Genomic DNA, 57,671 nt, shown 5'->3' on the forward strand with positions numbered 1-57,671 from the left:
GCCGCCGCGCGCTGCGACTGGCCAGCGGCCAGCACTGCCATCGCGACGGCCACGTCAGTTGCCGGACCTTTCACGGCCCCGGCCGCCACCAGTTGTTCAGCGGCCGGCAGGTGGCCGTCGTGCCCCATCCTGGCTGTAGGCGAGTGAAATACGGCCGGATCCGCGGTGGCCGCCCGGCCGTCCATGGTGTTTACCTGCGGCTTTATCTCGCTTCCCGTTGGTGTGAGAACCGCAGCGGCCACCGGGGCGGCCGGCACAGCGACCGAGTCGGCCGGTGCTTGGTCAACAGCGACCGGCCGGGTAGTCGCCTCCGCTTCCCGTGCCGGATGCTGTGGCCGCTCCAGCACAAGTGCGGTCGTGCTGGCGGCCACCATGACATCGACCACCACCGGCAGCAGGTACGCGGTCCACCCCGTGTGTCCAACCAACCGGGCAAGTCCGGCCAGAGCCTCGAACGACAACACAAACGCCGAGACAGCCACCACCGCTACGGCTGTCAGCACCACCGCCCGCACCGTTCCGCGAGCGCGCGCGGCAACACCGACGGAGTGGACGGCCGCCGCCAGACCCAACGGCGCGACCGCTGCCACGGCGATCGACACGGCCGTATACGCATTAGGGCGGGCTATCAGCGTGTAGCCAATGTTCCCGGCCAGGCTCACCATGGTCGAAGCCAGGAGCGTCGATCCGAACCATGCACGTGCGCTCATTGCGCAGCTCCGATTTCATTGGCACGGAGCAGATTGCCTGCACGCTCGCATATGTCCGTCCACACATCGCCAGCGATCCAGCGCTCACACGCCGCGGTGTTTCCAGCTTCCATAGCCTCGGTTTCAGCCTGCGCCCGTGTCAGCGCGCTGTCGCCGCGGATCAACTCGGCGACAGGGATACCCCGGATGAGCGCCTCCGCAACAGCCCCGCAGTACAGGGCCACAGCGAGACCATAACCACGATCAAAAGCCAGCTCGCGCGCCGCGCGCCGCACCGCCTCGGCCGTAAGTTGTCGGTGCTGCTCGCTCACGCTCGACATGATCACGGTCCACGCGTGATCGATGAGCCGATGCAGTTTCTCCCTGGCAGCAGGGGTGATCCGTTCCTCCGCCTCAAAACCCCGAGGATCAAGTACTAGCTCGCCCTCCAAAAGGAGTAACCAAGAACGGTAGTTGCGGCGGTGAACATCTCCGAAACGCGCACGCGCATAGATTGCTCCGTAACACAACACGATTGAGGTCAAGCCGGGGGGCAAGTCAGTGACATCAAGGAGCCAGCGTGTGACCGCTCGGGCAGCAGCTTGAGCCTGGGCCTCTACGTCAGCGTGGGCTGCCCGTCCGGCCTCGTGTGGATCCATGGAACGGGCGTTCACCTGGTCACCTGAACTTTTTCAAACCCGCGCAGCCACCGGATTAGGTCCTGTTCCCAGATGATGATTCTGCGGCCTCGACGGTATGCCACCAACTCCCCGTCCGAGATCGCCGAGCGCAGCGTCCGGTCGCTGAAAGTCGACCTTTCCACTGCCTGCGCAAGACTGAGAACGCCTGCTGAATCAAAGTGTTCAGCTTGCTTGGCGACTCCCGCCGGGGGAATTGCAGTACCCATCGTCTTTCCCTTCCATGTCTTAGCACGGTGGTTCCGTGCGTAGTGCGGCATATGGTGAACCACACGGCACGGGGCGGCACCACGCGGCGCGACTTCCAGTCTCAGGCGGCTTTTGGGAGATTTTCTCCGTACCTTGTATGAAGCGGCACCGAGCGGCAACAGGCGGCGCTGATCCCCAATTACTCTGCGTACCAAGCTATTAAGTGCCGAATCGTTCGAATTTCCGGGTCTACGATCGTCCACATGAGCGCATCAGAGCACGCAGAAGTGAGTGCAAACCCGCGGGGACGTGACAATCTCACGCCCGCAATCGATCCCTTAGAGCGGCTCCTTGAGCTGTCTGGGGAGATGCAAACCGTGTGGGCCGAAGCGGCCCGAAATAGCCGACGACGCGGCATCTTCGCGCGGCTTTTCATAAGGAAGTAAGTCTGTGGCAACGCGATTCTCGGTCACCGATCATCTAGCAGCTCAGCGCGCGACAGCGGCCTTACCGCAGGCCGCCCGCACCGTCGCTGGACGGACCAAAGCTGCCGTCGCACTTCTGGACAACTTGGAAGCCGCCTGTACCCCCGGCGAGGCACTTGCGGCCTTGGCGCGAAGTCGCCGCGCACGCGCTGGGATTGAGCACGCCGAAGGCGCCATGCTGTTGCTGCTGGTCGAATCCGGCGCCAGTCACAGATCTCTGGCTTCGGCGATGGGAGTAGGCCGATCGACCGTCGATCGGCTGGTAGTCCAAGCGCTCGCCGAACGGGAAGTCAGAAACCAATGATGCTCACACTGCCGCGACACGGGTCTCGCTCAATCAGCAGACAGATACGACCCTGGGAGCAGGCTCTTCTACACACACTTTTATGCCCAACGCGCGTGCGCACGGGGCGTTTCGGCGTTACTACCGTCTCGCGCTCAAACCTGCGCTCAAAGCGCCACTCAAGACATCGCTCAGGCCCCTGCTCAGACACCCGATACGTCCAAATGAACCAGCGTGGCCGAATATGCCAGCCAGACTGGCTGATTTTTACATTTTCGCATTTCAGGGCATGCAACTGACTGACCACGATTGGAGACGATGAAGATGACTGCAAAACGGCTGACCGCTCAATTGGTCGCTAGGAGAATGGAAGTCGCCGTAGTCCAGAAGGAGATCCCGGCGCCAGCTCTGCAGATGGCCAGAGAGTTGCTGTTTGAGATCGACAGTGGCCGACGGCTCAAAGGTTTAGAGGGGCACGTGCGCGCAGTAATAGCCACCGGCTTTCAGTCCGGTGGCTATGCCGTCGCCGCAGCCGTAAGCGCGAAGGACCTGCGCGGAGCCGTCAAATCGATCAGAGCCGTAGCCTCACTGTCTGAGGCACTCGGACTCGGCGAGGACGACTCGCCCGCAGCCGATTCCGAATCCGAAACTGGCCCGGTCGATGACAACGACGCGGATACCAATTCCGATGCGGAATAAGCCCGAATACAGCACACGGTTTGGCGATTGATCCTTCACAGAACCCGCGCGCCAGATCCACCTCAAACACACCGCGAGCGCCGAAATCCGCCGTGAGGCGATCAGGGCCGTCGGAGCACTCGCTGAATCTCTCCGAATCGGAGACGAATCCATAGATTCAGCCAGTTTCGAACCAGAGCCGACAGACTATTGGGTAACGAAATCGGCTAGTTTCAGGGTCAACTGACGGCTACGTATGGGCCTTTGTTAGCGACCTCGGACTTCCGGCCCGTGTGGGTTCTGCTGTGGACATGAAACGCGGCGTGCGACGAATAGTGTCGAAATCCTTCACACCACCGATTTGCGAGCCGCAGGTAGGCAGTCGCATCGGTCCGGCGACCCTCACCGCCGCAGAGGGGGCATGCTTGTGCCCATTACTGTCTGGGCATGGGAGCGTTCGAAGACCTGCAACCGCTGCACGACCGCGGCGCGCTGTACGCGGCATTCAGCCAGCAGCTGCTGCAGGAAGGGATGGAGGAACAGCTCGGCGGGGATTTCGACTACGCGGTGGACCTCGGCGCCGATTCCATCGCTTTCACCGGACTGAACACGGGCGCGGCGATCGAGACCACCGTTGAGCTGATCGCGAGTGTGGCTCCCGATCCGCAGACAATCGTGTGGGGCCGCGCGCTGCCCAACGGTGGTCGGTTTTGCGCACAGAAGCTCCTGGAACACGGACGTGCCGAGGGACTGCCCAGCCTGCTCGCCGACGAGGTGCCCTTCTCGGTCGGTGACGACCCCGACGCCGCCGCGCTATACGCCGCGCTTGAGATCGCCGCGGTGACCGCTACCGTGACCGACGGTGGCCTTACCTACGTTGTCGCCCCTGGGGGCGGCGGCACGCATGCGGTACTCCTACTCGGAGACAACCTTGCCTTCGCCCAGCCGCGGATCGACCACCGACTCATGACATGGGTGCCCGCGGTGTTTGGCGCGGGAACGATCATCGACCAGCGCGCCGCCGTACACGGTCTCGCCACGATGTCCGGGTGGGACATCGACTGGACAGACAACTGGGACCGCGCGGAACTCACTGACCCTGCGACCGGCGACTCCGCGACGACCGAGTTCGACGATCACGCCCGACTCATCGCGCTGCGCGGATCGCTGAGCTGAGTCTGACCAATCAGTGATGGGATCTTCCCAGCTGCGGCGCGTACCGCGCGATCGGTCACGCTCCACTTCCCCGACTCAGCAGCGCAGCGGTCTCAGTGAGAACCTCGCCCGGCGTGTGAACGTAGACCCGCATCGCCAGGACTCCACCGTCTGCATGGCCGAGCCACGCGGCGATCATGGTCACCGGAGCTCCTCGCAGGTTCAGCAGCGACGCGGCCGTGTGCCGGGATGCGTGCAGACGTCGATGCAGAAGGCCCGCATCCTCTAGGCTCTTCTTCCACCACGCGTTCAAGGTTCTCGGCGACAGCGGCGCACCGAGGTCGTGGCAGAAGACGTAGCCGTCGGTTGGGCCGACCCACTTGTTCCCCGACGCGAGCTGGGTGTGTAGCTGCTCGACGCGAGCACGGCGGAGGATCGGAACCACGTGCGGCGGGATAGGCAGTGTGCGCGCCGACGAGATGGTCTTCGCGTCGGACTGCTCGACAGTGCCCGCGGCGGTGGCCACCCGGGTCGCACGCACGGTGAGCGTCGGAGCCTCGGCGTCGAGATCGACTGCAGACCAACGCAGCCCGGCCAGTTCCGCGCGGCGCAGCCCCAGTAGAGCCAAGTGCACGAATGCCTCACGCCTGCGCGCGTACTCGTCGGCGCCTTCGGCGTGGGCGACGCAGAGTTGCTCCACTTCCTCCTCGGTGAGGCTGTCGTCCACCTTCATCGCAGGCTCCCCGCTCGGCTTCCGCAGCGGTTCCACAAGAGCGACGACGTTGCGCGCCAACACCCCTTGCGCGTGTAGGTCGGCCCACACGGTCTTCCACCTGGCCAACATCGGGTTGATGGAGGTGCGCTTCCACACGCCGCGATCCGTGGAACCCGTTCGCAACTCAGTGATTAGCGTCTCGACATCGAGCTTGGTGATCTTCTGCGCGAGCACGTCACCGTACTTGTCGACCACCGGAGCGAGCGCCGCGCTGTAGGCATCGCCGGTGGTCGGCTTCACCCGTGCCGACTTCGCGGTGAGCCAGGCTTCGACGGCCTGCCCAACGTTGAGGTCACTCGGCGCGGTGTGCGTGCCTGCGGCCAGCTCGGAGGTCGTCTTCGAGTACCAGTCCTTTGCCTCATCGACCGTCTTGAACCTGCGCTTCGGCTGTACGCGGGTGCCGTCGGGCGCGACGTAGCTGACGCGCGCCTCGTAGGTCGGGCCGCGCTTGCCTTCGCAGCGGGTGATGTAACCGGGGAGCCGTGCCATGTGTCAATCCCATCGTGCGTTCCGGTAAAGACCCGGTTCGCGGGACGACACGCCGACTCCTCGCCGCAGGATTCCACGGCGGACGTGTCAAAAAGTGGCAACTTTCAGGGCTGCCCGGCGCCTAGCCTGACGCCGGAAACCCCTCCTGAACAGCGGTGGCGGAGGGATTTGAACCCCCGGACGGTGTTAGCCGTCTCTCGCTTTCAAGGCGAGTGCATTAGGCCGCTCTGCCACGCCACCGTCGGCAAGCCTAGCGGCTCCGCTCTAGGGATCACTCGCCACCGCGACCGTCGGCGTCCCTAAGTGCGTCCTCGGCGCCCTCACCCACCCGCCGGAAGCTCTCCGCGATGGCGGCCTGCTGCGCCCGGGTCAGCCGAGCCAGATAGTGCTCACGCACACATTCGGCGTAGGTGGACATCGCCGCCTCGCCGAGGGTGCGGCCCTGCTCGGTGAGCGCCGCCAGCACCGCCCTGCGGTCCTGCGGCATCGACCCGCGCTTTACCAGACCCTGGTCCTCCAGACGGCGCACTTGATGCGTGATCCGGCTGCGCGAGGCCAGCAGGCTGGTAGCGATATCCCCCATCCGGCAGCTACCGTTAGCTGATCGCAACAACTGTTGCAGCACCTGGAAGTCGGTCAACGAAATACCGTGCGATGCAACCATTTTCCGGTTCAACAAGAAGTACAACCGATTAGTTGCCACCCAAAAGTTTTGCCACGAACGAAATTCGGCGAGGTCAAGTCCTGGGACTTCACTCTCCGAACGTGTACTCATACACAATCCCCCCTTCCGCCGACCAAGCTACGGCCCCGACCGCGCCTCCATACGCAGCGTCTGATAACCCGGTGACCACCCATAGCTCGGCATAGTCTGGATGTCATGCACGCTATCACCGTTGACCAGCCAGGCGGGCCAGAAGCGCTGTGCTGGACCGAAGTTGCCGACCCAACTCCAGGACCAGGCGAAATACTGATCGATGTGACCGCGGCCGCAGTTAACCGGGCCGATCTGCTACAACGACAGGGCCTGTACCCGATGCCGCCCGGCGCGAGCCACATACTCGGCCTCGAATGCTCCGGAACCATTGGCCAGGTTGGCGCGAATGTCACAGAATGGACTGTGGGACAACATGTCTGTGCGCTGCTATCCGGCGGTGGGTACGCCGAGAAAGTGGTCGTACCCGCCGGCCAGTTACTGCCCATTCCGTCGAATGTGGATCTTGACGTCGCGGCCGCACTACCCGAAGTCGCGTGCACCGTGTGGTCGAACCTGGTAATGACGGCGAGAATGACTGCCGGACAATCCCTTCTAATTCATGGCGGCTCCAGCGGTATAGGCACCCACGCCATTCAAGTGGCTAAGGCACTCGGTGTGCGGGTTGCCGTGACTGCCGGCACACCTGACAAACTCGATGCCTGCGGCGATCTAGGTGCTGACCTGACCATCAACTACCGGGACACGGATTTCGTACAGGCAGTTCACAACTTCACCGACGGCGCCGGCGTCGACCTCATTCTCGACATCATGGGAGCGAAGTACCTGGACCGGAACGTCGATGCTCTCGGCAACGACGGACACCTCATCATCATCGGTATGCAAGGCGGAGCGGTGGCCGAGTTGAACATCGCCAAGCTGATCACCAAACGCGGCTCTGTCACCGCCACCACCCTGCGCGGACGCCCGCTGGACGGGCCGTCCGGCAAGGCCGCCATCGTCGAGTCCGTCACACAGAACCTGTGGCCACTCGTGGAGGCGGGGAAAGTCCGGCCGGTCGTGGGTGCCGAGATCCCGATAAGTCAGGCCGCCGAGGCGCATCGCCTTCTGGAGCGCGGGGAGGTCGTGGGGAAGGTGCTGCTCACACTCTGAGCCGTCGAGGCAAGGCCACAGCGATCAGCCCAGCGAGGCGACCGCACGCACCAGCTGGTCAACCTCAGCAGCCGTCGAATAGTGCCCCAAGCCAACCGTTATCGCGCCGCCGATCTCGTTCACGCCGATGGCGTCGAGCACCCGCGAACTGGTGTTGGCGATCGCGCACACCCCGTTGTCCGCCAGGCGCTGCACCACCCGGTCAGCCGGAATCCCGATCACGGTGAAACTGAGCGCGGGAATCCGGTCCTCGGGAGCACCGATGACCATGACGCGCGGCAGCGTGCGCAGCGCGCTCACCAGATACCTGAACAACCAATCCAGATACGCACCCGCGGAGTTCAGCGACGTCAGCAGCCGCTCACGCCGGGTACCCGAGGCGGACTCGTCCAAACCGGCCAGGTACTCCACGCTTGCGACAAGGCCGGCCAACATCGCGAACTGATGCCCGCCGAGCTCCAGGCGAGCGGGCCCACTCGCCAATGGGTTGAGCGAAATCGAACTGATCGAATCCAAAAGGGCAGGATCCCGGAAGACCAACGCGCCCACCGGCGGTCCACCCCATGCCGTCGCGTTGAAGGCGACAACATCGGCGTCCAGATCCTCGATATCGAAGGCGCGATAGGGCACCAGGCTCGAACAGTCCATCACCACGAGACCACCGACCGCGTGCGCCAGCTTGGTGGCCTGTTGCAGATCCGGCACCGTGCCCAGGGTCGACGAAGCAGCCGTCACCGCCACCAGCCGGGTCGGCTTGGTAATCAACGACTCCCATTGCCAGGACGGCAGATCACCGGACTCGATGTCGACCTCGGCCCATTTGACCTTGGCTCCGTACCGGTTGGCCGAACGCAGCCACGGCTGCACATTGGCCTCTTCGTCGAGCCGGGACACCACCAGCTCATAGCCGAGCCCCGCCTTGGACGAGGACCCCTCCGCCAGAGAGTTGAGCAGGACGGCGCGGTCGCTGCCCAGCACCACCCCGCGCGCGTCGGCCCCCACCAGGTCGGCCGCCGCGTGCCGGGCGGCCTCCAGAACGGCGGCACTGCGCCGGGCGCTGGGGTGCGGCCCCCGCGTGTCGGAAAAGGATCCGCGGAACGCTGTGGATACAGTCGTAGCAACCGCATCGGGGATGAGCATCCCGGCTTGGGTATCGAAATGTACCCACCCGTCGCCGAGAGACGGGTGCAAACCACGCACCCGGGCGACGTCATAAGCCATGCCAGACACCTTAGATGCTCACTACAGGTCACGGCGCTGAACCCGTCGTTGCACCACGCCCCGACGGACGACGGTCCACGGCGCCGTCTCGTGTAGTCATACTAGAGCAATGTCGTTCGCTTTCGGGGTGGCTACGGCACTGCTGTTGCTGTTCATCCCAGGCTGGCTGATTGGCCGAGCCTTCGGGCTACCAACGCATTCGGCCGCCCTCACCGCACCTGCATTGACCTATGGGCTAGTTGGGCTGTGCATCGTCACCTTCGGCTCAATCGGCATACCGTGGAACTCAGTTTCCGCCGGGTTTGCGCTACTCGGCGCGATCGTCATCGCGCGGCTGATCTGGCGCCGACTGCGGCCGAAAGAGCACGCCGAACAATTCCCGTCAGAAAATCGTGTGGCGCTTATCGCGGTCGCGTTCGGCATCGCGATCGGGACCGCGCTCATCTTCTATGCGTTCCTGCGCGGGCTGACCAACTGGCAATCGATCCCGAGCACCTGGGACTCGATGTGGCACGGAAACACCATCCGCTACATCCTCGACACCGGGCAAGCATCATCGACCCGGATGGGTGACCTCCGCAACGTCGAGACGCATGCCACCCTGTACTACCCATCGGCCTTCCACGGGCTGGCCGCGGTGCTCTGCCAACTGACCGGTGCCGCTCCCACCACCAGCTACACGCTGTACGCGGTGGCCGGGTCGCTGCTCTTCCCGCTCAGCGCGGCGGCGCTGACCTGGCAGATGTTGCGCGGGCGTACCAGCCGCACCTTCCAGGCCGGTTCCGCGGCCACCGCCGCCGCACTCGCGGCGTCGTTCACGGCGCTGCCCTATGTGGAGTTCTACGTCGCGGCCGTCCCGAACCTGGTGTCCTTCGCTCTGGTGGGCCCCGCCGTGATCGCCATCACGAGCGTGGTCGCCGACCGCAGCCGCATACCTGCGGCCGTCCTGGCGTTCGTGGGGATCGCCTCGGTACACACCTCCGGCGCCATTGTGGCGGTGGTCTTCGTGGGAGCCTGGTGGCTCCTCGCACCGTTATCCCGGCGCCGGCGCAAGGAACAAAAAGTAAAGCCCCGCTTGGGAAGTGGCTTCGTTCCGTTGGCCATCGCCGGCCTCGCTTCGCTGGTGCTGCTCTACCCGCAACTGCGCACGCTGCTGCAGCTGTCCGAGATCATCGCCGGGCACCAGTTCGCCACACCGTGGGGCAAGAAGCGCGCGCTGCTGGACGCCCTCACACAGCACACCCGGCACCTTGCCGACTACCCCGTGCAGTCCGCACTGCTCTGGCTCGCCCTTCTCGGCGCGGTTGTGCTGATCGTGAAGCGGGTGTACTGGCCGATCGCTGTCTGGCTGCTGCTCATCGTTGCGATTGTCCACTCCTCCAGGCCCTTTGGCGGTTTCATCGGCCATGCGGTGGCCCTGTTCTCCGATGCGTTCTACAGCGACCCGCGCCGGTTATCGGCCATCGTGTGCCTGCTGCTGGCCCCGGCCGCCGGGATCGGTCTGTTCACGCTGGCCTACGGCGTGCTGACGAGGGTGCGCGGGGAGCGCACGCGAAAGTGGTCGCTGGTCGCCACGGCGATCGTGCTGGCCGGAATCTGCAGTTTCTCCGCACGGCACTACTTCCTGCCGCACAAGTACCTCGTCGGCGCCAAATACGACCAGGTGATGGTGGGCCCCAAGAAGCTCGACGCCTTCGCGTACCTGGCGACCCTGCCCGGCGCCAAGGACACCACTATCGGCGATGGAAACGTGGACGGCTCGGGCTGGATGTACGCGGTGGCGGGGCTGCATCCGCTGTGGACGCACTACGACTTCCCTCAGCAGCAAGGCCCGGGCTATCACCGGTACATCTTCTGGGCCTACGCCGACGATGCCGATACCGACCGGCGCGTGACCGAGGCCGTGCACGCGCTGAACATTCGCTATGTCATGACCAGTACTCCCGTGGTCCAGGGGTTCAAGGTTCCCGACGGACTAAGGTCGTTGGACAGATCCCGATCATGGAGAAAGCTGTACGACAGCGGCGCCGCCCAGATCTACGAATGGGTCGGCGACCAGAAAACACAGGCGGAAGGTGACAGATGACCCATCCCGGTCAGGACGATGACGACGACCAGGTGATCATCCTGGGCGCCGACGATTCCGACAAGGGTGCCGACGGCGCGGACGACGACCCGTCCATCACGGATCTCGTCGAGCAGCCCGCCAAGGTGATGCGCATCGGCACGATGATCAAGCAACTCCTCGAGGAGGTGCGCGCGGCTCCCCTCGACGAACCCAGTCGATCCCGGCTGCGCGAAATCCATGCCGCCTCCATCCGGGAGCTGGAAGAAGGGCTGGCACCCGAGCTCCGCGAAGAGCTGGAGCGTCTGACCCTGCCCTTCGTCGAGGACACCATTCCGTCCGATGCCGAGCTGCGTATCGCGCAGGCACAGTTGGTCGGCTGGCTGGAGGGCTTGTTCCACGGCATCCAGACTGCGCTCTTCGCTCAGCAGATGGCGGCACGCGCGCAGCTTCAGCAGATGCGTCAAGGTGGTCAAGGTGTTCTGCCGCCGGGGCTTTCCGTACCCGCGCAGGGCGGCGGCAGCGGCACCGGTCAGTATCTGTAACCGTGGTCAGTATCCAGACCCACGAAGCGTGGGTGGAGTTCCCGATTTTCGACGCCAAGTCACGCTCTCTGAAGAAGGCGTTCCTCGGCAAGGCGGGCGGCGCGATTGGCCGCAACGAGTCGAACGTGGTGGTCATCGAGGCCCTGCGGGACATCACGCTGTCCCTCAAGGAGGGCGACCGGATCGGGCTTGTCGGCCACAACGGTGCGGGCAAATCGACTCTGCTGCGGCTGCTTTCGGGAATCTACGAACCCACCCGGGGCAGCTCGTCCATCCAGGGCAGGGTCGCGCCGGTGTTCGACCTGGGTGTGGGCATGGATCCGGAGATCTCCGGATACGAGAACATCATCATCCGCGGCATGTTCCTGGGGCAGACCCGTCAGCAGATGCAGGACAAGGTCGACGAGATTGCCGATTTCACCGAGCTGGGCGAGTACCTCTCCATGCCGCTGCGCACGTACTCCACCGGCATGCGCGTGCGTCTGGCCATGGGCGTCGTCACCAGCATCGACCCGGAGATCCTGCTGCTCGACGAGGGCATCGGTGCGGTCGATGCCGAGTTCATGAAGAAGGCGCGAGTTCGGTTGCAGCAGTTGGTGGAACGCTCCGGCATGCTCGTGTTCGCCAGCCATTCCAACGAGTTCCTGGCCCGTCTGTGCAACACGGCGATGTGGATCGACCACGGCACGATCAAGATGAGCGGCGGTATCGAGGACGTGGTCCGCGCCTATGAAGGCAACGAGGCGGGCGATCACGTCGCCCAGATCCTCGCCGAAGACCGCCATGAATGACACGACCAGCGGTGTTGTTGCCGTCGTCGTCACCTATCGGCGGGCCGCGGAGCTGGCCGAGTCGCTGAAGATCGTCACGGCACAGACCGTCACGCCGGACCATGTCGTGGTGGTGGACAACGACAACGACCCTGCGGTCAAAGCTCTGGTCGATGGTCAACCCATTGCCGCCACATACCTGGGCTCTCGCCGAAACCTCGGGGGTGCAGGAGGATTCGCGCTCGGCATACTCCACGCCCTCACTCTCGGCGCCGACTGGGTATGGCTGGCTGACGACGACGGCCGCCCCGGTGGCACCGATGTGCTGGAGACGCTGTTGGCCTGCGCCCGCAAGCATCGCCTCGCCGAGGTGTCGCCGATGGTGTGCGATATCGACGATCCCGGCCGGCTGGCGTTTCCACTGCGACGCGGGCTCGTGTGGCGGCGACGGGTCGAGGAGCTGCGCACCGAAGCCGGTCAAGATCTGCTGCCCGGCATCGCCTCGCTGTTCAATGGCGCGCTCTTCCGTGCCGAAACCCTGGAGGCCGTGGGCGTTCCTGACCTACGACTGTTCGTGCGCGGCGACGAGGTGGACGTACATCGGCGGCTCGTGCGTTCGGGCCTGCCGTTCGGGACCTGTTTGGATGCCACGTATCTGCACCCCAACGGTGCAGCCGAGTTCAAACCGATTCTGGGCGGGCGCATGCACACCCAGTACCCGGACGATGCCACTAAGCGGTACTTCACCTACCGCAACCGTGGCTACCTGATGTCCCAGCCAGGCATGCGCAAGTTGCTCCCCCAGGAATGGGTGCGCTTCGGCTGGTACTTCCTGATAACCCGACGCGACTTGCCCGGCCTACGCGACTGGATTGCTTTGCGGCGCTTAGGCAGACGCGAGCAGTTCGACAGACCGGGTAACCCAACTCCTTCGGTACAGGAGACTGAGAAATGACGGACCAACTGGTGGAGCTATCGTCGGACTCCCGGACTTTCAAACGCGCGTGGCGTGATCTGTCCGAAGGCTTCGAGCACCGGCAGCTCTGGTTACAGCTGGGCTGGCAGGACATCAAGCAGCGCTACCGCCGCTCGGTGCTGGGACCGTTCTGGATCACCATCGCCACCGGCTCGACGGCCCTGGCGATGGGCATCTTGTACTCGCAGCTGTTCAAGATCCCACTCGCCGAGCACTTGCCCTACGTGACCATCGGTTTGATCGTCTGGAACCTGTTCAACGCCGCGATCCTGGAGGGGGCGGACGTCTTCGTCGCGAACGAGGGACTGATCAAACAGCTGCCGACACCGCTCAGCGTGCACGTCTATCGGCTGGTGTGGCGACAGCTGCTGTTGTTCGCCCACAACATCATCATCTTTTTCGTCGTCGTGGCCGTGTATCCGCCGCACTGGCATATCACCGATCTGAGCTTCATCCCCGCACTGGTATTGATCGCGCTGAATTGCGTATGGGTCTCACTGGTTTTCGGCATCTTGGCTACCCGCTATCGGGACATCTCCCCGCTGCTGGGCAGCCTGGTGCAGTTGCTGTTCTTCATGACGCCGATCATCTGGAACGAGAACATGCTCAACGAGAAGGTCGGCAAGCTGGCCACGGTGGTGCAGCTCAACCCATTCGTGCATTTCCTGGCCATCATCCGCGATCCGCTGCTCGGACTCGATCAGCAGTTGCACCACTGGATCATCGCGATCGCCATCACCGTCGTCGGTTGGACCGTCGCGATCCTGGTGATGCGCCAGTACCGCGCCCGGGTCCCGTACTGGGTCTAGTCATGCCAGAAATAAGCGCCCGCGAACACCGATGGCTGCTGGTCTCCGCCGGCGCTGCCTTCATCGTCTTCGCACTGCTCTGGATCAGCTATGCCCAGCAGTGGGATTGGCTGCCTCGGCTGGACGGCGCGGCACTGGCTCCCGCGCGTGACTACGGAATCGCTCACACCGGCTGGGTCACCGCCTGGGATGTGTTCGCCACCGCCTTGGGTCCGGGTGCGTTCCGCATCGCGGTGGCCGTCGTCATCGTCGTGCTGCTGGTGCGGCACCAGCGGCGCGAGGCGGTGTTCCTGCTGATTACCGTGGAGCTCAGCGCGCTGGTGACCGAGTTGGCGAAACTGCTCGCGGGCCGCCCGCGCCCGGCGACCAGGTTGGTCGATGCGTACGGATCCTCGTTCCCGTCTGGACATGCCCTGGGCGTCATGGTCGGTGTGCTGGCATTGCTCACGGTGTTCCTGCCGAAAGCGGTTGCCGCGCTGCGCCCCTGGCTCGCGGTGCTCGGCGGTGTATTGATTCTGATGATCGGCGTCAGCAGAGTTCTGCTCAACGTCCACAACCCCTCGGACGTGCTGGCTGGGTGGGCGTTGGGCTACGCGTACTTCGTTGCCTGCCTGTTGATCCTGCCGCCGTGGCCGGTCAGGGCAGCGGACGAAAGACCGCCAGTGCCCGGTAATGCACTGTGAAACTGGCCTCCGCGAGTTTGTCGCCGGCCTCACCGTCACGTGCAAGCACCGTGGGGCCGTCCACCGCGGTAAAGGAGAACTCGGGTACCTGTAGCTCGTGGTAGAGCGGGCTGCGCTGCAGCCGCCCAAGCGCCAGCGCCGTCAGGATCCGCACGCCGCTGAATTTGCGGCCGGTTTCCAGGATGCGTACATCGATGAGGCCGTCGTCCAGACGGCTCCGTAGCGATGGGGCGAAACCCGAGGGCAGATAGACCGAGTTACCCAGGAAGAACAGCGATGTCTGAATGGTCTTGTTGTCGAATCGAATACGCACCGGGTGATCGCGCCGCAGCATGTGCAGCATCGCGTACACGGCCGCCAGCGGCTTGCCGATCCGGCGTTCGAGCTTCTCCCGGACCTGCACGAACTTGGGGTACGAACCGATGCTGGCGGTATTGATCACCACCTGTTTCTCGTTCAGATAGACCAGATCGACTCGGCTGACCGAACCCCGACGGATGGCGTCGACCGTCTTGGCCACACTGTCACAGCCGATGTCCTTGGCGAAGTGGTTGAACGTGCCACCGGGGAAGACTGCCAGCGGCGTATCGGTCTGGGCCGCGACACCCGCGGCACAGGCCACCGTGCCGTCACCGCCGCCCACCGCGAGCACTTCGGCGCGGCCCGCCGCTCCACGCATCACGGCAATCACATCATCGTCTTTGTCGAGTTCGACAATCTCGGCGCGCGGCAAGGCCTTCCGCACCTGGTCCAGGATCCGCTGCCCGGTTCCGTCGCCCGAAGCCGGGTTGACCACCAACACCACCCCCTCGCCCTCGGGCCGTGCGACGGTATCCACCTGCAGCGGATCCGCCGTGCGCACTGTCGTCGGCACGATCGGCGGCACCACCCGCGCACCCAACACCGCTATTCCGGCTCCGATCCCAAAACCCGCGAATACATCACCGGGATAGTGGACACCGGTGGCCACGCGCGACAGACCCACCAACCCGGCAAGGAGCGAGAGCCCAAAGCCCACCGGCGGGCTCTCGAGGCCAACGCCCACCGCGAAGGCCGCCGCACTCGCCGAATGGCCCGAGGGCAGTGACGACGACGTGGGGATACGCCTGCTGCGCCGCATCAGCGGCACCGAGAGGTGGTTGGGGCGGGCGCGCCGCCGCAACCGCTTGGCCACCTGGTTGGTGACGGCACTCGTCACCGCCAGTGACAGCAGCCCGCGTGTGGCACCGCGCTGCACGGCCGGCTTGCCGAACATCGCCAGCCCGGCACCAATACCGATCCAGAGCTTGGAATGGTCGGCCGCACGAGTGAGCCGCGGCATGACGGCGTCCAGCAGCGGGCTCGGCGACTCCGCGATCGCTTCGAACACTTCTCGGTCGAGCGTGCCGAGGCCATCGCCAATCTGTCGCAGACCACGCAGAGAACGTCGAGACACCAGGAAACCCATGGAATTCAACATATCCGCGCCTGAGCGCGGGCGCCGTGGATCGTCCGCCCGCCGGGATCAGCAGCTGACCGCGGGCGGCTTGGCTCCGGCCCGGAACGACACGTGTACATGATCCATATGGTTGGCGGTCGGGCTGCCGCGGTTCTCCATCATCGACCAGCCGTTGCCGTCGTTGTACCGCTGCTGCCAGATCACGTACGTCACGCCCAGCCGGTCACGGTTGGCGAGCACAAAGCTCGCAAGCGCGCTGCCGGTCGTGTTGGAACTCGTCATGAAATCCAGAGCCAGACCGCGACCGTGATCGCCGCCGCCTCCGCGCCCGCTGGCACCGCCGATGTCACCGATACCGAACATCGTCTTCAAGAAGTTCCCCGCCTGCGCCACCGCCGGCTGTGCGCCTGCCAACACGGTCGAACACGGCTTGATGGCCTTGGCTCTGGCCTCCAGGGCCAGCGCCTCGGCGGAGACGTACCGCCGGTCCCGCTGGGCACGCGGCAGGTCGGCGATGAGCACGATCGCACGCTGTTCGGGCTTGATCGAGAGCTGAACATCCGGCTTCTCGACTTCGCTCACGACCCCCATCGCGGCGGCACCGGCAACGAGTGACAGCGCGAGGCCCGCGACGCGCGAGAGCGGCATCGCGGGCCTCTTCTCACCGTCTTTCGCACGCCATCTCGCCGAGATCACCCGGTCAGATTACGAAATGATCACGCTTCTGTCACGCCGACGGCAAAGAATGTGGCAAATCTAGCCACGCTTCGGAGGTGCGTTGCGGGTAGTGACAGCGATGCGATTCCAGGCGTTGATCGTCAGGATCATCCCGATGATCTGGCCGAGCTCGCGTTCGGTGAAGATCGCCGCCGCCCGGGCATAGGTGGCGTCAGATACGTGCTCACCAGCGGAAAGAACGGTCGCCTCCTCGGTCAGCGCCAGCGCTGCTTTCTCTCGTTCGGTGTAGATATCGCCGGCCTCGGCCCAGGCATTCAGCAGGTAGATGCGCTGCTCGGTCTCACCCTGCTTGCGTGCGTCGTGGGTGTGCATATCGAGACAGAACGCACAGTGATTGAGCTGAGATGCGCGGATCTTGATCAGCTCGGCGAGGCCCGGCTCGACATCCTTGGCCGAGGCGATGCTCAGCGCCATCATGGCCTCGTACACCTCGGGCGAAACCTTCTCCATGCGGATTCTTGGGGCATTCAGGGTGCTTGTCATGCCCTCAACAGTAGAAGTACAAAGACCCATTCTCATGGTTCAATTTATGGGTGAGTTCGTGGGCCAATTCGAGACCGGCCGAGCAGCGGCCCCTGAGCCACGACCTGCATCTCGACGTGCGCCACGCCATCACCCCCGGCGCCCGCGGCGTACGCGACCTTCTCATCTCCGCGCTCCGCGAGGCAGTCCGGTCCGGACGGCTGACCGTAGGGGCGATGCTGCCGCCCTCCCGCACCCTGGCCATCGACCTGGGGCTGGCGCGGAACACCGTCGCCGAGGCCTACGCGGAGCTCGTTGCCGAGGGATGGCTCGAATCGCGGCAGGGCTCAGGAACCCGAGTGGTCAATCGTGGCCAGAATCAGCTGCCGCCGCGGTCACGCGGAGCAGGCTCTCCCCCACCGCACAACCTCATGCCCGGCTCCGGAGACGTCACCGCCTTCCCGCGCGCAGACTGGGTCGCTTCCGTTCGCCGCGCACTGAGCAACGCCCCGCATGAGGCCCTGCGGTCTGGTGATCCGCGTGGACGTCCCGAATTGCGCTCTGCCGTCGCCGAATACGTGAGCCGGGTGCGGGGCGTGCGAACCTCGCCCGATTCGGTCGTCATCTGCGCGGGCACCCGTCATGCCGTGGAGATCCTGACCCGAATGTATGGGCTGACCCAGCCGATCGCCCTGGAAGCCTACGGGCTGTTCATCTTTCGCGACTGCATCGAAGCGACGGGAGGCTCCAGCACCCCGATCGGATTCGATGAAGAAGGCGCCGTGGTCAGCGATCTCGACTCCATCGACGTGCGCGCCGCCATGATCACCCCCGCACACCACTTTCCGCACGGGCTGCCGCTGCACCCGGCACGGCGCACCGCGGTGGTGGACTGGGCACGCCGCACCGACTCTTACGTCCTGGAAGACGACTACGACGGCGAGTTCCGATACGACCGCCAGCCCGTCGGCGCGCTCCAAAGCCTCGATCCCGATCACGTGGTGTATCTCGGCTCGGCGAGCAAGAGCCTGGCCCCCGTACTACGCCTGGGATGGATGGTGCTGCCGCCGGACCTGGTGGACGCCGTCGTGGCGGCTGCCGGCGGCGGGCAGTGGTACGTCGACGCGATCTCTCAGCTGACCATGGCGGATTTCATTGTCAACGGCCATTACGACCGGCACATCCGGCGAATGCGTAGTCGGTACCGACGCCGACGCGACCTGCTTGTCGAGCGGCTCTCGGACTACAACGTCGGAGTCCGGGGACTGTCCGCCGGCTTGCACCTGCTGCTGACGCTGCCCGACGGCGCGGAGCCCGACGTGCTGTATCGAGCCGGTCAGGCGGGCGTGGCCCTGGCCGGGCTGTCGCGGCTGCGGCACCCCCAGGCCGGTCCGCATATCCCCGATCCGGACGGGGTCGTGGTCAGCTTTGGCACGCCGGCCGATCACGGATTCGCGCCCGCCGTAGAAGCGCTGTGCGGCGTGCTGGCGTCCGCGGGTCTCTAGAGCGGCCCGGATGGCACCGTCTGGCAGTGCCGTGCCTCGTCATGGCAGCAGGCCAGCGCCATGGTCAAGGCATGCCTACCTTCGAGTCTTCTGCCGGCCCTCTCCACTACCGCGATACCGGGGACGGCCCTCCGATCGTCTTCGTGCACGGGCTGTTCGTCACCGGCACCATGTGGCGCAAGGTCATCGAGCCATTGAGTCAGCGGTTCCGCTGCATCGCACCGGACCTTCCCCTCGGTGCGCACAAGACCCCGATGAATCCGAGCGCGGACATCAGCCCTCAGAGTGTGGCCGGGCTGATCCGCGAACTCATTGAGAGCCTGGACCTCGATGACGTCACGGTGGTCGCGACCGACACCGGCGGGGCCATCACCCAACTGCTGCTCGTCGGGGGCAGCCCGCGGATCGGACGCGTGGTGTTGACCCCTTGCGACTCGTTCGACAACTTCCTGCCGAAGTCGATTCGCATCTTTCAGTACTGGGCGCGCGTCCCCGGCACCGATTTCGTCCTGCGTCCATTCAAGCTCAAGATCGCGCAACGCGCTCTCGGTAACACCCTTGCCAAGCACTCCATCCCTGAGGACGTGCTCGGCGAGTGGGTTCGTCCCTTGCTGCAGCAGAAGGGCGTGCGCCGCGACGTGCGCGCGTTCCTCAGCCGGATCGACCACCGCGACACCCTGGCCGCCGCCGAGACACTGCGCACCTTCGACAAGCCGGTGCTGCTGCTCTGGCCACGCAAGCTGCCGTTCTTCCCGTTCGCACATGCGCAACGGTGGGTGCAGCTACTGCCCAACGCGAAACTCGTCGAGGTCCCCGACAGCTACACCTTTGTCAGCGAGGACCAGCCCGAGCTCATGGTGAAGGAGATCGAGGCGTTCGTCCCGCAACGAGTGTGAGCGGTTACTCGTCCTCTTTGGCGTGGTCGGCGACTCCAGGGTTGGGATCGCGCGACAGGTCGATCAGCGGATCAATGCCTTCGCCCTCGGCCCGTTCGTGCCTTCCGTGCTCTGGAGTCGTCATGGTTGCCCCTCACGCGTCGATGTTCCAGCAATCCTTCGCGACCCTACCTGCGCGCGGAAAGTCGTGCGCGGGGTCCCGTGATTGGCGCTGCCGGACGCCACCTGACATAGGCTCTGGCCCGTGTCAGATGCCCCAGCCGAGCAGGCGCCGCTGTCGCTGACCACACAAGCGGCCCGATTCGTCATCACCGGCGGGCTCTCAGCCATCGTCGACTTCGGGTTGTATGTGCTGCTGCTGCACCTCGGGCTCCAGGTCAACGTCGCCAAATCCATCAGTTTTGTGGCGGGAACCACAACCGCGTACCTGATCAATAGGCGCTGGACCTTCCAGGCCGAACCCAGCCGGGGCCGGTTCATCGCGGTGATGGCTCTCTACGGTCTGACCTACGCCGTCCAGGTCGGCATCAACTATGTGTTCTACATGCAGTTCGAGGACAAACCATGGCGGGTTCCCGTGGCCTTTGTCATCGCTCAGGGGACCGCGACAGTCATCAATTTCATCGTCCAGCGCGCTGTGATCTTCCGGATACGCTGAGCCGCTACGCTCAAATACCGATGACAACTCCGAAGTCCGAGCTACCGCTCACTCCTCGCACCCTCACCGGGTTCGGCCGCACCGCACCCACCGTGGCGCAGGTGCTCTCCACCCCCGATGTCGACGTCATTGCCGAGGCCGTGCGCCGAGTCGCCGACGCGAGCCCCAGCGGCCCTGACTATCTGCGCCGCGGGATCGTGGCACGCGGCCTGGGCCGCTCCTATGGTGATCACGCGTGCAACGGCGGCGGAATCGTCGTCGACATGACACCGCTGAACAAGGTGCACTCGATCAGTGCCGAGACCGCCATCGCCGACGTCGACGCGGGCGTGAGCCTGGATCAGCTGATGAAGGCCGCGCTCCCGTTCGGGCTGTGGGTGCCGGTGCTGCCGGGCACCCGCCAGGTCACCGTGGGCGGTGCCATCGGCTCGGACATCCACGGCAAGAACCATCACAGCGCCGGCAGCTTCGGCAACCACGTGCTGTCCCTGGACCTGCTGATGGCAGACGGCGAAGTGCGCACCATCACGCCCGACGGATCGGACAACGAGCTGTTCTGGGCCACCGTCGGCGGAAACGGGTTGACGGGCATCGTCGTTCGCGCCCGTATCGCCATGACACGCACGGAGACTGCCTATTTCATCGCCGACGGCGTCGCCACCCGGGACCTGGACGAGACCATCGCGGTGCACCAGGACGGCAGCGAGGACAAGTACACGTATTCGAGCGCCTGGTTCGATCTGATCAATCCGCCGCCCAAGCTGGGCCGTGCGGCCGTCAGCCGCGGAAGCCTCGCGAGACTGGACCAATTGCCCGCGAAGCTGGCCAAGGACCCCCTCAAATTCACCGCACCGCAGCTCCCCGGCTTCCCCGACCTCTTCCCGGTCAACTTCATGATCAAGCCGTCGCTCATGGCGATCGGCGAGGCGTTCTACCGGATGAGCGGTAACTACCAGGGCAAGATCGTCAATCTGACGCAGTTCTATCACATGCTCGACATCACGACCGGCTGGCAATATGCCTACGGCCCAGCCGGTTTCGCGCAGCATCAATTCCTGGTGCCGCCCGATGCGCTCGACGAGTTCAAGGGCATCATCCGCTGGATCCAGACCCAGGGCCACTACTCGGCGCTGAACGTCTTCAAGCTATTCGGCCCTGGGAACAAAGCACCGCTGAGCTTTCCGATGAAGGGCTGGAACGTCGCCATGGACTTCCCCAACAAGCCCGGCGTCAACGAGTTCCTCAACGAGCTCGACAACCGCGCCATGGAGTTCGGCGGACGGGTCTACACCGCCAAGGATTCGCGGGTGAGCGCTGAGAAGTTCCACAGGATGTATCCGCGGGTCGACGAGTGGATCGCCACCCGCCGCAAGGCCGATCCGCATGGCGTGTTCGCCTCCGATATGGCCCGCCGACTCGAGCTGCTCTAGAAAGGCTTCAGCAACACAATGATTGACGCAACGGGTAACCCCCAGACCATTCTGCTGCTCGGCGGCACCTCGGAGATCGGCCTGGCCATCGTCGAGCGCTATCTCAAGAACGCCAAGGCACGCGTCATCCTGGCCGACCTGCCCAACGCACCCAAGCGTGAGGCGGCCATCGAGCAGATCAAGTCAGCCGGGGCCAAGTCCGTCGAGTACCTGGATTTCGATGCCGTCGACACCAAGAGTCACCCCGCACTCATCGAATCCGCTTGGGCACAAGGTGATGTGGATGTCGCTATCGTCGCCTTCGGTGTCCTCGGGGACGCCGAAGAGCTCTGGCAGAACCAGGCCAAGGCAGTGCTGAGCGCACAGGTCAACTACACCGCTGCCGTCTCCGTCGGCGTGCTGATCGGCCAGAAGATGAAGGCACAGGGTTTCGGCCAGGTCATCGCGATGTCCTCGGTTGCCGGCGAGCGCGTCCGCCGCTCGAACTTTGTCTACGGATCGACCAAGGCCGGCCTCGACGGGTTCTACCTGGGCCTCGGAGAAGCATTGCGCGAGTTCGGTGTCCACGTGCTGGTGGTACGCCCGGGCCAAGTCCGCACCACCACGACGATCGAACACTGGAAGGCCACCGGCGCCAAGGAGGCTCCGTTCACGGTCGACAAGGAGGAGATCGCCGACCTGGTGGTGGCGTCGGCCGCCGCGGGCAAGGAACTCATCTGGGCGCCCGGCCAATGGCGCTTTGTCATGTCGGTACTGCGCCATGTTCCGCGCCCCATTTTCCGCAAGTTGCCCGTGTAATCACGTCGAGATGACAGCCCAGATGACTTTGACGGCGCGACGGCATGTGCTGGACACCGCCAAAGACCTGACGCTCGCCGTGGTCACCGCCGCCGCTGTCAGCGCCGTCGCGCTCATCGCGATCGGGCGGGTGGAGTGGCCGGCCTTCGGATCGTCCAACCAGCTGCACGCCCTGACCACGGTCGGACAGTTCGGCGCCATCGCCGGGTTGGTACTGGCCGGGGTGCTGTGGCGCAGGGGGCGCCGCGCCAGCGCGAAAATGCTGTCACTGCTGTTCTTGTCGACCTTCACCGTGGTGACTCTGGGGATGCCCCTGGGCGCCACCAAGCTGTACCTGTTCGGGGTCTCCGTGGACCAGCAGTTCCGCACCGAGTACGTCACGCGATTCACCGACTCGCCCGCGCTGCACGATATGACCTATCCGGACATGCCGCCGTTCTATCCGGCCGGCTGGTTCTGGATCGGCGGGCGCCTCGCGGCGCTCACCGGAACCGCCGGCTGGGAGATGTACAAGCCATGGGCCATCGCCTCCCTGGCGATCGCGGTATGTGCAGCATTTGTCTTGTGGAACAAGATGATCCGCTTTGAGTACGCGGTCATCGTGACCACCGCGACCACCGCCGTCACACTGGCTTACACGGCCGCCGAGCCCTACGGCGCCATCATCACGGTGCTGCTGGCACCCGCACTTGTGCTCGGCTACAGCGGATTACGCGCGACCGCCGGCAGCGGCTGGAGCGCCGTCATCGGGACGGGTGTGTTCCTGGGGTTCGCGGCACTGTTCTACACCCTGCTCACCGCGTATGGCGCACTGGCGATCACCGTCGCCGCCAAGGTGGTGGCGATCAGCCGCATCCGGCGTGACGGCTGGTGGCCCGCCGTCAAGGAACCCCTGCTCCGCTGGCTTACCATCACCGGCATCGCCGTCGCCCTCGCGCTCGTCTTCTGGGGTCCGTACTTGGCTGCCGCACTGAGCCGTTCACAGGAACGGGCGGCGTCGGCACAGCACTATCTGCCCAATGAGGGTGCCGAACTGGCCTTCCCGATGCTGCAGCCCACCATGCTCGGCGGGCTGTGCCTGCTCGGAACTATCTGGCTGGTGGCACGGGCACGGAGCTCGGTACGCGCCGGGGCGCTAGCTGTCGGCGTCGTCTCCGTCTATCTGTGGTCACTGCTGTCCATGCTCGCCACGCTCGCCAAGACCACCCTGCTCTCGTTCCGGCTCGTCCCCACCCTCACCGTGTTGCTCGTCGCCGCGGGTGTCTTCGCCTTCATCGAGGTGGCCGCGTGGGCGGCACAGCGCAGCAAGGCCGCGACAATCGTGGCCACCGTTATCGGCCTGGCCGGCGCACTGGCATTCAGCCAGGACATCCCCAATGTCCTCCGCAACGACATCGTCATCGCATACGCCGACACCGACGGCACCGGCCAGCGCGCCGATCGACGGCCGCCCGGCCCGGAAAGTCATTACGGCGCCATCGACAAGGCCATCACCGAGATCACCGGTAAGCCGCGCGATGAGACCGTGGTGCTCACCGCCGACTACAGCTTCTTGGCGTTCTACCCCTACTACGGCTTCCAGGGACTCACCCCGCACTACGCGAACCCCCTGGCGCAGTTCGACAAGCGTGCGGCCGCGATCAAGAGCTGGGAAAACTTGCACACCGCCGACGAAATGATCCGGGCGCTCGACGCGCTCCCCTGGCCGGCTCCGACCGTCCTTCTCATGCGCCAATCCGGTGACAACTACTCCCTGCGGCTCGCCAAGGATGTCTATCCCAACCAGCCGAATGTGAAGCGCTACACCGTCACGCTGAACAAGCAGCTGTTCGCTGATCCGCGCTTCACCGTCCGGACCATAGGACCCTTCGTCCTGGTTGTGCGGGTTCCCCCGCGCACTTAACGCTCTTCGCGCAAGCCGCTCATCGCACGCCAACTAACATCTTCCTCCGTGACGGTTCAGGGCAAAGCGACGGAGAAGGTCGCCGGCAACGGTGACAGCGACTACCGCAGGGCCCGGCTGATCGCGATCGTCACCGGCTTCCTGGGTGCGCTGCTGGCCATCGCCACTCCGCTGCTGCCTGTCCAGCAGGACACCGCGACCCTGAACTGGCCCCAGAACGGCACCCTCGCGAGCGTCGAGGCGCCCCTCATCGGATATGTGCCCACCGACCTCACCATCACGGTGCCCTGTGCGGCAGCCAGGGGCCTCGACGGCCACAACAGCGTGTTGCTGTCCACCGTGCCCAAGCAGGCGCCCAACGCGGTGGACCGCGGCATGCTGATCCAGCGCATCGGCGGCGACCTCGTGGTGATCGTGCGCAACGTACCGGTGGTCTCTGCCCCACTCTCCGAGGTCACCGGCCCCAACTGCCAGCGGCTCGAAGTCACCGGGCATGCGGACAAGGTGACCGGGAAGTTCGTCGGCCTCACTCAGGGACCCAAGGACGCCAAGCCCGGCCAACCGCGCGCCGGGGAGCGCGGCGGGTACGACTTCCGGCCGCAGATCGTCGGCGTGTTCACCGACCTGGCCGGACCCGCCCCCGAGGGTCTGAGCCTCTCGGCCACCATCGACACCCGCTACAGCAGTTCGCCCACCGTCATCAAGTTCATCGCGATGATCCTCGGTGTCCTGCTGACCGGTGTCTCGCTGATCGCCCTGCACACTCTCGACACGGCCGACGGACGCAGGCACAAGCGCTTCATGCCCGCGGGCTGGTGGAAGCCACGGCCGCTCGACGCGCTGGTCGGCACGGTGTTGGTGTGGTGGCATTTCGTCGGCGCCAACACCTCTGATGACGGCTACATCCTCACCATGGCTCGCGTGGCGGAGCGCTCGGGCTACATGGCCAACTACTACCGCTGGTTCGGCACGCCCGAATCGCCATTCGGCTGGTACTACGACTTACTGACCATCTGGGCGCACGTCAGCACCGCCAGCGTCTGGATGCGGCTGCCCACGCTCGTCATGGGTGTACTGTGCTGGGCGGTCATCAGCCGCGAGGTGATCCCGCGGCTGGGCCACGCCGCGCGCACCAATCCGGTGGTGCCGTGGACGGCCGCCGCGATGTTCCTGGCCTTCTGGTTGCCGTTCAACAACGGCCTGCGTCCCGAACCGATCATCGCGGTGGGCATCCTGTTGACGTGGTGCTCGGTCGAGCGGTCCATCGCGACCAACAGGCTGCTTCCGGCGGCGGCCGCGTGCATCATCGGCGCGCTGACCTTGTTCTCCGGACCGACGGGTATCGCCTCCGTCGGTGCGCTGCTGGTCGCGATCGGGCCACTGCGCACCATCGTGAGCAAGCGCGCCAAGCGATTCGGCTACGCCGCGCTCCTGGCACCGATTCTGGCGGCCGGGCTGGTCACGCTGATCGTCATCTTCCGGGATCAAACCCTTATCGGAGAGATCCAGGCCAACGCGCTCAAGTCGGCTGTCGGACCGTCGTTGAACTGGTTCGACGAGCACGTCCGGTACGAACGGTTGTTCCTGCCCACGACAGACGGCGCCATCTCCCGCCGTTTCCCGGTACTGGCCCTGGTCACCGCACTCGGCGTGGCCGTAGCCATGACCTTGCGCAAGAACAAGATTCCCGGCACTGCGAGCGGCCCCAGCCGCCGGATCATCGGCATCACCCTGATCTCGTTCGTCGCGATCATGTTCACCCCCACCAAGTGGACCCACCACTTCGGGGTGTTCGCCGGCCTGGCCGGATCACTGGGCGCGCTGGCCGCGGTGGCGGTGACCGCGGCCGCCATGCGCTCGCCGCGCAACCGCACGCTGTATGCCGCGATCGTGCTGTTCGTCCTCTCACTCTCGTTCTCCAGCGTGAATGGCTGGTGGTACGTCTCCAACTTTGGCGTGCCGTGGTCAAATTCCTTTCCACAGTGGCATTTCGGCATCAGCACGGTGTTCTTCGGACTGTGCGTGCTCGCGATTTTGATAGCGGCGTGGATGCACTTCACCGGCCGCGACCATCCCGGCCGCACCCCGGTGCATCCGGTGCTGGCACGCGTGGCCGAATCTCCCCTGGCCGTCGGCACCTGGCTTGTCGTGATCTGGTCGGTGTTCTCGCTGACCGCCGGAATGGTCAACCAGTACCCCGCGTGGTCGGTCGGACGTTCCAATCTGGACGCGCTGCGCGGGCACGGCTGCGGGCTGGCCAACGACGTCCTGGTCGAGGAGAGCCCGAACGCCGGGATGCTGCAACCCATCGATACCCCGGTCGGGCAGGCGCTGGCCGCCGATACCAATATCTTATTCAATCCCAACGGGATTCCGTCGGATGTGTCCGCCGACGAGGAGAACAACCCGCAGAGCTCCGACAGCTTCGTGGAGCGCGACAAGAGCGGCAACGCGGCCGGGAGCCAGGAAGGCACCGAGGGGGGCACCACGGTTGCCCCTGGCGTCAACGGATCGCTGGCCCGGCTGCCCTTCGACCTCAAGCCCGAGACCACGCCCGTCATGGGCAGCTACCAGATCGGCAATCAGCGTCCCGCCCGGCTGCAGTCGGCGTGGTACCGCCTGCCGCCCAAAGACGCCACCAAGCCGCTGATCGTGCTCGCGGCGGCGGGCCGCTTCGATCCGGTCGAGCTGCAGGTGCAGTTTGCCCGCGAAGATGGAAAGGTCATGGGCGCCATCTCGTTTGCCGACCTCGGCCCGGCTCCGGCATGGCGAAACCTGCGGATGTCCCGCGACGCCATCCCGACGGAGGCCACCCGGATCCGGCTCCTCGCCATCGACGACGACCTGGCACCGCAGCACTGGATAGCGGTCACCCCGCCCCGGGTTCCGTCGCTGCGCACGCTGCAGGAAGTGGTGGGCTCCGATCCGGTGTTCCTGGACTGGCTTGTGGGGCTTGCCTTCCCATGCCAGCGGCCGTTCGATCACAAGAACGGGGTCATCGAGATCCCGAAGTGGCGCATTCTTCCCGACCGCTTTGGCGCAGAGGCCAACTCGCCGGTGATGGATTACCTCGGCGGCGGACCGCTGGGCATCACCGAGCTGCTGTTGAAGGCGACGCCGGTGCCCACCTACCTGCAGAACGACTGGTTCCGCGACTGGGGTGCGCTGCAACGGTTTACGCCGTACTACAGGAACGCCACCGTGGCACAGCTGCAGCTCGGAACCGCCGTGCACAGCGGACTCTGGACGCCTGGCCCGCTGCGTAAGAGCCGGTAGCACCCGGTATCCAACGTTTGGCTGATTTTCGATAGAAGCTGGCTTCTTATCGGAAGCCAGTAGCACGTCCACCGACTTCAATGGGGTTGTCTCCATAGAGATCCCAGAGGAAGGTGCGGCCCATGCTGCGACAAATCGCCTGGCAATTCCTGGTGACTGCATCCCTGGCGTCATGCCTGGTGGCAGCGTTCCCCAGCTACGCAAAACCACAGGACGACGAGCCCTGTCCGCACCACCCGGTCAAGATCGATCCGAAGTGCGAACGCTCCGGAGCGATCCGCGAGAAGTCTCCGCACAACGACTGACCAGCCGCCGAGACTACGGTTTCTGACGCATTTCCCGGGTGCGAAACGCAGAACACGGCGTGTCGGCGGAGTGGCGTCAGTCCTCTTGGGCGCGAACAAATTCCGCAAATCCGGGAATGGTGAACTCCAGAAGCCCATGGCCCGCGACACCGATGAGGCCTTTATCGATGAGGCCGGCGCGGGCGGCGCTGATCGCCCGCGAATCCCGGCCCATGACGGCGGCGATATCGGACCGGCTCGCCCACCGATCATCGGTCAGCGATCGCGCCATCGCCGACATGAACTGCCGCTGTACCGGGGTGGCGTTGTTCCACCGCGCACGAAAGAGCGCGTCCATCTCCTCGGCGACCTGACGGGCGGCGTGCTCGACATCGGACATCCTGATCCGGCCCCCGGGATCCGGATACCCGGCACGCGCCCACGCGGCGTCGGCGTAGAGCTGCAGGGCGTGCGGATACCCGCTCGTCTGCGCGATCACGGCATCCAGCGCGTCCTGGGACCACTCGACCCCGACCGCGCCCGCCGGCTTGACGAGTGCCACCCGGGAGGCGTCGGGACCGAGGCGACGCAACGTACGATAGGCGAATCGCTCACTGAATGTGGCTGCGGCACTGATGATCTCCGGCGTTTGCGGCAGACCGGCCGCGAACACCCCGGCGGGCAAGGTGTCGGCCTCGGCCTGCAGGTCCTGCCACGTCACGGCCAAGGTACGCAGCCCTGCCCGGTCCGCGTCCTGAACCTCGTCGATCAGCAGCACCAGGCCACGGTGTCCCTCGTCGCGCGCCGCCGTGGCGGTCTCGATGATCAGATCCTTGAACGATGCCTCTGACACGGCAGCTTGCGTGCCCTGCGACGGCTTGACGGTCGCACCCACTTGAGCCACCCCCGGCACGCCCGCGGTGATACTCACCTGATCGACGGCGCGCAGCAGACGGCCACGCGACTTCTTCTTCCACGCCGTGACCCGGGCGCGGATCGCAGTCCCTATTGCCGCAGCGAGCGGTTCGTCTCCCCCCGCGGTCACCCACACCGTCACCACGCCACGGGCCTCCGCGTCGCGCTGCACCTCACGCAATAGTGAGGTCTTTCCGACCCCGCGGGGGCCGGTGTCGACCCGGATACGCCCGATCAGCCGGCCAAGCTCGGCCATGTACATCAGCCGCTCACCGATCTCAGCGAGCTGTTCTGCGCGGCCGACCACCTCGCGTGCCACCTGGCCTGGTGTGTAGGGGCTCGGCTGCATCGATGTCCTACCTGATACGTGTTGATACTGCGTGGCGTTGTATCAACACGTATCAGATACAACCGACATCGTCGATACTTATTGATACTTTTATCAAGGTATCTACTGGTATCCAGATTAGAGGTCTCAATCCGGCCAACCGAGCGCGCTGCATTGAGGCGCCCGAAGCTTCGTCACATACCATCGCCCTCGTGCCTTCGCCGCTTCTAAAGTCCGCGACAGCAGGTACAGCCCAGCGGGCACGTCTGATTTCATTGGCTGCGGCCACCATCGGTGTGCTGTTGTGCGTGCTTGTTCCCCTGCTGCCGGTCCGCCAGTCCACCGTCGACATCAGCTGGCCCCAGGGAGTCACAGCCGACGGGAACGTCACCAGCATCACGGCACCGTTGGTGTCGGGCGCACCGCTGTCGTTCGACGCCCACATTCCGTGCACTGCCATCGCGAGCTTGCCTGCCAGCGGCGGCGTGGTGCTGTCCACCAGTCCCGAAGGCGGGTTCGAGGCAAGCCGGCACGCGCTGTTCGTCCGCGCCACCTCCGATCTGGTGGTCGTCGCCTTCCGGGATAACGTCGCGACAGTCGCCCCGCGCAAGGCGGTGGAATCCGGCGGCTGCACCACATTGGACATCTGGGCCAACGCCGGCGGCGTCGGCGCCAACTTCGCCGGGCTCCCCGGCGCCAACGGCACCCTGTCCATTGAAAACAAGCCCCAGGTGACCGGCCTATTCACCGACCTCAAGGTGCCCGCCGCGGGCGGACCGACTGCCCACGTGGTGGTTGACACCCGGTTCATCACCAGCCCAACCGCTTTGAAGCTGGCAGCGATAGTGCTCGGCCTTGCCGCGGTAGCCATCGCCATCGGAGCACTGGCCGTACTGGACCGCGGCGGACGTAACCCCGCCCGGCGCCCATTCAGGCTGCCGGATCGTGCGGCTCTACTGACCAATGGCCTCGCCGATGTCGGAGTCATTGGCACACTTCTTCTTTGGCATGTCATCGGAGCCATCACCTCCGACGACGGCAACGTCCTGGTCGAGGCGCGCGTGGCCCATCAGGCCGGATACGTCACCGAGTACTACCGCTACTTCGGCGCGAGCGCCTCCCCATTCGATTGGTACGCAACCCTTTTGAGCTGGCTCACGCAAGTGAGCACGGTCGGCGTCTGGATGCGCGTGCCGGCCACTCTCGCGGGCATCGGCACCTGGTACATCCTGCGTAAGAAGATGCTGCCCCGCCTCGGTGAGCAGCTCGCCGCAAGCCGCACTGCGGTCTGGACCGCCGCACTGGTCTTCCTTGCGGCCTGGCTGCCCTTCAACAATGGCCTGCGACCCGAGCCGATCATCGTGTTCGGCACGGTGGTCACCTGGATTCTGGTGGAGCGGTCCATCGCGACCCGGCGCCTCTCCCCCGCCGCATTGGCAATCGTCGCCGCACTGCTCACCGCCACCGTCGCTCCCCAGGGGCTCATCGCGCTGGGACCACTACTCGCCGGTGGACGAGCCATCGCCCGCGTCGTCGCCGTGCGGCGGGTTCGATACGGACGATTCACCCCCGTCGCGGTGCTGGCGGCATCCGTCGCGGGCGTGCTGGCCTTTACCTTCCGGGACCAGACGCTGGCCACAGTCGCCGAATCCGCCCGTATCAAATACGTGGTGGGCCCGACGATCGCCTGGTATCAGGAGTTTCTGCGCTACTACTTCCTGACGGTCGAATCCAATGTCGACGGCTCGCTGACACGCCGCATCGCGGTGTTCACCTTGCTGCTCTGTCTCTTCGGCACACTCGCGGTGCTGCTGCGCCGCGGCGTACTTCCCGGCCTGGCCAGCGGGCCGGTGTGGCGGCTCCTCGGCAGCACCGCGATCGGGCTGCTGTTGCTCACTTTCACCCCCACCAAGTGGGCCATCCAATTCGGCATCTTCGCCGGGCTCGCCGGTGCGCTCGGTGCGGTCGCCGCCTTCACATTCGCCCGGGTCGGACTGCACTCACGACGCAACCTGGCGCTGTACGTCACGGCCCTGCTGTTCATCCTGGCGTGGTCGACCTCCGGCATCAACGGCTGGTTCTACGTCGGCAACTACGGCGTGCCGTGGTTCGACAAGCAGCCGGTGATCGCGGGACAACCGGTCACCACGATGTTCCTGGCGCTCTCGATCGTCACCGCCCTGCTCGCCGGTTGGTTGCACTTCCGCCTGGATTACGCCGGGCACACCGAGGTAAAGAACACCCGCAGGAACCGGCTCCTCGCGTCCACGCCGCTGATGATCGTGGCGGCGATCATGGTGATTCTGGAAGTCTCTTCCATGGCCAAGGGGGTCTACGCACGCAGCGACACCTACACCACCGGCAAGGCCAATCTGCTGGCCCTGGCCGGCGGCCCGTGCGCGATGGCCAACGACGTCCTTGTTGAACCTGACGCCAATGAGGGCCTGCTGCAACCTGTTCCGGACCAGCCAGCGGGCAAGTACGGGCCGCTCGGTGGCACCGATCCCGTCGGCTTCACCCCCGACGCGGTAGAGACCGGCATGACCTCACTTCCCGTTATCGGCAAGCCGGGCCTGGTGAACTCCGATGCCTCACCCAATGCGCCGATCATGGAGGTCAGCGATGCGGCCGGGACCACCGGCGGTGTCGGCTCCGTCGGAATCAACGGCTCCAACGCACTGCTGCCGTTCGGACTGGACCCCGCCCGTACTCCGGTGATGGGTAGCTACGGCGAGAATTCGATTGCCGCGCACCTGAAGTCGTCGTGGTATGAGCTTCCCCCGCCCAGCCCGGATCGACCACTGGTAGTGATTTCGGCCGCCGGAGCGATCTGGTCGTTCCAGCAGGACGGAACCTTCAGTCCCGAGGTCAACTATGGCCAGTCCCTCAAGCTGGAGTGGGGCGTCCGCGATCAGAGCAGTCCCGGTGGCTTCCGCGCACTTCGTCAGGATTACCCGATCGACATTGGACCGCAAAGGGTCTGGCGCAACCTGAGATTCCCCACCAAGACCGCTCCTCCCGGGGCCAACGTGGTTCGGATCGTCGCCGACGACCCGAACCTGTCCAATGACCAGTGGCTGGCGTTCACCCCACCCCGGGTCCCCACACTCAAGACCGCACAGGATCTCTTGGGCTCCGATACTCCGGTGCTACTGGATATGGCTGTGGCGCAGAACTTCCCCTGCCAGCGGCCGTTCAGCGAGCGCCTCGGGGTCGCCGAGCTGCCCAAGTTCCGGGTCATGCCCGAACACAAGCAGGTCGCGACGTCGTCGAACATGTGGATGTCGGCCGAAGACGGCGGACCGTTCATGTTCACGACCGCGCTGCTGCGAACCTCCTCGGTTCCGACCTATCTGCGTAATGACTGGTACCGCGACTGGGGCTCGATCGAGAAGTACGAGCCCGTCATCGCCGCGAACCTGGCACCCAACGCACAACTCACCGAGGGCACCGTCGTTGTGAACGGCTGGACCCGCAACGGACCGATTCGAGCCCTGCCATGACACAGAATTCCGTGACAGACACCTCCCCTGAGGCCCGCAAGCTGAATATCGCCCGTTGGACAGCAACCGTTTTCGGCCTGCTCGGGTTCGTGTTGAGCGTCTCCATCCCCCTCCTGCCGGTCAAGGTGTCCACCGCGACCCTCGACTGGCCGCAGCAGGGACAGCTGAACAACGTCACCGCGCCGCTGATCGCGCAGACACCCATGGACATGACCGTGATCGTGCCGTGCGCAGTCATTAACTCGGCGCCCGCCGAGGGTGCGGTGATCCTGGGTACCGCACCGCCAGAGGGCAAAGAGGCCGCGTTACAAGGCCTGTTCGTCAGGGTCTCCAAGGAACGCGTCGACATCACCGACCGCAACGTGGTGATCGCCAGCGTCCCGCGCGCCAAGGTGGCCTCGCCCGACTGCCGACAGATCGTCATCACCTCCTCGGACAAGGGCACGTACGCGACATTCGAGGGACTTCGCGGTGACGGGTCCGACAAGTCCGCTGACCTCACGTCGGGATTCCCCGATCCCAATCTGCGCCCGCAGATCGTCGGGGTCTTCACCCAGCTCACCGGTCCGGCTCCGACAGGACTGAGCCTCACCGCCCATATCGACAACCGGTTCTCCTCCAGCCCGACACTTCTCAAGCTCGCGGCGATGGTAGGCGCGGTTATCTCCACGATCATTGCGCTGCTGGCCCTGTGGCGAATCGACCAGACCGACGGTCATCGCATGCAACGGGTCATCCCCACCCGATGGCGCCGTTTCGATTTCACCGACATCGTCATCATGAGCAGCCTGGTGCTCTGGTACGTGATCGGCGCAGGGTCTTCTGACGACGGCTACCAGATGGGCATGGCGCGTACCGCCGAGCACGCCGGGTACATGGCCAACTACTTCCGCTGGTTCGGCAGCCCCGAGGACCCCTTCGGCTGGTACTACAACCTGCTGGCCATCATGACGAAGTTCAGCGATATCAGCGTCTGGATCCGGCTGCCCGACCTCGTCGCCTCACTGGTCTGCTGGCTGCTGATCAGCCGGGAAGTGTTGCCCCGCTTGGGGCCCGCCGTCGCTCGTAGCAAGCCCGCGGCCTGGGCTGCCGGCTTTGTGCTGCTGGCATCGTGGTTCCCGTTCAACAACGGCCTGCGCCCCGAGGGCCAGATCGCCGTCGGATCGCTGATCACCTGGGTGCTCATCGAACGGGCCATTACTTCTCGCCGGCTGACCCCGGCCGCGCTGGCGATCATCACCGCCGCCTTCACCCTGGGGATTCAGCCGACGGGTCTGATCGCCGTCGCCGCGCTACTCGCCGGCGGCCGGCCCATTCTGCGGATCATCGTGACGAAACACCGGCAGGTGGGCACCTGGCCGCTGGTGGCGCCGATGCTGGCCGCCGGAACGGTCATCCTGCCCGTAGTGTTCTCCGACCAGACCCTGGCGACGGTTATCGAGGCCACCCGGATTCGCACGGCGATCGGCCCGTCACAGGCCTGGTACACCGATAACCTGCGGTACTACTACATGTTCCTGCCGACCGTCGACGGCTCGGTCTCGCGACGCTTCGGGTTCCTGCTCATCGCCGCGTGCCTGTTCATCGCGATGTTCATCCTGTTGCGCCGCAAGCGGGTTCCCGGTGTCGCCCGAGGACCGGCCTGGCGCGTACTGGGCGTCGTCTTCGGCACCATCTTCTTCCTGATGTTCGCGCCGACGAAGTGGGTGCACCACTTCGGGCTCTTCGCCGCCCTAGGAGCCGCGGTCGCGGCGCTGGCCACGGTGCTGGTGTCGCCACAGGTGCTGCGCTGGAGCCGCAACAGGATGGCGGTCGTGGCGACCGTGCTGTTCGTGCTGGCGCTGAGCTGGGCCAGCGCGGCCGGATGGTGGTACGTCTCGAGTTTCGGCGTGCCATTCAACAGCAGCATGCCCAAGATCGCCGGGATAAGTGTCAGCACCATATTTTTCGCGCTGTTCGCGCTGGCCGTGGCCTACGCGGCGTGGTTGCACTTCTCACCCCGGCACGAGGACAACCGGGTGACCAGGTCCATCACCTCCGCCCCGGTGGCCTGGGCGGCCGGGTTCATGGTGCTGACGTCCATCTGCCAGCTGGCGATCGGTGTCGTTCGTCAGTACCCGTCGTATTCCAACGGCTGGGCCAACACCCGTGAACTCGCGGGCGGGTGCGGACTGGCCGATGATGTTCTCGTCGAGTCCGACGCGAATGCTGGTCTGCTGCGGGCCATTGATGCACAGTCGGGTCCTCTGGGCCCGCTCGGCGGCACGAATCCCTCCGGATTCACACCGGACGGTGTGCCGGACAAGATCGTCGCCGAGTCCATCCGGATGAATGACTCGCGCCCGGGCACCGATTACGACTGGGACTCCAAGGACCGCACCAAGACTCCGGGTATCAATGGCTCCACCGTGCGCTTGCCGTACGGGCTGGACCCGGCGCGGGTGCCGATCGTGGGCACCTACCGGGTTGGCCCGCAGCAGCAGGCGAAGGCGACCTCCGACTGGTACGAGCTGCCGGCCCGCGATGCCGCCCACCCGCTGGTGGTGGTAACGGCTGCCGGAACGATTGCGGCCAAGAACGTCAAGGGCGCAGTGGCCGGGCAGACGCTGGAGCTGGAGTACGGCACGGCCGGGCCGGACGGCGCTTTCACACCCGCCGGACGGCTCACGCCCTACGATCTGGGACCCGCGCCGTCATGGCGCAATCTGCGCTTCGCACGGTCGGATATCCCGGACACCGCCACCGCCGTACGCATCGTGGCCGTCGATGGCTCGCTGACTCCGGGCGATTGGCTGGCCTTCGCCCCGCCTCGGGTACCCGAGCTGAAGTCGTTGCAGGAGTACGTGGGTAGCAAGCGGCCGGTGCTCATGGACTGGACCGTGGGACTCGTCTTCCCTTGCCAGCAGCCGATGCTGCACCAATACGGGATCACCGAGATCCCCGAATTCCGCATCACTCCGGACTACGACCAGAAGCGCAAGGACACCGACACCTGGCAGGACGGCGAGAACGGCGGCCTATTGGGGATCACCGATCTGCTCCTGCGGGCGCATGTGATGCCGACCTACCTGTCCAAGGACTGGGGCAGGGACTGGGGCTCGCTGCGCAAGTTCGAGACCCTCGTCGAGGCCCAGCCCGCCCAGATCGAGTACGGGTCCGAAGTGCACAGCGGACTGTGGAAGCCGAACAAGATCCGGATCAAGCCGTAGGCCGTCCTCGAGGACGTCACCGCGCCACCGTGCGTCGCGGCCTACCGGATTGATCCGTCGGACGACGAATCAATGGTGACCGCGGCGGCGATAGCCGTGGCCGCCACCACCGCCGAACAGCCCGCCCATGATGCCGCGGTAATCCTGTGGCGGCGGCGGGGGCGGATAGGGCTGCGATGCAGGCGCCTGGTCGATATGTGCTGACGGGCCGAAGCGCGCGGCGCCGTCCACGAACTGCTGCAGGCTGTCCTGCTCCAGCAGCACGGCCGCACATCCCGTGCATTGGAACGTGCGCACACCAAACCACTTCGTCGACAGCATCTGCGACTCACACTTGGGGCACGTCAACGGCTGAACGTTTGTCATGACACATGCTAGCATGCATATGTTTGCATGAGTAATAACGAAGGAGTGACATGGCTACGGACGCACACGAGCACGGATCCGGACACTCGCACGGCCACGGCGTGAGTGCGAACGCTGACCGCAAATGGCTAACCATCGCACTGGTCCTGATCGGCGGGTTCATGGCCATCGAGGTGGTCATCGGCTTCATCGCCCAGTCGCTGGCCCTGATCTCCGACGCCGGACACATGCTGACCGATGCGGCCTCGATCGTGCTGGCGCTCATCGCCATTCGCCTCGCCTCGCGCCCTGCCCGCGGCAGCTACACCTACGGGCTCAAGCGTGCCGAGATCCTGTCGGCACAGGCCAATGGCGTCACTCTGTTCCTGCTCGCCGCCTTCTTTATCTACGAGGGCATCCGCCGCCTGATCACTCCCCCGGAGGTGTCGGGGCTCCTCGTGTTTGTCACCGCGCTCGCTGGAATCGCCGTCAACGTGGCCGCCACCTGGTGCATCAGTAAGGCCAACCGATCCAGCCTGAACGTCGAGGGGGCCTTCCAGCACATCCTCAACGACCTGTACGCCTTCATCGCCACCGCCGTCGCCGGCGCCGTGGTCTGGCTGACCGGCTTCACCCGAGCCGATGCCATCGCCGCGCTCGTCGTCGCCGCGCTGATGCTCAAGGCCGGTTGGGGCCTGGTACGCGAATCGGGCCGCATCTTCCTGGAAGCCGCGCCAGCCAATCTGGATCCCGACGCCATCGGAGCTCAGCTCGCATCGTTGCCCTCCGTCGCCGAGGTACACGACCTACACATCTGGCAGATCACCTCCGGTCAGCCCGCGTTGTCGGCGCACATCTTGGTGGCCCCGGCTGCGGACTGTCACGGAATACGGCGCGACATCGAGGGGTTACTCCATACGCAGTACGACATCGACCACACGACGTTGCAGGTCGACCACGAGGACACCGAGGCATCAAGTCATTGCCTCGACCCTCACGGACAGCCGTACCGCGCCGAGGAAAGCACCTAGCCGAACACGGGCCAGGTATCTACTATCACTTGTAGTAGACCAACGGAGGTCGCGATGACAGAGCTCACCACTCGCGCCGACAGGTTCCTGCGAGCGGCGACCATCGCCTTCATCATGGGCTGGGGACTAGACGTCATCGATCACCTACGGCGCGGTGTAACCGCGGCGCCGGTGACCCTGACCTATCTCTCCGCCACCCACGCGGTCCTCATCGCGATTGCCGTGACCATGATCCTGCGCCACCGCAAGCACGCGCCGGAAGCCACCGTGATTGTCGGCACGGCAAGCGTTTTGGGGCTCGGATACGTGCACCTCATGCCGACCTACTGGCCGGCGGTGCAGGACAGCTTCGTTTCCGGTCCACGCGTGGACGTCACCTGGTTCTCCTGGGTAACGGTGCTGATCTCGATCAGTGCCGCCATGGTCTGGGCCCACGCGGGCAGCCGCGCCCTCGTTCTGCGGGACTGAATACGCACAAGCAGAAGGCCCCCGCACGCGTCGCGCGCGGGGGCCTTCTGGCGATGAATCGTTAGATCGGGGTGAGACCGTGCTTGCGCTGGACACGGGCGATCTGCTTATCCCGCAATAGCTTCAGCGACTGACGCAGCAGCAGCCGAGTCTGATGCGGCTCGATCACGCCATCGATGTAGCCCCGCTCGGCGGCGATCCAGGGCGTAGCCAGGTTCTTGTTGTAGCCCTCGATGAAGTCGGCTCGAATCTTCTGCACCTCGGGCGCGGTCGGGTCGGGGAATCGCTTGACCAGCAGCTGCGCCGCCCCTTCGGCACCGATCACCGCGATACGTGCGGTCGGCCAGGCGAAGTTCAGGTCGGCAGAGAGCTGCTTGGAGCCCATGACCGCGTACCCGCCGCCGTAGGCCTTACGGGTAATGATCGTCACCTTGGGCACATCGGCCTCCACCACGGCATTGAAGAACCTACCGCCGCGCTTGATGACGCCGTTGGTCTCCTCTTCCACACCCGGCATGGCTCCCGGGGTGTCGACGACGAACACCAGGGGAAGATTGAACGAGTCGCAGAACCGGATGAAACCGGCCGCCTTGTCGGAGGCCTCATTGCCCACCGCGCCAGACATGTGCATCGGCTGATTGGCGATGACGCCGACCGGGCTCCCGTCGACGCGGGCGAACGCGGTGATCATGGATGGGCTGCGCTGGTCGGCGATCTCGAAGACGTCACCGTCGTCGAAAATCCGCAACAGAACCTCGTGCATGTCGTAGCCCTGGTTATCGGCGTCCGGGATGATCGTGTCGAGGTACAGATCGTCCTCGGTGATCTCGGGCTCAAGTCCCGGGTTGACGACCGGCGGGTAGTCAAAGGTGTTGGAGGGCAAGAAACTCAAGTAATCGCGGACATACTGGTACGCGGCCGCCTCGTCCTCGACAACCTTGTGGATGTTGCCACGCTGGGCCTGTACATCCGCGCCACCGAGTTCGTCGAACGTGACATCCTCGCCGGTGACATCCTTGATGACGTCGGGCCCGGTGATGAACATGTAGCCCTGATCGCGGACCGCGACCACCAGGTCGGTCTGGATCGGTGAGTACACCGCACCGCCGGCACACTTCCCGAAGATCAACGAGATTTCCGGGACCATGCCGCGCAGCATCTCGTGACGACGCCCTAGCTCGGCGTACCAGGCCAAGGACGTGGCGGTGTCTTGAATGCGGGCACCCGCTGAGTCGTTGATACCGATCACCGGGCAGCCGTTGGTAGCCGCCCACTCCATGAGCTTGGCGACCTTGCGGCCGAACATCTCGCCGACGCTCCCCTGGTACACCGTTTGGTCGTGGGAGAACACCGCCACCGGACGATCGTCGATGCGGCCCAGGCCGGTCACCACACCGTCGGTGTACGGCGCATTCGGATCACCAGGAGTACGCCCAAATGCGCCGAGCTCCAGAAAGCTGCCCTTGTCGAGCAGGGCGTGAATGCGGGCGCGCGCACTCGGGATGCCTTTGGCATCACGCTTGGCGATGGCCTTGGCGTCACCCGGCTCTTGCGTACGGGCAATCCGCTCACGCAGGTCGGCGACCTTCTCCGCAGTTGTATGTGGTGGCACGTCTAGCCTTCCTGGTTCTTCGCATTGATGGAGCGCAATGCCTGACTCATATGAGCACCGACCTTAGCGATGAACGGTTCGTCGATGATCTGGATGTGCTCCCCACCGACCGGAACCACCTCGAGATCAGAGACGAACTCGCCCCAGCCACCGTCGGGCTGGCGAGTCGCGTACGCGGGCTCGAACGTAATGGCGTCGTCGTGGTACCGGTCCGCCATGTACAGCGTCATATGGCCGTCGAACGGCACCGGCGTCGACGTGTCGATGGCCCGCTGGTCCAGGTAGGACGTGCGCTGGTGCTCGATGATCCCCCCGGGGATCTCCACGCCGGCCGCCTTGACCGCCTCCAGCACGAACCTGACCTGGCCCTCGTCGTCGAGCTCCTCCAGCTGCTCATACGGGATGGCCGGAATCTGCACGTTGAAGGTCTTCTGCGCAAAGGCCGCATACCGGTCCCAGCGCTTGCGGGTCTCCTCCGTGGTCGTCAGGATCGGCGTCCCGGGGCGCACCCCGTCGATATTGCCGACCCAGGCCACCTCGGCGCCGGCCTCCTTGAGGCCCACCGCACAGGCGTACGCCAACACCGCACCGAGTGACCACCCGGCGAGAATGAACGGACCCTTGTGCAGCTCAAGAAGCTTCGGCACGTACTGGGTCGCCCGCTCCTCGATGGTGCCCTCGACGCGCTCAAAACCGAACATCGGCGTGTCCTCGGGCAGACGCTTCAACAGCGGCTCGTAAACAACCGTCGACCCGCCCGCCGGATGGAACACGAAGACGGGGACCGTTGTCGAACCCTCCTGCCTGGGCTGCAGGGTCCGCACGAAGCCGTCGATCTTGCCGGCCTCCAATCGGCTGCGGACAACCTCACCGAGTGCCTCGATGGTCGGCGCGAGCTTGACCTCCTCGGCGCCGATCTCACCATCGGCACGCTGCGAAAGGCGTTCTGCGAGTTTCTCGGCCGTCGCGTCGTCGATCTTGGGCAGCGCGTTGAAAATGCTGCCCGGCGACTCGCCGGTGACGATGGCCCACGTCGCGAAGGCGACACGTTCGGCCGCATCACGCGGTGGCACATCGGCATTCAGCGCCTCGGCGATGGCTTCCTGGTTCATCACGGCGGCAGCCTTGGCCAGTTCAGAGGTCTCCGCAGAGAGGGCCGGCTCCGCCGAGGGAACGCTGTCGGCGGCGGGCTCCGGCTCCGCGGCCTGCGGGGCGGCTTCCAGCGCCTTCTCAAGATCGGCCTTGGACAGTATGCCGCCGGTCGGCGCGGCCTCCTTGAATTCATCGGTCTGCTGGTAGTCGTGCAGCTCGTGCACGGCGTCGGGGTTCTCCAGCGCGTAGACAACCAGCCGCTCGACATCGAGCAGGTTGGCATCGCGCACGGCCTGCAGCTGGATGGGCGGCAGGTCGAAGTCGAACTCGACGCGGTTCTTGATGCGCACAGCCATCAAGGAATCCAGACCCAGCTCGATCAACGGCACCTCGCGCGGCACGTCCTCGGGCTCGTAGCCCATGGCCAGCGACACGATCGCGGCCAGACGCTCGATGACCGGCTCGCCGGACTCCTTGCTCCACTTCTTGAAATCGGCACCCGCACCCGCCCCGGAGAGCAGGTTGTCGTGAATCTCTTCGGGCACCTCGTCTTCCGCGACCGCGACCGCCAGGGCGGGGGCCGCCGTCACCGTCGCCGAACCGTTGGTGGCAACACCCGCGGCGGTCGCGAACGGCAGTGCGCCGCCCTGACCCGCACGGGACACCACCGCGTCGTAGACAAGGGTGAAGGATTCACCGATGCGGGCGTGCACCTGCACGGTGGCCCCACCGGGATGGCGAGACAGCGTGGTCACCAGCGTGGAACCTTCGCCCGGGATCGCCCGCTGCTCGGATGCGGTCAGCTGAGCATCCGGAAGTACCGTTACCGCAGCGGCTTTCACCAGCTCGGGGAGAAGAGCGGAAATACCGCTCACGTCGGATGTCGCCGGCGTTGCGGCTCCCAGAGTCCATTCCCACACATGCTTGCCGTCGGGCAGCGATACGTGCGTACCGGGGATCCGGGTCGCGCCATCAACACTGAAATGCGCGGGGAGCCAGTGTTCCTTGCGCTTGAACTCGGTCGGAGGAATCGGCGCGTAATCCGCCGACCTGGTCGCCGCGACGAACAGCGTCCGCGGATCCAGGCTATGGCCGTACACATAGAGCTGGGCCATGGTCTTGACCATGGACTCGACCTCGTCCTCTTTACGGGCGAGCGTCGCGATCAGCTGTGCGTCAGGCAGTCCGGATGACATGGTGGTGAGCCCAACCTGCATGAGCGCCACAGGATTCGGTGCCAGCTCCAGGAAAGTGGTGTATCCGGCGTCCACGGCGTTACGGGTGCCATGGGTGAAGTAGACCGAATGCCGCATTCCCTTCTTCCAGTAGTCGACATCGTGCACCGGGTCACCGCCGGGGCGAATGAACGTGCCCTCGTTCACCGTCGAGAAGATCCCGATCTTCGGGGTCATCGGCTCGATCCCCTGCAGTTCGGCGGCGAACTCGCCGAGCAGCGGGTCCATCTGCGAGGTATGGCCGGCACCCTTGGTCTGAAGCTTGCGGGCGAACTTGCCCTCAGCCTCGCAGCGCGCCACGATCGCGTCGACCTGCGCCGGCGGACCACCGATGACGGTCTGCGAGGGGGCGGCGTACACGCACACCTCCAGGTCGGGGAAGTCGGCGAACACCGTCCGAAGCTCGTCGGCCGAGTACTCGACCAGCGCCATCAGCCGGATGTAGTCACCGAACAGCATCGCCTCGCCCTCACCCATCAGGTGGGCACGCGAGCAGATGACGCGGGTGGCGTCAGCCAGCGACAGCCCCCCAGCGAAGTAGGCCGACGCGGGCTCGCCCAGCGACTGCCCGATCACCGCGGTGGGCTTGGCGCCATGGGCCTTGAGCACCTCACCCAGACCGATTTGGATCGCAAAGATGGCGATGTTGCTGGTTTCGATGCCGTACTCGTGCGAGTCGTCGAGGATCAACTCGACAACGGAGTAGCCCCGCTCGTCCTGCACGTACGCGTCGACCTTGTCGATCCACTCCGCGAAGATCGGATCGCGCAGGTACAGGCTCTTACCCATCTTGCGGTGCTGCGCACCGAAACCGGCCATCACCCAAACCGGACCGCTGGTGACGGGACCATCCACGGAGTAGACGTACGGCTTCTGCTTGCCTTCGGCGACGGCGCGCAGGCCCTTGATGGCCTCATCGAAATCGTGGGCCAACACCACGGCACGCGAGCGCCCGTGATTGCGCCGGGACAGCGATCGTCCGATGGACTCCAGCGAGTAGGACTGGCCCTCTTCGGATTCCATCCAGTCCGCCAGCGCGGCCGCGGCGGCCTTCTTGCGGGAGGACAGGAAGCCTGAGATAAAGAGCGGGACAACGGGAGTCACCGGCTCTTCGGCAGCGAGCTCGGCCAGCGCCTCCTCTTTGAGTCGCTTGGCCTCGTCGGTCAGTCCAGGCAGCTCGTGCGGCCCATCGGAGTACCCGCCGATGAACTCGCCGTACTCGTCAAAACGAGATGCGTCGAAATCGGTACCTTCTTCAGTATCCGCCTCTGCCGCAACATGTTTGCCGTTGACGTCGGAATTTTCGTCCACATCGGATTCGGACGGCTCACTGGGTTCCACCAGGTCGATCGGCAGCACCTCACGCACCACGATGTGGGCGTTGGCGCCACCGAAACCGAAGCCGGAAACACCGGCGATGGCGTGCCCGCTGTAGCGCGGCCAGTCGGAGACCTGGTCGACGACCTTCAAGTGAATCGCGTCGAAGTCGATGTACGGGTTGGGGCCGGTGTAGTTGATCGACGGCGGAACCTTGTTGTTCTGCAAGGCCAGCACGATCTTCGACAGGCTCGCGGCACCGGCCGCGGACTCCAGGTGCCCGAAGTTCGACTTAGCCGAGCCCAGCAGTGCCGGCTTATCGGCGTCGCGTCCACGGCCCACCACCCGGCCCAGGCCGTCGGCCTCGATCGGATCGCCGAGGATGGTGCCGGTGCCGTGCGCCTCGATGACGTCGACGGTGCGCGGATCGATACCGGCGTCCTTGTAGGCCTTGCGCAACACCTCGGCCTGGGCGTCGGGGTTTGGTGCGAGCAGACCATTGGACCGGCCATCGTGATTGACCGCGGACCCGGCGATGATCGCCATGATCGGGTCACCGTCGCGTCGCGCATCGGAGAGGCGCTTGAGCACCAGCATGCCGCCACCCTCGGAACGGCTGTAGCCGTTGGCATCCTGCGAGAAGGACTTGATGCGGCCATCCGGGGCGAGCACGCCGCCGACCTCGTCGAAACCGACCGTCACGAGCGGTGTGATGAGTGCGTTGACGCCACCGGCCAAGACGACATCGGCCTCACCGGAACGCAGGGCCTTCACGCCCTGATGCACCGCGACCAGCGAGGAGGAACATGCGGTGTCGACGGCAACACTCGGGCCGCGGAAGTCAAAGAAATACGAAACCCGGTTGGCGATAATCGAACTCGCATTTCCGGTGATGGCGTACGGGTGCATGACAGTGGGGTCGGCCACCGACAGGTAACCGTAGTCGTTGTTGGAGCTGCCGATGTAGACACCGACGCTGTCTCCCTTGAGGCTCGATGCCGGAATGCGCGCGTTCTCCAGCGCCTCCCAGGTGAGTTCGAGGGCCATCCGCTGCTGCGGATCGATATTGTCGGCCTCCATCTTGGAGAGCGTGAAGAACTCGGCGTCGAACCCCTTGATGTCCTTCAGGTATCCGCCGCGGGTGGCGGCTTGCGCAACGCGTTCGGCGATGCGCGGTTCACTGGTGAACTCTTCCCAGCGCCCCTCGGGCAGGTCGGTGATCGCGTCGCGGCCCTCCAGCAGCGCCTCCCACAGCTGCGCCGGGGTATTGACGTCACCGGGCAGGCGGGTGGCAAGACCGATCACCGCAATATCGAATTCGCCTGTGGCAGCCTTGGGATCGCGTGACCAGTCCTCGTCACCGGCGTCCGGCAACTCCGGCTCACCCTCGATGATGCGGGTGGCCAGTGACTCGATGGTGGGGTGCTGGAAGGCCACGGTGGCGGTCAGCGTGACCCCGGTGAGGTCTTCGATATCGGCCGCCATGGCCACGGCGTCACGCGAGGACAAGCCCATCTCCACCATGGGTGCCGACTCGTCGATGCGATCGGGGCTCACCCCGGTGGCCTTGGCGATCCAATTACGCAGCCACTCGCGCATCTCGGCGACAGTCAGCTCGGCGCCGCTGGTGGGTGCCGCCGCCTCTGGAGCCTCGGGCTCGGTCTCGATCTCTGGTGTCGAATCCTGTTGCGTATCAGTCATGTTCGAGCCCTCTCCGGGGTATCGCGTACGGACGACCGTGTGTAACGGTTACTGCCGGTCGTCGGGGAATGCGGTCTGCTGGTAGCCGCCGCGCAGGCTGCCATCCAGGTAGCTGGTCCGTGCGGCCCGGCGGGCGATCTTGCCGCTGGAGGTCCGCGCGATCGAGCCGGCCGGAACCAGCAGCACATCGCGCACCGTCACACCGTGGCGCACCGCGACTGCGGCGCGCACATCGTCACCCACCGCCTGGTTATCCGACTTGTGGGCGCCCACGCTGCGCTCGCCGATGACGACCAGCTGCTCGGAGGAGTCCTCCGGGTCATACTTCAAGCCCGCGTGCGGGTTGTCGAAGACGACCTGCGGCAGCTGGTTGGCCGGCACCGAGAAGGCGGCGACGTATCCCGGGCGCAGCGCCTTGTTCGCCTCCTGCGCGGTGTACTCGATGTCCTGCGGGTAGTGGTTACGGCCGTCCACGATGATGAGGTCCTTGACGCGGCCGGTGATGTACAGCTCGCCATCCACCCACACTCCGAGGTCACCGGTGTTGAGCCAGATGGCGTCGTCCGATACACCCTCGGCATGTGATTCGGCGATCCGCGACTTGAGGGTGTTCTGGAACGCCTCGCGCGTTTCCTCCGGGCGGCCCCAGTAGCCGGAGCCAATGTTGTTGCCGTGCAACCAGATCTCGCCGATCTGGCCGTCGGGCAGTTCGGAGGCGGTCTCACCGTCCACGATGACGCCCCACTCGTCGCGGGCCATCCGTCCGCTGGACACCTGCGTCACCGAGTTTTCGGCGCCCGGCTCCACTTCGACGATGCGCCCGGCATTCAGCTCGGTGCGATCCACGTGCAGCACGCGCGCCCTATCCGTGTTCCAGATGGTCGAGGTGACGAACAGCGTGGCCTCGGCCATGCCGTAGGACGGGTGGATGGCCTTGGGATCGAAGCCATACGGCTCAAAGGCATCGCAGAACTTCTTGAGCGAGGCCGTGGACACCGGCTCGGATCCGTTGATGATCGAGTAGACGTTCGAGAGGTCCAGCGGTGGCTCGCCCTCCTTGGGTACGCCGCGCATCGCGCAATGCTCGAAGGCGAAGTTCGGCAAGGCCGAATAGGTGCCGGCGCGGTCATCACCCTGGACCCCCATTTCCCGCAGCCAGCGGATGGGCCGACGGATGAACGCCGCCGGGCTCATCACCGTCATGTGCCGACCGATCATGGACGGCACCATCACCGTGATCAGGCCCATGTCGTGGAAGAACGGCAGCCAGGTGGTCCCGCGATGACTACCGTCACCTTCTTTTGCCGACAACGCGTCGATCAGCTGCAGCAGGTTGGTGGCAAGTGACAGGTGGGTGATCTGCACACCGGCCGGCGCGCGGGTGGAACCAGAGGTGTACTGCAGGTAGGCGATGGTGTCCTTGGTGGCCACGGGCTCCACCCACGTCGACCCCACGTCATTCGGGATGGCGTCGACGGCGATCACGCGGGGGCGCTCCTTGGGCGGACGATTCCGGAAGAACCTACGCACGCCCTCGGCGCACTCGGTGGTCGTCAGCACCGCGGACGGCTGGCAGTCGTCGAGCACCGCGTGCAGGCGGCCCGCATGGCCGGCCTCGCTGGGGTCGAACAGCGGCACCGCGATGGCACCGGCATATAGAGCTCCATAATGCGCGACCAGATAGTCGAGGCTCTGCGGCGCCAGGATGGCGACACGGTCGCCCGGCTTGGTCACCTGTTGCAGACGGGCCGCCACGGCACGGTTGCGCGCACCGAACTCCGACCAGGTGATGTCGATATACGCGCCGTCACGCTCGGTGGAGAAGTCGAGGAACCGGTACGCCAGGCTGTCGCCCTGCGACTCTGCCCAACCTTCGACGTGACGAACAATGCTCCCGTCTTCGGGGAACTTGATGTGGCCCGCCGAGTCGAGGAACGGGTTGTCGAACGCCATTGTGCTTTTCTCCTCTGACGGTGCATGGTGCGCGTTTCGCGGGCCTGAAGCATTCGCGAGCACGCGTCATCGCGAACGTCAAATCCTCGATGATGGTACCGAGAGGCATTCGCGTACTACGGCAGCTCAGGCGGCCATTCGCGACGAGGTTATCGGTCGGCGTCGGCCAGCCAAAATCCCGCGACCCAACGAACGGCTTACAGTCTTATTTTTCTCTTAATCTTAGGCGAGCGTACCGTGCCCGCCAAATATCTCGTCGCCCTGTTGCGAAGATGACATCGAGGCCCGTCAGCCGTGCTTCGGATGGGGTGCCTTCTCGATGAGCCCCTCAGCCCAGTTGGTGGTCCATACCGTCGCCGGCTGACCATCGATCTGCCAAAACTCCGGCGTGGCGTACAGCGCATGTACGGGTGCACCCGCGCCGCCGGACAGAATATCCAGCGTCTTGCCCAGGTTGGAGATGTTGAAGGCGTCCGGCGGCGCCGCGCAGATCAGATCACCGGTACCGCAGATTTGATTAGTGCGGTCGCTGAGCTCACCGAATCCGCCGGGACGCGGACCCGACATCTTCAGACCGAACGAATCCAGCACTCCCAGATCGCCCAGAGTGACCTCGGCACCCTGCCCGGGCGGGTTGGGTCCCGGCGACAGCCCGACCCCGTCCTGACGGCGGCCGTCTGCGATCAATGTCACGCCGAGCACCAGGTCCTGATCAACCGGTCCCTCGCCGTTTCCGATCTGGTTGGCGATGTCACCGGCGATCACCGCACCTTGCGAGAAACCAATCAGAACGTAGCTGGTGAGCGGGCACCGGTCGTACATCTCGGTCAGCTGCTTGACCGCGCGGTCCGTACCTTCCTTGCGGCTGTCGTTGTAGGACATCTGGTTGTCATTGGCGAACGGGTTGTGAAACTGGGCGGTGTACGGCACCGTCCACGTCTCCAACCGGGCCTTGTCGAACTTCTCGGTGATCGGCCGCGAGACGTTAAGCAGCAGCGAGCGCGGGAACTGCGTGGGATTGAGCGGATCCTCGGTGACCGACGACTCCCACGTGCCGGGGATGATGAGCGTCTGCACATCGGGGCAGTCGGCGCTCTGGAAGGCCGGCCGGGGTTTCTGGCCAGGCCGTGTCAACGGCGGTGTCGTCGTCGTCACCTGCCCCGCGGGCGGCGTGACGTCGTCAGGCCGGCGGACGATGACAACGACGATAGCGATCACCAGGATGACGACGACGGCCACGGCCAGCGCCGCCGCCAAACCGAGAATCCGGTGTCGTTTACTACTCGAGGTCTTGGGCATGTGTCTCCTGGCCGTTCGTGACGTGCGGTCTCGCAGCTTGCTCCACGGTACCGGGAGCCCCGGGCGAGGCTACCGAACCGATGCCATCCGCACCTGCGCAAATGATCGTCACAGCACAGAATTCGTTACGCGATTGTGGCCGTCGGTCGTCTCCCGAAACGACGAAGGCGGCGACCACCGAAGTGGCCGCCGCCTTCGCGATTGTCAGTGATGCTCAGTGGCTGCCCAGGTAGGCGACCATGTCAGACTTCATGGCCTTGAGCTGGTTGCCCCAGTAGGTCCAGTTGTGCAGACCACCCGGGGGGAACTCCACGTGGGCGTTCTTGCCACCGGCTGCGGTGTAGGCATCGACGTACTGCTTGTTGATGCCGATCGCCATGCCCTCAAGGAATCCACCGGTGAAGTTCTCGAAGCCGTTACGCGTGGCGTCGAGGTCGGTGGCGTCGCCGCTACCGCAGTAGATCCACAGGCGGGTGCCGTTGGCCACGGTCTTGTCGATGTTCAGGAACGGGTCGTTGCGAACCCAGGCCGGATCGCTATCCGGTCCCCACATGTCCTGCGCACTGAAGCCACCGGCGTCGCCCATGGCCATACCGACCTGCCCCTTCATGTCTGCGGGGTGCAGGAAGCCGGACAGCGCGCCGGCGTAGACGAACTGCTGCGGGTGGTAGTTGGCCAGCGTGATGGCGGATGCGCCACCCATGGACAGACCGACGACAGCGTTACCGGTCTTGGACACACCGTTGTTGGCCGCCAGGTATGCGGGCAGCTCCTGGGTCAGGAAGGTCTCCCACTTGTAGGTGAAGACGCCGTCCTTGCCCTTGGCGGGCTGGTACCAGTCGGTGTACCAGCTGGACTGGCCGCCGACGGGCATGACCATGGAGAGGCCGGACTGGTAGTAGTCCTCGAACGCCGTGGTCTCGATGTCCCAGCCGTTGAAGTCGTCGCGCGCACGCAGACCATCAAGCAGGTAGACGGCCTTAGCGCCGCCACCCTGGAACTGGATCTTGATGTCGCGGCCCATGGAGGCCGACGGAACCTGTAGATCCACAACCGGGAGACCCGGCCGCGAGAACGCGTTCGCAACTGCTGAACCACCGGTAACACCGATGAGTCCGGGCAGAACAGCAGCTGCCGCAGCGGCGACAGCAAGTCGACGCGCGGTCACACCGCGCAAGTTTGAAAAGAGCTTCATTACCTCAGTATCCCGTCTGCTTCAGTCGGCGTTACATGTCAGGCCGACAGACATCCTGTGGGGTCCCCGAGGTAGTCAACCACATCAGGAGGGCTGTCAACACATCCCGGCGCGGATGTTGGCCCTCCGCAACCAGACCGATGTGTTCCTGAGACACAGTCCGGCGAAGACAAAAAGAGCGGTGGCCACCTGGGTGGCCACCGCTCTTTTGACTGCTTATGCCTAGTGGCTCTGCAGGTAGGCAACCATGTCGGACTTCATGGCCCGCAACTGCTGGCCCCAGTAGGTCCAGTTGTGGATACCGCCCGGAGGAAACTCGACGTGGGCGTTCTTGCCGCCGGCGGCGGTGTAGGCCTCGACGAACTTCTTGTTCGAACCGATGGCCATGCCCTCCAGGAATCCACCGGTGAAGTTCTCGAAGCCGTTACGGCTGGCGTCGAGATCGGTGGAGTCGCCGGTACCGCAGTACAGCCACAGGCGAGTGCCGTTGTCGATGATCTTCTGGATGTTCAGGAACGGGTCATTGCGCTGCCAGGCCGGATCGCTGTCCGGGCCCCACATATCGGAGGCACTGAAGCCACCGGCGTCACCCATGGCCATACCGATCTGGAACTTCATGTCCGACGGGTTCAGGAAGCCCGAGAGCGCACCCGCGTAGATGAACAGCTGCGGGTGGTAGATCGACAGGGTCAGCGCGGCAGAGGCGCCCATCGACAGACCGACGACTGCGTTACCGGTCTGCGAGATGCCCTTGTTGGCAGCCAGGTAGGCCGGAAGTTCCTGAGTGGTGAAGGTTTCCCACTTGTAGGTCCAGACGCCATCCTTGCCCTTGGCCGGGTTGTACCAGTCCGTGTAGAAGCTGGACTGACCGCCGACAGGCATGACCATGGAGATACCGGACTGGTAGTAGTCCTCGAACGCCGTGGTCTCGATGTCCCAACCGCTGAAGTCATCGCGCGCACGCAGACCATCCAGCAGGTAGACGGCCTTGGTACCGCCCGGCTGGAACTGGACCTTGATTTCGCGGCCCATCGACGCCGACGGCACCTGCAGGTACTCGACCGGAAGCCCGGGACGCGAGAACGCGCCCGCAATCGCCGAGCCACCGGTAACGCCGACAAGACCCGGCAGCACGGCTGCGGCCGTTGCCACTACAGCCAGTCGACGCGCGGTAACACCACGCATCTTCGAAAAGAGCTTCATTTACTTCGTTTTCCCATCTGTTTCAATCGATTTCCCACGCGCAGGCCAACGGATTTGATGGACGCCCGTCGCACGTTCGCGCGGTAGTCAACCACATCCCTGGACCTGTCAGCATCATCACTACGTGCGCCTGCGGACCTTCTCAAGGTGCCCCGAGACCCTAGCCATTGAGCGTGGCAATCAGATCACCCTTGAGGGCCTGCAGTTGCTGTCCCCAATACGGCCAGGAGTGATTCCCGGACGAGGGGAAGACAAATGTGGCGTTGCTGCCGCCGGCGGCGGCATACGCCTGCTGGAACCTCTTGTTGCCGCTGACAGCCAGCGACTCCAAGCTGCTCGCGCTCAGGGCGACACCGGCATCGCCGTTTTCGTCGATCGGTGTCGAGCCACCAGGAGCGCAATAGATGTAGAGGCGGGTTCCGGCCGCGACCAGCCCCTGGACCTGCACGGTGGGATCATTGCGCCGCCACGCCGGATCCCACGGCGGGCCCCACATGTTGTCGACGCTGTAGCTGCCGGCGTCGAGCATCGCGACCCGAATCGCGTTGGTCATGAAAATGGTTGAGGGATTGAGGAATCCCGAGAGCGAGCCCGCGAATCTGAACTGTGCAGGGTGGTAGGCAGCCAGGATCAGCGCCGCGCCGCCACTCATCGACAGTCCCACGACACCATTGCCGGTGGCCGATATTTGCTTGTTGGTGGCGAGGTAAACGGGCAGCTCTTGTGTGAGGAATGTTTCCCATTTGTACGTGTACGGCTGCTTGTTGAGCGCAGACGGCGAATACCAGTCGCTGTAGAAACTCGACTGGCCGCCCACAGGCATGACCACCGAAATTCCCGACTGATAGAACCACTCGAATGCCCCGGTGTTGATATCCCAGCCGTTGAAGTCGTCCTGAGCGCGAAGGCCGTCAAGCAGGTAGACCGCCTTGGGTCCCCCACCCATGAACTCGACTCGGATATTGCGCCCCATCGAATTGGAGTAGACGTCCAGGTACTCGACCGGAAGTCCCTCACGCGAAAAGGCATGCGCCGTAGCCGGACTGATCGCCAAACCCGCAGCCATCGCCAAGGGCATCACAACCGCCGCTAACAGGGCCGTCAGCACGCGGCGGGCTCTCACGCGCACGCTCATCTGGGATCCATCCGTTTCATTGGGGAAGTCACAACTGTCACTTCTGTAACGCAACATTGCGCCTGAAGTGTCTGACACGGTCGTCTTCGTATCGCCACGACGGGGCCGCAGCGTTACCTAATTGGGATCTCGATTCGGACACGGAGACCTACCGGCACGGTCGCTTGTAGGGCCCCGACGGGGAACGCTCTAGGGACCGGTCGCCGGAAGCCCAGTGTACTGGGGGGTATCCAGCTTTGGCATCGGCAGACCGCATCGAGCCAGTTCAAAGCGCGGCACACGGTCGATTCGGTAAGTGGTGAAGTCCGCGGCGTGCAACAGATTGGACACGAAAAGCCGAGGTGAGAGCGGCCGGCGTATCGAACCCAACATCGCATCGGTCTGCGGGCATTTGAGCGCCTCCACGGCCTCCGCCACCCAGTCCTGGTCGATGTATCGCGGGATGTACGGGTAGCGCTTGAGCCAGGGTCCGTCGGCGATCATCCAGTCCGGGAAGAGGTTCTTGTCGTGGCCGATGCGTCCATCGGTGATGCGCGCAGTGTGTGCGGCCAACGGGTTGGCCAGGCCGATTTGGTCCACGATCCGCACATCCAGGCCCAGGTTCATGCCGAGCATGCCCAAGTTGGTGAACAGCACCGCGTGCGGCCCGCGATAACCATGCGGAATCGGAGGTGGCGGCGGGATGGCCGGCACCACATCCCACTGGTCGTAGTTCCCCGACGGGAGCAGTAACGCGCCATCCGGGGTGTTGTCGATGGCCACCAGCACCGCACGCATGCGCGGGTAGTTCAGGTAGTCCGCGGCGGTCAGCGGATGGGCGACACCGGTCGCCTGGGCGTAGAAACGCCGCTCATCGACGATGCCGCTATAGGTGACCTTGGTGCCATCCCCGCCCATTCCCGGGGAATTGGCCACCCACACCGACCAGCCGGCAATGCCGGCGAACAGGCCGACAGTGGCCGCGGTGAGCAGGCGAGCCTGCTTCGGAGTGAAGGCCGCACTGTCCGGAGCGGCCAGCGGAACCACCGAGATCGGCAGCAACAGGCAGAACACCGGCGTCAAGAGCACGCGGGCGTGCATGAAGTCCCCACCCTGGCGGATCCAGTACACGCCCTGGATGAATCCGCTCGCGAGCATGAAAAGAACTACAGCGGTGGGGTTTTGGATAAGACGTGCCAGCCAGCCGTATCCAGGGGCGGCCACCTGACGTACCCACCATTGACCGCGGCGAGCCTGGTAGGCGGCCACGCCGAGCGCGATGAGCAGGACCGCCGGAACCCAGATGAGATATGGCGAATTCATGTTCTGCAGGTAGACGAAGCCCTGTCCCCATTTGGAGCCCGACGCGTCCTTGGCGATCGCCGTACTCGGCACCAGCAGGCCGTAATAGCCCATCCGGAAGATCTGATACAGCACCGGCAATGCTCCACCGGCCGCCACGATGTACAACCGGATGGTGAACCCGCGCGCGGCGATCAACATCATCACCAGAAAGCCGCCGCCGATAAGCGCGAGCTCCGGACGGATCAGCACGCTCAGCCCGGCCAAAAAGGCCAGCCCTAACGTAAACCGCTTGCTCAGAACATCTTTCTGGTCTTTTTGGGCGGCATGCACGATCCGCGGGTCCACCGGCTGATGCGGGCCGCCGCGCCGATCCAGAGTCACCGGCATGCGCACGGCCTGCGCCCAGATCACCATCATGAGCCACAGCCCACCCAAATACGCCAGCACCAAACCGTTTTCAAGGCCAGAGGTGGCGAAGTCGCGGGCCGGAGGGATGGCGATGTACACCAGCATTCCGGCGGGCACCATGACGGCGGCGCGCCCGGCAAGCAGCGGCGCGTAGAGCCGGGCAGTGCCCAAGATGGCCAGCGCGACGCCGGCCAGACTCAGCACCAGCGACAGCGTCAGCGCCACGTACTCCAGGCGCATGCCTCCGCCGGCCCAACTACCCAGATACGTCAGATAGGTCCACACCGTGGAGGTATTGGCCTCTACCCGTTCTCCCTTATTGAAAACAGGACCGTTGCCCGCCAGCAGATTTCGCACGGTACGCAGCACGATGAGGCCGTCATCCGCTATCCAGCGCCGCTGCCAGGCACCCCAACCGAACAGCACGGTCACGGTGAGGACGCTGACCCACATGGTGAAGCGGGTCAGTCCATTCGTGCCCGGGCCGGGTTGGGTGTTAGGAGAAGTAGAAGGCCGCACCGAGTGATCCGATCCATGCGACGAACAGGAACTGCAGCACCCTGTCCCCCAGAGCGATCTCCTCGGGCTCGCCTGCCTCGCCCCCGTCGACATCTACCGCGTAACGCAGGATCGCGACGGTGAACGGAATCATCGATGCCACAAACCAGGATCCGGCGCGGTGGTCGCGTTCGAAGGCCCACAGCCCGTAACAGACCACGATGGCGGTGGCCGATAGCGTCCACACGAAACGCAGGTAGCTGGAGGTATATCCCTCGAGCGACTTACGGATCTTGGCACCCGTCTTCTCGACGATCTGCAACTCGGCATAGCGCTTACCCGCGGTCATCATGAGCGACCCGAAGGCCATGATCAGCAGGAACCACTGCGACAGATACACCCCGGCGGCCACACCACCGGCAATCGCCCGAATGAGATACGCCGACGAGACGATGCAGATATCGATGACCGGCTGGTGTTTCAGGCCGAAACAGTAGGCCAGCTGGATGGCGATGTAGATCGCTATCACGATGACCAGGTTGATGTTGACGCGCGATGCGATACCCAGCGATCCGGCAGCCAGCACAACCGCAAGCCCGTACGCGGCGGGGATCGGGAGCACACCCGCGGCGATCGGCCGGAATCGCTTGGTGGGGTGCTGCCGATCGGCATCCACGTCGCGGGCGTCGTTGATCAGATAGATGGACGAGGCCGCCATGCTGAACGCAACAAAGGCAATAGCGACCCGAATGAAAATGCCCCGGTAGTCGTGCGGCGAGATATCGCCGAGCGCCGCCAACGGCGCCGCGAAGACCAGGACGTTCTTCACCCACTGGCGCGGGCGCACCGCCTTGACGATCCCCGAAACGAGATTCTTGGGCGGGCCCGCCGTAGGAGTCGGTGCCTCACTCATCGCTGTTCCTCCTTGAGCGCCAGGCGAGCGTCCGCCCGACGAACGGCCGCGCCGATCAGTGCGCCAATCGCGGCGCCCGCGGCCACATCTGTGGGGTAATGCACGCCAAGAACCAACCGCGACAATGCCATCGGCGGAATCAGCAGCGCGGGCAGGGGCAATCCCGTCAGCGGCGCGAGCAGCACTGCCGCCGCCGCGGTCGAGGTGGCATGCGAAGAGGGGAAGCTCAACCGGCTTGGGGTACTGACATTCACCCGCACCGCCTCATGGCTGGGACGACGGCGACGCACCACACGCTTGATGATCACCGAGGCGGCATGGGCGCCAAAGGCGCCGGCGCCCGCCGCCAACCAGCTGCGACGACGGGGCTTGTCACTTTTGTTGATGGCCGCTCCGACCAGCGCCGCGGCCACCCATCCGATGCTGTGCTCACCGAAATGGGACAGCCCGCGAGCAGTGCTGAGCACCCCGGGCCGACCGGCGAGAGCCGACTGCACGGCGACCAGCACCGCGGTCTCACCCTGCGGCGCGGTCACCTCGCCCGGCAGCAGACCGGTCATGCACTCACCCCGGGATTCACCGACTGAGCCGCCGTGTTGTCCTTCTCGATGCCAAGGATGTTCTCCCACTGCTCTTTACTGGTCAGCGTCGGCAGCGCGTTGCGGTAGGTCTTGCGCATCTTGTTGAAATTACGCATCAGCTGCAGGTGGCGGCGCGCCGACGCGCGCAGCAGCTCGAACATCTTGGCGCGGTCACGCTGCCGGTACACCACGCCCCGCCCGTCGGCGGTGGTCACGGTGACACCATCGACACGGCACAGCAGGAACCAGCGAGCATCCTGGGTCGCCACATTCAGCTCCGGGCGCACGTGATGCGCGGGATCTTCCTTTTTGAGCTGGTGAATCACACCGCGGGAGAGTCGGAACCCGATGGCGGGCAACGAGACCGGCGGCCTATGCACCTTGCGGCGTCCAGACGGGGACGGCAGTGAGGTGGCTGTCGGGAGCACCACGGCGTCCGGGAACTCCTGGCGCATCTTGCGCACATCGGGCAGCGCCGACTCCAGAATCGATGCGATGTGCTCTGGCCCCGCCAGGAAGTCGTCAATGGCCCGGTTCTGGATGGCCACGGTCGAGTACTCGAGGCACAGCAGGTGTTTGAAGGTGGCCTTCAGCGAGCTGGCGAGCAGACCGCGGATCGGGTTGTCCCAGTGCAGTGCTGCCACCACCAGCCGGTTACGCAGGTGGAAGTAGGCCTGCCAGTCGATGGCGTCGTCCTTGTCGCTCCAGGCCATGTGCCAGATCGCGGTGCCCGGCATCGACGCGGTGCCGTAACCGTGCTCGTTGGCGCGGATCCCGTACTCGACGTCATCCCATTTGATGAACAGCGGCAGCGGCTGCCCCAGTTCCTCGGCGACAGCGCGCGGGATCATGCACATCCACCAGCCGTTGAAGTCGACATCGATGCGGCGGTGCAGCAGCTTACTGCGCTCCTCTTCGATGTCGCCCAGCGCGAACTTGGCGAAGTCGTGGTCGTACTCGGCGAACGGCGCATTGGTCCACATGAAGTTGTCACGGTTGACCATCTCGCCCATCACATGCAGGTGCGAGGGCTCCTGCAAGTTGAGCATCTGGCCACCGACGAGCATGGGGGCCTTGGCAAACCGGCTCAACGCCAGGGCCCGCAGGATCGAATCCGGCTCGATCCGGATGTCGTCGTCCATGTAGAGAATCTGCTCGCAGTCGGTGTTCTTGAGCGCCTCGTACATGACCCGGCTGTAGCCACCCGAACCGCCCAGGTTCGGCTGATCGAACACCCGGAGCCGGTCCCCCAGCGGTCCCGCGGCAGCGGCCCATTCCGGATGGTCCTTGGCCTTCTTGGTGCCCTGGTCCGGAACGATGACCGCGGTAATCACCTTGTCCACCTGCGGGTCCGAGGTAAGCGCCTTGAGGGCGTTCACGCAATCTCCGGGACGGTTGAAGGTGGGGATGCCCACGGTGATGCTGGCGCGGCCTGGTGCGGCGCTCGGCGCGTACCAGCCCGCGTTGTGCAGCGCGACCTCGGTATCGGAGGTGATGTCGAACCAGATCCAGCCGCCATCCTCGAATGCGTCCAGGCCGATCTCGAACTCGATCACCGCATTCTGGCCACTGAACTGGGTGCCGCCCACCGTGATTCGAGCTCCGGTGGCCTTAGTCCGGTACACATCGATGCGACCGGCCCCACTCAGTTCAATGTGCAGCACCACGTTTTCCAGCGTCGACCAGCGACGCCAGTAGCTCGCCGGGAAGGCGTTGAAGTAGGTCGCGAATGACACCTCGGACTCCGCGCCGATCTCCAGGGTGGTGCGGGTGGGCGCGTGCGCACGCTTGGCGTTGGTGTCGGACTCGACGATGTAGAGCTTGCGCACGTCGAGCGGTTCACCCGGCCGGGGCAGGATCACCCGGGACAGCAGGCTCACCGCATGCGATTCCGCCGAATCGATGGGGCCGAATGGAATATCACTCATTGTCGTCACCTCCGGACAAGGGTGCACCGTCGGCCAGGTGCGGCGCGAGCACGTTGTCGTACATGCTCAGCGCACTGGCGATCGCCATGTGCATATCGAGATACTGATAGGTACCCAGCCGGCCACCGAACAGCACCTTGGCCGAAGCTGTTTCCTGCTTGGCGCGGGCACGGTAGGCGGCCAGGATGGCCCGATCGGATTCTGTGTTGATCGGGTAGTACGGCTCGTCATTTCCCTCGGCGAACCGCGAGAATTCCCGCATGATCACGGTCTTATCCGTCGGATAGGCCCGTTCCGGATGGAAGTGACGGAACTCGTGGATCCGCGTGTAGGGGACGTCGGCGTCGTTGTAGTTCATCACCGGGGTGCCCTGGAAATCGCCGGTATCGAGCACCTCGACCTCGAAGTCCAGAGTGCGCCAACCCAACTGGCCCTCCGCGTAGTCGAAGTAGCGATCCAACGGCCCGGTGTACACAACCGGAGCATGAGGCGACTGCGTGCGCAGGTCTTTCTGGACTTCGAACCAGTCGGTATCCAGGCGCACCTCGATCCGATCGTCGGCGGCCATGTTCTGCAGCCATGCGGTGTACCCGTCGACCGGCAGTCCTTCGTAGGTGTCGTTGAAGTACCGGTTGTCAAAGGTGTAGCGCACCGGCAGCCGGGTGATGTTCCCGGCGGGCAGCAGCTTGGGGTCGGTCTGCCACTGCTTGGCGGTGTACGCCTTGACGAACGCCTCATACAGCGGGCGACCGA

The 57,671-nt window shown here is 64.9% G+C and carries 44 protein-coding genes and 1 tRNA gene (2 of these 45 only partly in view); 22 read left to right on the plus strand and 23 right to left on the minus strand.

The window, feature by feature from the left end:
- Positions 1 to 710, minus strand: partial view of a DUF2637 domain-containing protein gene (locus tag B4400_RS12160; RefSeq protein WP_078311306.1) — the 5' portion only. It extends 79 nt beyond the left edge of the window; only the first 710 of its 789 coding nucleotides appear in the window; it begins with the start codon at positions 708 to 710; its stop codon lies beyond the left edge, outside the window.
- Positions 707 to 1,234: a hypothetical protein gene (locus B4400_RS12165; protein WP_139361375.1), complete on the minus strand. Its 528-nt coding sequence runs from the start codon at positions 1,232 to 1,234 to the stop codon at positions 707 to 709. Before B4400_RS12165 ends, B4400_RS12160 begins: the two co-directional genes overlap by 4 nt.
- 792 nt (positions 1,235 to 2,026) lie before the next feature.
- On the opposite strand from B4400_RS12165, the gene B4400_RS12175 reads away from it, so the two are divergent.
- From B4400_RS12175 to B4400_RS12185, 3 genes are all read left to right on the plus strand, one after another.
- Positions 2,027 to 2,365, plus strand: coding sequence for a hypothetical protein (locus tag B4400_RS12175; RefSeq protein WP_057965327.1), 339 nt, complete (start codon positions 2,027 to 2,029; stop codon positions 2,363 to 2,365).
- A gap of 297 nt (positions 2,366 to 2,662) precedes the next feature.
- Complete coding sequence (locus tag B4400_RS12180) at positions 2,663 to 3,043, plus strand: hypothetical protein (RefSeq protein ID WP_078311308.1); 381 nt, start codon at positions 2,663 to 2,665, stop codon at positions 3,041 to 3,043.
- 426 nt (positions 3,044 to 3,469) lie between these two features.
- Positions 3,470 to 4,198 carry a DUF6882 domain-containing protein gene (locus tag B4400_RS12185; protein ID WP_057965329.1) on the plus strand — a complete coding sequence of 243 codons (729 nt, stop codon included), beginning with the start codon at positions 3,470 to 3,472 and terminating at the stop codon, positions 4,196 to 4,198.
- 55 nt (positions 4,199 to 4,253) lie between these two features.
- On the opposite strand, the gene B4400_RS12190 is transcribed toward B4400_RS12185, so the two are convergent.
- From B4400_RS12190 to B4400_RS12200, 3 genes are all read right to left on the minus strand, one after another.
- Positions 4,254 to 5,441 (minus strand): site-specific integrase, encoded by a 1,188-nt coding sequence (locus B4400_RS12190; RefSeq protein ID WP_078311309.1) that lies wholly within the window; start codon positions 5,439 to 5,441, stop codon positions 4,254 to 4,256.
- A gap of 153 nt (positions 5,442 to 5,594) precedes the next feature.
- Positions 5,595 to 5,681 (minus strand) — tRNA-Ser (locus tag B4400_RS12195).
- A gap of 31 nt (positions 5,682 to 5,712) precedes the next feature.
- Complete coding sequence (locus tag B4400_RS12200) at positions 5,713 to 6,081, minus strand: MarR family winged helix-turn-helix transcriptional regulator (protein WP_502688394.1); 369 nt, start codon at positions 6,079 to 6,081, stop codon at positions 5,713 to 5,715.
- A 240-nt stretch (positions 6,082 to 6,321) separates the two neighbouring features.
- Between B4400_RS12200 and B4400_RS12205 the strand changes: the two genes are divergently transcribed.
- A complete protein-coding gene (locus B4400_RS12205; RefSeq protein ID WP_078311311.1) occupies positions 6,322 to 7,308 on the plus strand; it encodes an NAD(P)H-quinone oxidoreductase in 987 nt (328 codons plus the stop codon).
- Positions 7,309 to 7,332: 24 nt separating this feature from the next.
- On the opposite strand, the gene B4400_RS12210 is transcribed toward B4400_RS12205, so the two are convergent.
- Positions 7,333 to 8,529 carry a cysteine desulfurase-like protein gene (locus B4400_RS12210; protein ID WP_078311312.1) on the minus strand — a complete coding sequence of 399 codons (1,197 nt, stop codon included), beginning with the start codon at positions 8,527 to 8,529 and terminating at the stop codon, positions 7,333 to 7,335.
- A gap of 109 nt (positions 8,530 to 8,638) precedes the next feature.
- Between B4400_RS12210 and B4400_RS12215 the strand changes: the two genes are divergently transcribed.
- The 6 genes from B4400_RS12215 to B4400_RS12240 are packed head-to-tail and all read left to right on the plus strand — an operon-like array spanning position 8,639 to position 14,377.
- A complete protein-coding gene (locus B4400_RS12215) occupies positions 8,639 to 10,615 on the plus strand; it encodes a DUF6541 family protein (RefSeq protein ID WP_078311313.1) in 1,977 nt (658 codons plus the stop codon).
- On the plus strand, positions 10,612 to 11,139 hold the full coding sequence (locus B4400_RS12220; RefSeq protein ID WP_078311314.1) for a bacterial proteasome activator family protein: 528 nt from the start codon (positions 10,612 to 10,614) through the stop codon (positions 11,137 to 11,139). Before B4400_RS12215 ends, B4400_RS12220 begins: the two co-directional genes overlap by 4 nt.
- A gap of 2 nt (positions 11,140 to 11,141) precedes the next feature.
- On the plus strand, positions 11,142 to 11,930 hold the full coding sequence (gene wzt, locus B4400_RS12225) for a galactan export ABC transporter ATP-binding subunit Wzt/RfbE (protein WP_139361377.1): 789 nt from the start codon (positions 11,142 to 11,144) through the stop codon (positions 11,928 to 11,930).
- The gene (glfT1, locus tag B4400_RS12230; RefSeq protein ID WP_078311315.1) at positions 11,923 to 12,864 is read left to right on the plus strand and encodes a galactofuranosyltransferase GlfT1; all 942 of its coding nucleotides are present in this window, start codon (positions 11,923 to 11,925) and stop codon (positions 12,862 to 12,864) included. Before wzt ends, glfT1 begins: the two co-directional genes overlap by 8 nt.
- Positions 12,861 to 13,694, plus strand: a complete 834-nt coding sequence (gene wzm, locus B4400_RS12235; protein ID WP_078311316.1) for a galactan export ABC transporter permease subunit Wzm/RfbD — start codon at positions 12,861 to 12,863, stop codon at positions 13,692 to 13,694. The genes glfT1 and wzm overlap by 4 nt, the downstream gene beginning before the upstream one ends.
- Before the next feature lie 2 nt (positions 13,695 to 13,696).
- Positions 13,697 to 14,377, plus strand: a complete 681-nt coding sequence (locus tag B4400_RS12240; RefSeq protein ID WP_078311317.1) for a phosphatase PAP2 family protein — start codon at positions 13,697 to 13,699, stop codon at positions 14,375 to 14,377.
- Here the strand turns inward: B4400_RS12240 and B4400_RS12245 are convergent.
- The 3 genes from B4400_RS12245 to B4400_RS12255 all read right to left on the minus strand — a co-directional run bounded on the left by B4400_RS12245 (position 14,331) and on the right by B4400_RS12255 (position 17,036).
- Complete coding sequence (locus B4400_RS12245; protein WP_078311318.1) at positions 14,331 to 15,824, minus strand: bifunctional phosphatase PAP2/diacylglycerol kinase family protein; 1,494 nt, start codon at positions 15,822 to 15,824, stop codon at positions 14,331 to 14,333. The two genes, B4400_RS12240 and B4400_RS12245, sit on opposite strands and share 47 nt — an antisense overlap.
- A gap of 57 nt (positions 15,825 to 15,881) precedes the next feature.
- A complete protein-coding gene (locus B4400_RS12250) occupies positions 15,882 to 16,463 on the minus strand; it encodes a VldE C-terminal domain-containing protein (protein WP_078311319.1) in 582 nt (193 codons plus the stop codon).
- A gap of 108 nt (positions 16,464 to 16,571) precedes the next feature.
- The gene (locus B4400_RS12255) at positions 16,572 to 17,036 is read right to left on the minus strand and encodes a carboxymuconolactone decarboxylase family protein (RefSeq protein WP_078290713.1); all 465 of its coding nucleotides are present in this window, start codon (positions 17,034 to 17,036) and stop codon (positions 16,572 to 16,574) included.
- Positions 17,037 to 17,086: 50 nt separating this feature from the next.
- Here B4400_RS12255 and pdxR point away from each other — a divergent pair, with 50 nt between their 5' ends.
- From pdxR to B4400_RS12295, 8 genes are all read left to right on the plus strand, one after another.
- Positions 17,087 to 18,520: a MocR-like pyridoxine biosynthesis transcription factor PdxR gene (gene pdxR / locus B4400_RS12260; RefSeq protein ID WP_078311320.1), complete on the plus strand. Its 1,434-nt coding sequence runs from the start codon at positions 17,087 to 17,089 to the stop codon at positions 18,518 to 18,520.
- 41 nt (positions 18,521 to 18,561) lie between these two features.
- Positions 18,562 to 19,416, plus strand: a complete 855-nt coding sequence (locus B4400_RS12265; protein ID WP_078311321.1) for an alpha/beta fold hydrolase — start codon at positions 18,562 to 18,564, stop codon at positions 19,414 to 19,416.
- Between the two features lie 244 nt (positions 19,417 to 19,660).
- Positions 19,661 to 20,074 (plus strand): GtrA family protein, encoded by a 414-nt coding sequence (locus B4400_RS12270; RefSeq protein ID WP_078311322.1) that lies wholly within the window; start codon positions 19,661 to 19,663, stop codon positions 20,072 to 20,074.
- A gap of 20 nt (positions 20,075 to 20,094) precedes the next feature.
- Entirely contained in the window at positions 20,095 to 21,504 is a 1,410-nt protein-coding gene (gene dprE1 / locus B4400_RS12275; protein ID WP_078311323.1) for a decaprenylphosphoryl-beta-D-ribose oxidase, read from the plus strand.
- 18 nt (positions 21,505 to 21,522) lie between these two features.
- Positions 21,523 to 22,302, plus strand: coding sequence for a decaprenylphospho-beta-D-erythro-pentofuranosid-2-ulose 2-reductase (dprE2, locus tag B4400_RS12280; RefSeq protein ID WP_078311324.1), 780 nt, complete (start codon positions 21,523 to 21,525; stop codon positions 22,300 to 22,302).
- A gap of 10 nt (positions 22,303 to 22,312) precedes the next feature.
- Positions 22,313 to 24,205, plus strand: coding sequence for a galactan 5-O-arabinofuranosyltransferase (locus B4400_RS12285; RefSeq protein WP_078311325.1), 1,893 nt, complete (start codon positions 22,313 to 22,315; stop codon positions 24,203 to 24,205).
- A 48-nt stretch (positions 24,206 to 24,253) separates the two neighbouring features.
- Entirely contained in the window at positions 24,254 to 27,481 is a 3,228-nt protein-coding gene (locus tag B4400_RS12290; protein ID WP_078311326.1) for an arabinosyltransferase domain-containing protein, read from the plus strand.
- A gap of 122 nt (positions 27,482 to 27,603) precedes the next feature.
- The gene (locus B4400_RS12295; protein ID WP_078311327.1) at positions 27,604 to 27,786 is read left to right on the plus strand and encodes a hypothetical protein; all 183 of its coding nucleotides are present in this window, start codon (positions 27,604 to 27,606) and stop codon (positions 27,784 to 27,786) included.
- 76 nt (positions 27,787 to 27,862) lie between these two features.
- Here the strand turns inward: B4400_RS12295 and B4400_RS12300 are convergent, their stop codons facing one another.
- Complete coding sequence (locus tag B4400_RS12300; protein ID WP_078311328.1) at positions 27,863 to 29,029, minus strand: ATP-binding protein; 1,167 nt, start codon at positions 29,027 to 29,029, stop codon at positions 27,863 to 27,865.
- Between the two features lie 191 nt (positions 29,030 to 29,220).
- Between B4400_RS12300 and B4400_RS12305 the strand changes: the two genes are divergently transcribed.
- Both B4400_RS12305 and B4400_RS12310 read left to right on the plus strand, forming a co-directional pair.
- Complete coding sequence (locus tag B4400_RS12305) at positions 29,221 to 32,511, plus strand: arabinosyltransferase domain-containing protein (RefSeq protein ID WP_078311329.1); 3,291 nt, start codon at positions 29,221 to 29,223, stop codon at positions 32,509 to 32,511.
- Positions 32,508 to 35,720, plus strand: a complete 3,213-nt coding sequence (locus tag B4400_RS12310) for an arabinosyltransferase domain-containing protein (protein WP_078311330.1) — start codon at positions 32,508 to 32,510, stop codon at positions 35,718 to 35,720. Before B4400_RS12305 ends, B4400_RS12310 begins: the two co-directional genes overlap by 4 nt.
- Positions 35,721 to 35,789: 69 nt before the next feature.
- Here B4400_RS12310 and B4400_RS12315 read toward each other — a convergent pair whose 3' ends face one another.
- A complete protein-coding gene (locus tag B4400_RS12315) occupies positions 35,790 to 36,041 on the minus strand; it encodes a hypothetical protein (RefSeq protein ID WP_078311331.1) in 252 nt (83 codons plus the stop codon).
- 95 nt (positions 36,042 to 36,136) lie between these two features.
- Between B4400_RS12315 and B4400_RS12320 the strand changes: the two genes are divergently transcribed.
- On the plus strand, positions 36,137 to 37,096 hold the full coding sequence (locus B4400_RS12320; protein ID WP_078311332.1) for a cation diffusion facilitator family transporter: 960 nt from the start codon (positions 36,137 to 36,139) through the stop codon (positions 37,094 to 37,096).
- A gap of 54 nt (positions 37,097 to 37,150) precedes the next feature.
- Positions 37,151 to 37,564 (plus strand): hypothetical protein, encoded by a 414-nt coding sequence (locus B4400_RS12325; protein WP_078311333.1) that lies wholly within the window; start codon positions 37,151 to 37,153, stop codon positions 37,562 to 37,564.
- Positions 37,565 to 37,625: 61 nt separating this feature from the next.
- Here the strand turns inward: B4400_RS12325 and B4400_RS12330 are convergent, their stop codons facing one another.
- The 12 genes from B4400_RS12330 to glf all read right to left on the minus strand — a co-directional run.
- On the minus strand, positions 37,626 to 39,176 hold the full coding sequence (locus tag B4400_RS12330; protein ID WP_078311334.1) for an acyl-CoA carboxylase subunit beta: 1,551 nt from the start codon (positions 39,174 to 39,176) through the stop codon (positions 37,626 to 37,628).
- Positions 39,177 to 39,178: 2 nt separating this feature from the next.
- Positions 39,179 to 44,419 carry a polyketide synthase Pks13 gene (gene pks13 / locus B4400_RS12335; protein ID WP_502688396.1) on the minus strand — a complete coding sequence of 1,747 codons (5,241 nt, stop codon included), beginning with the start codon at positions 44,417 to 44,419 and terminating at the stop codon, positions 39,179 to 39,181.
- Positions 44,420 to 44,569: 150 nt separating this feature from the next.
- A complete protein-coding gene (fadD32, locus tag B4400_RS12340) occupies positions 44,570 to 46,474 on the minus strand; it encodes a long-chain-fatty-acid--AMP ligase FadD32 (protein ID WP_078311336.1) in 1,905 nt (634 codons plus the stop codon).
- 288 nt (positions 46,475 to 46,762) lie between these two features.
- Positions 46,763 to 47,773 carry a carboxylesterase Culp6 gene (gene culp6, locus B4400_RS12345; protein WP_078311337.1) on the minus strand — a complete coding sequence of 337 codons (1,011 nt, stop codon included), beginning with the start codon at positions 47,771 to 47,773 and terminating at the stop codon, positions 46,763 to 46,765.
- A 214-nt stretch (positions 47,774 to 47,987) separates the two neighbouring features.
- Entirely contained in the window at positions 47,988 to 48,968 is a 981-nt protein-coding gene (locus B4400_RS12350) for an alpha/beta hydrolase (protein ID WP_078311338.1), read from the minus strand.
- A 222-nt stretch (positions 48,969 to 49,190) separates the two neighbouring features.
- Positions 49,191 to 50,171, minus strand: a complete 981-nt coding sequence (locus B4400_RS12355) for an esterase family protein (RefSeq protein ID WP_078311339.1) — start codon at positions 50,169 to 50,171, stop codon at positions 49,191 to 49,193.
- A 160-nt stretch (positions 50,172 to 50,331) separates the two neighbouring features.
- Entirely contained in the window at positions 50,332 to 51,306 is a 975-nt protein-coding gene (locus B4400_RS12360; RefSeq protein ID WP_078311340.1) for an alpha/beta hydrolase, read from the minus strand.
- A gap of 189 nt (positions 51,307 to 51,495) precedes the next feature.
- Positions 51,496 to 53,451, minus strand: coding sequence for a terminal beta-(1->2)-arabinofuranosyltransferase (gene aftB, locus B4400_RS12365; protein ID WP_078311341.1), 1,956 nt, complete (start codon positions 53,449 to 53,451; stop codon positions 51,496 to 51,498).
- 43 nt (positions 53,452 to 53,494) lie between these two features.
- Positions 53,495 to 54,409 carry a decaprenyl-phosphate phosphoribosyltransferase gene (locus B4400_RS12370; protein ID WP_078311342.1) on the minus strand — a complete coding sequence of 305 codons (915 nt, stop codon included), beginning with the start codon at positions 54,407 to 54,409 and terminating at the stop codon, positions 53,495 to 53,497.
- Entirely contained in the window at positions 54,406 to 54,969 is a 564-nt protein-coding gene (locus B4400_RS12375; protein WP_078311343.1) for a phosphatase PAP2 family protein, read from the minus strand. The genes B4400_RS12370 and B4400_RS12375 overlap by 4 nt, the downstream gene beginning before the upstream one ends.
- Complete coding sequence (locus B4400_RS12380; protein ID WP_078311344.1) at positions 54,966 to 56,918, minus strand: glycosyltransferase; 1,953 nt, start codon at positions 56,916 to 56,918, stop codon at positions 54,966 to 54,968. The genes B4400_RS12375 and B4400_RS12380 overlap by 4 nt, the downstream gene beginning before the upstream one ends.
- Positions 56,911 to 57,671, minus strand: partial view of a UDP-galactopyranose mutase gene (gene glf / locus B4400_RS12385; RefSeq protein WP_078311345.1) — the 3' portion only. Its footprint extends 445 nt past the window's final position; only the last 761 of its 1,206 coding nucleotides appear in the window; the start codon falls outside the window, past its right edge; it ends in the stop codon at positions 56,911 to 56,913. Before glf ends, B4400_RS12380 begins: the two co-directional genes overlap by 8 nt.

This window comes from Mycobacterium sp. D16Q13 (assembly GCF_002013375.1).
In the GTDB taxonomy this organism is placed as follows: Bacteria; Actinomycetota; Actinomycetes; order Mycobacteriales; family Mycobacteriaceae; genus Mycobacterium.

Excerpts from the sequence above, each read along its gene's own strand:
- B4400_RS12180 (WP_078311308.1), top strand. The coding sequence starts at position 2,663 with ATGAAGATGACTGCAAAACGGCTGACCGCTCAATTGGTCGCTAGGAGA.
- B4400_RS12185 (WP_057965329.1), top strand. The coding sequence starts at position 3,470 with ATGGGAGCGTTCGAAGACCTGCAACCGCTGCACGACCGCGGCGCGCTG.
- B4400_RS12190 (WP_078311309.1), bottom strand. The coding sequence starts at position 5,441 with ATGGCACGGCTCCCCGGTTACATCACCCGCTGCGAAGGCAAGCGCGGC.
- B4400_RS12205 (WP_078311311.1), top strand. The coding sequence starts at position 6,322 with ATGCACGCTATCACCGTTGACCAGCCAGGCGGGCCAGAAGCGCTGTGC.
- B4400_RS12210 (WP_078311312.1), bottom strand. The coding sequence starts at position 8,529 with ATGGCTTATGACGTCGCCCGGGTGCGTGGTTTGCACCCGTCTCTCGGC.
- B4400_RS12215 (WP_078311313.1), top strand. The coding sequence starts at position 8,639 with ATGTCGTTCGCTTTCGGGGTGGCTACGGCACTGCTGTTGCTGTTCATC.
- B4400_RS12220 (WP_078311314.1), top strand. The coding sequence starts at position 10,612 with ATGACCCATCCCGGTCAGGACGATGACGACGACCAGGTGATCATCCTG.
- glfT1 (WP_078311315.1), top strand. The coding sequence starts at position 11,923 with ATGAATGACACGACCAGCGGTGTTGTTGCCGTCGTCGTCACCTATCGG.
- wzm (WP_078311316.1), top strand. The coding sequence starts at position 12,861 with ATGACGGACCAACTGGTGGAGCTATCGTCGGACTCCCGGACTTTCAAA.
- B4400_RS12240 (WP_078311317.1), top strand. The coding sequence starts at position 13,697 with ATGCCAGAAATAAGCGCCCGCGAACACCGATGGCTGCTGGTCTCCGCC.
- B4400_RS12245 (WP_078311318.1), bottom strand. The coding sequence starts at position 15,824 with ATGGGTTTCCTGGTGTCTCGACGTTCTCTGCGTGGTCTGCGACAGATT.
- B4400_RS12250 (WP_078311319.1), bottom strand. The coding sequence starts at position 16,463 with ATGCCGCTCTCGCGCGTCGCGGGCCTCGCGCTGTCACTCGTTGCCGGT.
- B4400_RS12255 (WP_078290713.1), bottom strand. The coding sequence starts at position 17,036 with ATGACAAGCACCCTGAATGCCCCAAGAATCCGCATGGAGAAGGTTTCG.
- B4400_RS12265 (WP_078311321.1), top strand. The coding sequence starts at position 18,562 with ATGGCAGCAGGCCAGCGCCATGGTCAAGGCATGCCTACCTTCGAGTCT.
- dprE1 (WP_078311323.1), top strand. The coding sequence starts at position 20,095 with ATGACAACTCCGAAGTCCGAGCTACCGCTCACTCCTCGCACCCTCACC.
- dprE2 (WP_078311324.1), top strand. The coding sequence starts at position 21,523 with ATGATTGACGCAACGGGTAACCCCCAGACCATTCTGCTGCTCGGCGGC.
- B4400_RS12285 (WP_078311325.1), top strand. The coding sequence starts at position 22,313 with ATGACAGCCCAGATGACTTTGACGGCGCGACGGCATGTGCTGGACACC.
- B4400_RS12295 (WP_078311327.1), top strand. The coding sequence starts at position 27,604 with ATGCTGCGACAAATCGCCTGGCAATTCCTGGTGACTGCATCCCTGGCG.
- B4400_RS12300 (WP_078311328.1), bottom strand. The coding sequence starts at position 29,029 with ATGCAGCCGAGCCCCTACACACCAGGCCAGGTGGCACGCGAGGTGGTC.
- B4400_RS12310 (WP_078311330.1), top strand. The coding sequence starts at position 32,508 with ATGACACAGAATTCCGTGACAGACACCTCCCCTGAGGCCCGCAAGCTG.
- B4400_RS12315 (WP_078311331.1), bottom strand. The coding sequence starts at position 36,041 with ATGCTGTCGACGAAGTGGTTTGGTGTGCGCACGTTCCAATGCACGGGA.
- B4400_RS12320 (WP_078311332.1), top strand. The coding sequence starts at position 36,137 with ATGGCTACGGACGCACACGAGCACGGATCCGGACACTCGCACGGCCAC.
- B4400_RS12325 (WP_078311333.1), top strand. The coding sequence starts at position 37,151 with ATGACAGAGCTCACCACTCGCGCCGACAGGTTCCTGCGAGCGGCGACC.
- pks13 (WP_502688396.1), bottom strand. The coding sequence starts at position 44,419 with ATGCGCGAGTGGCTGCGTAATTGGATCGCCAAGGCCACCGGGGTGAGC.
- fadD32 (WP_078311336.1), bottom strand. The coding sequence starts at position 46,474 with ATGGCGTTCGACAACCCGTTCCTCGACTCGGCGGGCCACATCAAGTTC.
- culp6 (WP_078311337.1), bottom strand. The coding sequence starts at position 47,773 with ATGCCCAAGACCTCGAGTAGTAAACGACACCGGATTCTCGGTTTGGCG.
- B4400_RS12350 (WP_078311338.1), bottom strand. The coding sequence starts at position 48,968 with ATGAAGCTCTTTTCAAACTTGCGCGGTGTGACCGCGCGTCGACTTGCT.
- B4400_RS12355 (WP_078311339.1), bottom strand. The coding sequence starts at position 50,171 with ATGAAGCTCTTTTCGAAGATGCGTGGTGTTACCGCGCGTCGACTGGCT.
- B4400_RS12360 (WP_078311340.1), bottom strand. The coding sequence starts at position 51,306 with ATGAGCGTGCGCGTGAGAGCCCGCCGCGTGCTGACGGCCCTGTTAGCG.
- aftB (WP_078311341.1), bottom strand. The coding sequence starts at position 53,451 with ATGTGGGTCAGCGTCCTCACCGTGACCGTGCTGTTCGGTTGGGGTGCC.
- B4400_RS12370 (WP_078311342.1), bottom strand. The coding sequence starts at position 54,409 with ATGAGTGAGGCACCGACTCCTACGGCGGGCCCGCCCAAGAATCTCGTT.
- B4400_RS12375 (WP_078311343.1), bottom strand. The coding sequence starts at position 54,969 with ATGACCGGTCTGCTGCCGGGCGAGGTGACCGCGCCGCAGGGTGAGACC.
- B4400_RS12380 (WP_078311344.1), bottom strand. The coding sequence starts at position 56,918 with ATGAGTGATATTCCATTCGGCCCCATCGATTCGGCGGAATCGCATGCG.